We start from the raw sequence: 55,756 nt of genomic DNA, 5'->3' as shown, positions 1-55,756 counted from the left end.
TTGAAGATGCAGCCGCCATATTCGAACGTCATGACCGAGGTCACGACCGAGATGCCACGGTCGCGCTCGATTCCCATCCAGTCCGAGCGCGTGCGCCGCCGCTCGCCCTTGGCCCGTACGTTGCCCGCCATCTGGATCGCGCCGCCCGCGCGCAGGATGCGCTCGGTCAGCGTGGTCTTGCCCGCATCAGGGTGCGAGATGATGGCAAATGTGCGCCGGCGGGTAATTTCGGCGGCAAGCGGGGTTTCGGCGGCGGTGGCGGTCACGGTCTTGTCCATTCCTGCGGCTGGCCTGGCGGAAGGGAGGCGGAAGCGGGCAGGGGCCAGAAACGCGGACGCCGGACGCAGGGAAAAATCCCCACGCCCGGCGTCACGCCTGCCCGGTTCCGGGACTTGATCAGCGAGAGTAGAATTCGATGACCAGGTTCGGTTCCATCTGCACCGGATAGGGCACATCCGACAGCTTGGGGCTGCGCAGGAAGGAGCCCTTCATCTGGCGGTGGTCCACTTCCATGTATTCCGGCACGTCACGCTCGCCGCTCTGGGCGGCATCGAGCACGATGGCGAGCTGCTTGGACTTCTCGCGCACTTCGATCACGTCGCCATCACGCACCAGGAAGGAGGGGATGTTGACCTTGCGGCCATTGACCGTGATGTGGCCGTGGCTGATGAACTGACGCGCCGCGAACGGGGTGATCGCGAACTTCAGGCGGTACACGACCGCATCCAGCCGGCGCTCGAGCAGGTCGATCAGGTTCTCCGAGGTATCACCCTTGCGGCGCACGGCCTCATCGTAATACTTGCGGAACTGCTTCTCGCCAATGTTGCCGTAGTAGCCCTTGAGCTTCTGCTTGGCCATCAGCTGCACGGAGAAGTCAGAGGGCTTCTGCTTGCGGCGCTGGCCGTGCTGGCCGGGGCCATACTCGCGCTTGTTGACCGGCGACTTGGCGCGGCCCCACAGGTTTACGCCAAGGCGGCGGTTAATTTTATACTTGCTCTCAAGGCGCTTGCTCATGGTGCGCTCTCTTCTCTTCAATCTGCATGGCCCGTGGCGTGCGCCCTGGGCCATGATGTGGCACCGGTAGGCCCTGTTCCGCATGAACAGGGCGGGCGCGATCCGTATTACTGGCGCCGGGGAGCAATCACCCATGGGCACCAGCCGTATCGTCCACGTTCCCGGCAGTCGGGCGCGTATAGAAGTACCGGGGGGTGCGTGTCAATCATTGCCACAAAGCCTGTATCGCATCGGGGCTGCCGCCTGTTATGAAACGGGCAGCATGCGGATGAACCCGTCCATCAATAATCAGGAGGACCTTCACTCAATGGATACGTCACTGACGCAGCGCTGGCCGCTGTTTGTGGGCCTGGGCGCGATCTCGTTCGGCCTGGGCATCATGGCATGGGTGGATGCGCTGGCGGTCTCGCTGGCCAGCACCATCCTGTTTGGCGTGCTCCTGTTCGTGGCGGGCACGGTGCAGCTTGTGCATGCCTTCGTGGTGCGTGACTGGAGCGGGCGGCTTATGTCGATTGCGGGCGGCGCGCTCTATATCCTTGCAGGCACGATGATGATGGAGGAGCCGAGCACCGGCTCCATGGTCATCACCCTCTTCATTTCCGCCTGCCTGGTGATATCGGGCATCGCGCGCATCATCATGGCGTTCCAGCAGCGCGGGCTGCAGGGGTGGTGGTTCATCCTGCTTGGCGGGCTGATCAGCCTGCTGGTGGGGGTGTGCCTGTACGTAACCCTGCCGTGGTCGGGGCTGTGGCTGATCGGCACGTTCATTGCCGTTGAACTGATTGCAGCCGGCATTGGCTGGGTGCAGTTCGGCTTCGCGCTGCGGCAGGCGAATTACATCCCGCCCGCGAACTGAGTGGCCAGCGTGCGGTCAACGGGGTTGTTGGCCGTAACACCAAGCAGGTGGCGCAGGTCGGTGGCGTTCATCTGTGCCTCGAATGCGGGGCCGCCGGGCTGGAACAGCTTCGCCGTTGAAAGCGGCCCCACCATGACCGGGTCAAACCCCGCGTCATGGATCAGCCAGCCCGCCACGTACAGCGCCTGGATCACGTCGCCCGCCATGGGCAGGGCCAGGCGCGGCGGCGGGCGCCATGTCTGGGCGGCAAGCGTGGTCATGTCCTCGGAATTGAAGGCCCGCACCACGGATGCAGCCGGAAAGAACGACTGCGTGGTAATGCCCGCGCCATTGCGCAGCGCCAGCCGCCCGACCTTGCCATCGCGCCAGCCATAGGGGTTGGTGACGTCAATCAGCGGCTTCGATCCCACGATGGAGCCAATGGTGTGGCCCAACTGGGGCAGGGCGCCATAGGGCACGGCCAGCACCACGGCATCGCCAAACTTCGCGGCCTCCTGCACCGTGCCCGCGCGGGCGAGGGGGTAGAATTCCGATGCCCGCTTTTCCGCCTCCCTGTGCTCGAGCGCGCTGAACATGACCTGATGGCCTGCCCGCGTCCACAACTGTCCCAACGTGGCGCCGACATGGCCCGCCCCGATCATGCCAATGCGCAGCGGCCTGCCCGCATGGGCCATGCCGGGCAGGGCCAGGGGCAGCAGGCTGGCGGCCAATGCGGCAAGGCACTCCCGGCGGGTCGGTTTCAGGGCTGGCATGCATCTCTCCTGTTCATGGGGCATGTGGCAGTATGGCACGGGATGTCCTATTCTGTGCCCTGGTTATCGTGCCGGGCTGTCCTATATGGCATAGACTTGGCCAAAGCAGGAGTACAGCGTCAATGACCGATACCCCCGATCAGGATCCGGCCGTGGTGGCGCAGTCCGCTGTGCCCGTAGGGGTGGAACACCCGGTTGAGGCCCTGCATGAAGCCGTGCAGGAAGATGAAGCGGCCATGGCCGCGAGCACGGTTCCCGATCCCGGCCCCGTGCCCGAGGCCCAGACGCAGGTTGTCGCCACCCCGCATGATGCCGTGGCCACCACGCAGGCCGCGGTTGATGCGGCGCAAGCCCCGCCATTCATGCCCTATAAGGAGCTGTTCCAGCTCATGGGGGCGGTGGTGTTCGTGATGATCGTGATGATTGTGGGGTGGAGTGCCCTGCATGCCTCGGGTATCTGGCCCGAATAAGCACGCTTCCCCTTACGGTAGCGACAGCCGGACCGAAACCGGGCAGTGATCGGACAGGTGGGCGCTGCCGTCCTGCGCCCGGTCATGATAGAGCATCACGCGCAGGCTGCCCGGCTGCACCCAGTCGCGCGCAGCACCCCCCATGATGAGATGGTCAATGAAGTAGGTTCCCCCTTCGCACGGGCTGGCATGGCCTGCCGTGACCAGCGTGAGGGGACCGTTTTCACCCAGAGCATGCAGCATCGGGTCATCGGGGGCGAAAAGGCGGTTGAAATCGCCCAGTACCGCGAAGGCCTCGCCTTCATCCTGTCGCTCCATGATCCAGTCCTGCACCACGGCCATCTGCCGCCGCAGGGTATTGCAGGCAGGCCTGCGGTCGGCGGGGCTGGAATCGCGGCATCCGGCCTTGAGGTGCACCACCAGCACGCGCAGGCTGTCAGCCCCCGTGCCGATGGTCAGGTCAAGCCCCGCGCGCAGGTGGCGCGGGGCATCGGCGGCATAGACATCAAGTGCCGTGACATCGGGGTGGCGCACGACAGGCAGGTCGGTCCGCACGGCGGCGGCGACCCGCTGCACCACGGAATCACCGGTTATGAAGAGATGATAGGCGGGCGTGGGGAAGAGGCTGGCGGCAAGGACCGGGTCGTCCACTTCCTCAAGTGCCACGATATCGGGGGCAAGTCTGCTGGCATAATGTGCCAGCCGCGCCATGTCAGCCGCAGTGCGAGGCGTGACATCGGGCGGCAGGGCCGGGTCGCCCTGCGCGCGCGTGGTCAGCCATTCCAGATTCCAGGTCGCCAGTTTCAGGCTGCCCGCCGCCCATGCGGGGCAGGCGACCCAGATCATGGCCAGCCCGGCCAGGGCTGGCCATGGCAGGAGGTTACGCCGTGGCGCTGTCGGCCTGCTGGGCGCGCAGTTTGGCAATCGCTTCATCGACATGGATGAAGGTGCGCGAGGTTTCATCGAGCACCACCACTTCCCCGCTGGCAATATCATAGAACCATCCCTGCAATGTCAGGGTGCCGCGGGCAAGCCCCGCCGCCACGGCGGGGTGGGTGCGCAGGTGGGCGATCTGGAGCTGCACGTTCTGTTCGGACAGGCTGCGCACGGTGGCGGGGCCGGCATCGGTAGCCTCGAGCACGGCGCGCGCGGCCTCGGCATTACGCAGCCAGCTTGCCACGGTGGGCATCTTGTCGAGCTGGCTGGCCTGCGGGTCGAGCAGGGCCTTCATCGCGCCGCAGTTGGAATGGCCGCACACGATGATATGCGAGACCTTGAGCGCGCTGACCGCGTATTCGATGGCCGACGACACGCCGCCGAGCATCTCGCCATAGGCGGGCACGATATTGCCGATGTTGCGCAGCACGAACAGGTCGCCCGGCTGGGTCTGGGTGATCATGCTGGGGTTCACCCGGCTATCGGCGCAGGCGATGAACAGCGTATCGGGGGACTGGCTCTCGGCCAAGCTGGCGAAGAGGTCACGGTTCTGGGGAAAGACTTCGGTGTTGAAACGCTCCACCCCGTGCAGCAGGTCGATAAGGGTTTCCCGGGCAGTATTGGTATGGGCCATTGTAATATCCTGTCACCTGAATGTCCGGACCGGTGTGAAGTCATGTCCTGTTGTGGCATCAAGGGGCTATGCACCGGTCGGAGGCATGTCCCGCTTTGTCTATATCATGGAAACATCTGGCAGTCCCATTTGTTTCGCTATGAAGTTATACGGAAATACTATGTTATCATAATATAGTTAATGAATATTAACTTTATGCATTGAAGTATTTCTGTCTTGCAGCAAGCGCGGTACAGCACAACGGCGCACCGAGGTGCGCCGTTGCATGGGCGTATGGAAAATCCGGGTCGCCTGATCAGGCCATGGCGGCCTGTCCCAGGGCTGCACGCACGGCCTCAAGCGCTGCATCGGCCTTGCTGATGTCCGGGCCACCGGCCTGCGCCATGTCGCGCCGGCCGCCGCCACCCTTGCCATCCATGGCAGCGCTTGCCGCGCGCACCAGGGTGACGGCATCGACCTTCTCGGCCAGGTCCGGCGTTGCGGCAACGACAATGCTGCCCTTGCCATCGGCTGTGGAAACAAGCGCGATCACGCCCGAGCCGATTTCCTTGCGCAGCGAATCCGCCAGCGGCTTGAGTTCCTTGGGCGGCAGTTCGCCCACATTGCGGGCATCAAGCTTGATGCCGCCAATTTCCACAATGGTTGCGGCTGCCTGGCTGCCCGAGGCCAGCTTGCGCTGCAGGTCGGAAATCTGGCGCTCCATCGCCTTGCGCTCTTCCAGCACCACGGCCAGGCGCTCAGGCGCTTCGGCCGCGGGCACGCGCAGCATGGCGGCGATCTGGTTCAGGCGTTCTTCAGTAGCCAGTGTCGCGTTCTGCGCGGCAAGACCGGTCACGGCCTCGATGCGGCGCACGCCGGAGGACACGCCACTTTCAGACGTGATGCGGAACAGCCCGATATCGCCCGTGCGGCGCACATGCGTGCCGCCGCACAATTCGATCGACCAGCCCGCGCGGCCTTCTTCCGGCCCGCCCATGGAAACAACGCGGACCTCATCGCCATATTTCTCGCCAAACAGGGCCATCGCACCCTGCTCGATGGCTTCTTCCGGCGTCATGCTGCGTGTGGTGACATCCGTGTTCTCGCGGATGCGGGCATTCACCTCGGCCTCGATCTCGGCCAGTTCCTCGGGCGTGATCGGGCGGGGCTGGCTTACGTCAAAGCGCAGGCGGTCGGGCGCGTTCAGGCTGCCCTTCTGGGTCACATGCGCGCCAAGCCTGCGGCGCAGGGCCTCGTGCAGCAGGTGCGTTGCCGAATGGTGGGCGCGGATGGCGCTGCGGCGGTCGTGATCCACCTGCGCGGTCACGGCCATGCCGGGCTTGACCGTGCCTTCGATGACGGTGCCGTAATGCACCAGCAGGTCGCCCAGCTTCTTCTGGGTGTCGGTTACGGCAATGTGCAGGCCGGGTGCGGTAATGGTGCCGGTATCGCCCACCTGGCCGCCGCTCTCGCCATAAAACGGGGTCTGGTTGAGCAGCAGGGCCACCTTGGTGCCGGGGCCTGCGGCTTCGACCTGCGCGTTGTCCACCACCACGGTCTGCACCTCGGCATCCGAGGTCTCGGTGGTGTAGCCCAGGAATTCGGTGGCGCCGAAGGTGTCGCGTGCCTCGAACCACACGGTCTCGGTCGCACTGTCGCCCGAGCCGCTCCAGGCGGCGCGGGCGCGCTTGCGCTGCACGTCCATCGCCTCGTTGAAGCCTTCCACGTCCACGCCGTGGCTGGTGCCGCGCAGGGCGTCCTGCGTCAGGTCGAGCGGGAAGCCGAAGGTGTCATACAGCTTGAAGGCCACATCGCCGGGGAGCGGCGCGCCATCGCCAAGGCGTTCGGTCTCGTCGGCCAGCAGCGACAGGCCACGGTCGAGCATCGCCTTGAAGCGCAGCTCCTCGCCCTTCATCGTCTCCTCGATGAGGGCGCGGGCGTGGATCAGTTCGGGATAGGCTTCGCCCATCTGCCGGATCAGCGCCGGGACCAGTCGGTAGAAGGTCGGCTCCGTCGTGCCCATCAGGTGCAGGTGGCGCATGGCGCGGCGCATGATGCGGCGCAGCACGTAGCCACGACCGTCCTTGGATGGCAGCACGCCATCAGCGATCAGGAACGAGGTCGAGCGCAGGTGGTCGGCCACCACGCGGTGGCTGGCGTTGAACGGGCCATCAGGGTCCTGGCCCGTGACCTCGGCCGAGGCCAGGATCAGCGCGCGGAAGGTATCGGTGTCATAATTGTCGCGCTTGCCCTGCAGGATGGCGGCAAAGCGCTCCAGCCCCAGCCCGGTATCAATCGACGGGCGCGGCAGCGGCGAGCGCGTGCCGGGCGGGTTCTCGAAATACTGCATGAACACGAGGTTCCAGATCTCGGTAAACCGGTCGCCGTCCTCATCAGGCGAGCCCGGCGGGCCGCCTGCCACTTCGGGGCCATGGTCATAGAAGATTTCCGAGCACGGGCCGCAGGGTCCGGTATCGCCCATGCGCCAGAAATTGTCGGAGGTGGGGATGCGGATGATCCGGTCATCGGACAGGCCGGCGATCTTGCGCCACAGGGCGGCTGCTTCCTCGTCATCGGCATAGACGGTGGTCAGCAGCTTTTCCTTGGGCAGGCCGAAGGTGCCGGTGACCAGCTTCCAGGCCAGTTCAATGGCTTCCGCCTTGAAATAGTCCCCGAATGAGAAATTACCCATCATTTCGAAAAAGGTATGATGGCGGGCGGTGTAGCCCACATTGTCCAGGTCGTTGTGCTTGCCGCCCGCGCGCACGACCTTCTGGGCCGTGGTGGCGCGGGAATAGGGGCGGGTTTCCTGCCCGGTGAACACGTTCTTGAACTGCACCATACCCGCATTGGTAAAGAGCAGTGTCGGATCGTTATGCGGCACCAGTGACGAGGACGGCACGATCTGATGCCCGTTCCCCGCAAAATAGTCGAGGAAGGTGGCACGAATGTCGTTTGTTGTGGGCATGGCGGGAAACAGACGATCCTGTATTGAAAGATATAGATGTAAAACCGGATTCATTCACCTAGCGCACGTAGCACCAGACCGGAAGTGCCAACATGCGTGTAAACCCCAGATGGCGAATGCGTGACAGGCACGCGCCCGGCATGAAAGGATGGAACATGGACGACGAATGGCAGGCCGAACGTGACTGGCCCCTGCTGGCCACGGGGCTTGCAGGCCGCCTGCGCCGTGACTGCATGGCGCAGTGGCTGGGCTTCGTGCGCCACCCCTTTGTGCGCGGAATTGCGGATGGCACATTACCGCCCGAAGCGTTCCGCAATTTCCTGATTCAGGATTATCTGTACCTCATCCAGTATGCCCGCGCCTGTGCACTGGCGGTGTACAAGGCCGATACGGTGGCTGGCATGCGGCATGCGGCGGGGCTGATGTCGGGCATACTGGATACGGAACTGGCCATGCATGTGGGCTACTGCCGCACATGGGGCATAGAAGAAGCTGCGCTGGAACAGGCAGAGGAATCGCTCGAATTACTTGCCTATAGCCGTTTTATACTTGACCGTGCCCAGGCGGGCGACCTGCTGGACCTGCTGGTGACCATGGCCCCGTGCCTGATCGGCTATGCGGAGGTTGGTGCACGGCTGCATGCAAGCCCGCTGACACGGCGCGAGGGCAATCCGTACTGGTCATGGATCGCGCTTTATGGGGGGGAGGAATATACGCAACTGGTGGAAGACGGCATTCGCCAGCTTGACGCGCTGGCCACCCGCTATGGGGCGCAGGCGCGTTATCCGACCTTGTTGCGTGCGTTTGCCACGGCGGTGCGGCTCGAGACCGCGTTCTGGGGCACGGGGCGTTCGGCGTGAAAGGGCAGGATCTCGGCTGTTTTGCGGGGCGTGACTGTTGGCTGGGAATGAAAGACCAGTTTGCGGCTGATATGGAAGTTCGCCATCATGCCCGCGACTGAACCCGCCGCCAGTGCCAGAAAGGGATAGGCCTTGAACACGGGGGATGTGTGGAACAGCATGAACACGCAGCCACGGTTCAGGAAAAAGCCCAGTGCGTTCCCTGCAAGGAAGCGCAGCCACTGGATGAAGAAATGGTGCTGGTTCCCCGCCTTGCGAAAGGTCCAGAGCCGGTTGATCAGCCAGTTGATCGAGGCGGCAATGAAATAGGCGGCGATGGTGGCCGTGGTCAGCCCCACAAAGGGGCGCAGGCCATAAACCGTTGCCGTGTCCCACCCAAGCCCCAATGTGCCGACAATTCCGAATTTGACGAATTGTTGCAGCTTTTCAGAGCGGATTTTGAACACGGGATGACCCTTCATAACCGGGAAAGCGGGTTGGCAGAATAGATTGCTGTCAAAGCATTGCCGCGCCCGTACTGGCAGTCTGATAGAATGATTGACTGGCTGGAAAAAGAGAAAAAGGCGCTTGAAGCGCCTTTTTCTTTAGTATGATCAGTGCAGGATAATCTCGACGCGACGGTTCTGGGGCTCACGGGTATCGGGACCGGTGGGCACCAGCGGGTGGGCTTCGCCGTAGCCATGGATGTCGATGGCGTTGGCGGGCACGCCGTCACGGATCAGTTCAGCCTTCACGCTGTCAGCGCGACGCATGGACAGGCCAAGGTTGTACTTCTCACCGCGCGGACCCGGATGGGCGGAGGTGTTGTCGGTGTAGCCGTTGACCTCGATGCGCGTGGTCTGGACGTGGGTGGAAGCCTGTGCGGCTTCGGCCACGATCTCACGCGAGCGGCCGGTCAGGGCTGCGCCGTCCCAGTCGAAGAACACCAGGTAGGTGCGGGCTGCGGTCGGCGCGGGCGGCACGACGGCGGGAGCCGGCGGCGGCGGCGGCGGCGCGTTGTTGAACGCGTAGCGGACGCCTACGATGAACTGGTGGTTGAAGCGGTGGTCGAAGCGCACGGCCGAACCGTCTTCCGCACGGATGTTGCCCATGCCGAAGGACTCGACTTGGCCAACCATGCGGTATTCGGTGGTCATCTGCAGGCCGGGCACGCCCGGAATGTCATAGGCCGCACCGACGATACCCTGATAGGCGAAGCTGCCGTTGGTGCCCTTCAGCTTGGAGCCGATGTCGCCGGAGTAAGCGCCGCTCTGCATGTTCTGCCACAGGTAACCGGCACCGACACCGACGAACGGCGTGACGGGCACGTCAATGTTGAACAGACGCTTCAGGTCGATATCATACAGCACGTTGATGAAGCCGCCATAGGAGCGGTCGCTGCCCTTGTCGCCACGGGCCTTGCTGTAGATTTCGGACCAGTTATAGGCACCTTCAACTTCAGCACGCAGGCCGTTGCCGAAGCCCCAGCCAACCGAACCGAAGCCTGTCCAGCCGTGACGGTGGCCAAGGCGGCCTACGCCGTAGCCGTCATCCCCACCCGTAGAGCGCATGTGCTGTGTCTGGGTCAGGTTGTAGCCGCCGCCGATATCGACATACGGGCCGGTGATGGTCGTGGCCTTGGCTGCGAACGGTGTCGCTGCCAGCAGGCTGGTTGCCAGCAGGGCAGAGCGGAGACGCATCTGGTGGTCCTTCCTCATGTTATTACTTCTTTGTAAACGACATCATTGCCATGATGCGATGATTAATCGCTTTCGTCACTTAAACACGATGCCAGACATGTGGTTCCGCGCTGCCCGTTGTTCCAGCCGTGCACAAAGGTAACATATGGTGCGGGCCAACCGGCGATGTGTATTTTCTAATTTAGAAACAATGACTTATGAAGTATCCAGACTGTTGTAAACAATCTTGTGCCAGAAGATTTTGCAGATTTTGTGGCATGAAAAACACAGCGGTTCTGGCTCTTCGGGCAACATTAAACAAAGTTTCAAAAACAAAAAAAAGGGAGCCCGGAGGCTCCCTTTTCTTTGACCAATCTGGTCGGGATCAGTGCAGGATGATCTCGACGCGACGGTTCTGGGGCTCACGGGTGTCGGGACCGGTGGGCACCAGCGGGTGGGCTTCGCCATAGCCATGGATGTCGATGGCGTTGGCGGGCACGCCGTCACGGATCAATTCAGCCTTCACGCTGTCAGCACGACGCATGGACAGGCCAAGGTTGTACTTCTCACCGCGCGGACCCGGATGGGCGGAGGTGTTGTCGGTGTAGCCGTTGACCTCGATGCGCGTGGTCTGGACGTGGGTGGAAGCCTGAGCGGCTTCGGCCACGATCTCACGCGAGCGGCCGGTCAGGGCTGCGCCGTCCCAGTCGAAGAACACCAGGTAGGTGCGGGCTGCGGTCGGCGCGGGCGGCACGACGGCGGGAGCCGGCGGCGGCGGCGGCGGCGCGTTGTTGAACGCGTAGCGGACGCCTACGATGAACTGGTGGTTGAAGCGGTGGTCGAAGCGCACGGCCGAACCGTCTTCCGCACGGATGTTGCCCATGCCGAAGGACTCGACCTGGCCAACCATGCGGTATTCGGTGGTCATCTGCAGGCCGGGCACGCCCGGAATGTCATAGGCCGCACCGACGATACCCTGATAGGCGAAGCTGCCGTTGGTGCCCTTCAGGCTGGAACCGGCACCCTGGTTGTAGGCGCCGCTATAAGCACCCTTCTGCATGTTCTCCCACAGGTAACCGGCACCAACACCGACGAACGGCGTGACGGGCACGTCAATGTTGAACAGACGCTTCAGGTCGATGTCATACAGCACGTTGACGAAGCCGCCATAGGAGCGGTCGCTGCCCTTGTCGCCACGGGCCTTGCTGTAGATTTCGGACCAGTTATAGGCACCTTCAACTTCAGCGCGCAGACCGTTGCCAAAGCCCCAGCCAACCGAACCGAAGCCCGTCCAGCCGTGACGGTGGCCAAGGCGGCCTTCGCCGTTGCCGTCATCCCCACCCGCATCACGCATGTGCTGGGTCTGGGTCAGGTTATAGCCGCCGCCGATATCGACATACGGGCCGGTGATGGTCGTGGCTTTGGCTGCGAACGGTGTCGCTGCCAGCAGGCTGGTTGCCAGTAACGCTGCGCGAAGACGCATGTTTCAGTCCTTAATCTGTTGTTGCAGGGCAGAGCCCCGTCTTGTGATCGGGCAATGGGATTTGCCCCGAGACAGGGCAGCCTGAGATTACCCGCAAGCTATGAAGCGGGGATTAGCCTGTCTGGCCCGGCTTGAGAATGGGCAAAATGCGCCATGCGGGACAGGTGTGGCAAAAAAAACACATATCTTTGGGGCCTCTTTGCGGCGGTCTATAAAAAACCCTGATTTTATAAGGATTTTTTTGGACTACTCTTCTAGCCCCCCTCATTTTGCATAGGACAATGGTGTAAACGGAAGGTCTGTTTCAACCCGTTTCGGGGCCGGAAACGGATTCTTTGGCGCGGGGTGTAGGCCAATGCGCCCCGCGCCGGATTCTCCATTTTTTTCAATATATTGCAGTCATGCCTAGTGCAGGATGATTTCCACCCGGCGGTTTTGTGGCTCGCGCGTGTCGGGGCCGGTCGGCACGAGCGGGTGGGCCTCGCCATAGCCATGAATGTCGATGGCGCTGGCTGCCACCCCGTCGCGGATCAGTTCCGCCTTCACGCTCTCTGCCCGGTGCAGTGACAGGCCAAGGTTGTATTTCTCGCCACGCGGGCCGGGGTGGGCGGCGGAGTTATCGGTATAACCGTTTACTTCAAGCCGGGTGGTCTGCACATGGCTGGAGGCCTGCGCCGCCTGCGCCACGATGGCGCGCGCGCGCTGCGTCAGGGTTGCGCCATCCCAGTCAAAGAACACCAGATAGGTGCGGGCGGCCACAGGCGCGGGTGGCACGATTACGGGTGCGGGCGGCGGCGGAGGCGGGGCGGTATTGAAAGCGTAGCGCACGCCTACGATGAACTGATGGTTGAAGCGCTGGTCGTAACGGATGGAATCGTGGTCGGCCACCGGCGTGTTGCTGGGATTGAAGGCAGTCTGGCCGAGATTGCCCGAATTAAAGGATTCCACCTGGCCGATCATGCGGTATTCGGTGGTCATCTGCAGGCCCGGCACGCCGGGAATGTCATAGGCCGCGCCAACAATGCCCTGATAGGCAAAGCTGCCATTGGTGCCGTTATGGCGCACGATTATGTTGCTGTTCGCGATAGGCGTTTCATCATTCACGGTCTGCCACAGATAGCCCGCGCCCACGCCGATGAAGGGCGTTACGGGCACGTCGATGCCAAACAGGCGCTTGAGGTCGATGTCATACAGCACGTTGACAAAGCCGCCATAGGAGCGGTCGGCGCCATCGGTCTTGCCGTGGCCGCCACCATAGGATGTGGTGGTGTAGCGGGTGGTTTCCGACCAGTTATAGGCCCCTTCCACTTCCGCACGAAGGCCGTTGCCAAAGCCCCAGCCGAAGGAGGCGAACCCGGTCCAGCCATCGCCATGATGCATGCGCTCGCGGGCATGGGCGGCGGGACTCATTTCCTGTTGCAGGTTTTTGTTCACAAAGTTCTGGGCTGCCGGGGGCAGGTTCGAAATGCCGGCCAGGTTTTCGTTTTCGCTTATTGCCTGCCCGTCATAGGCGTGCATGTGCTGTGTCTGGGTCAGGTCATAGCCACCGCCGATATCGACGTATGGCCCGGTGATGGTCGTGGCCATGGCGGCCATGACCGGTGTTGTCGTCAATGCAGTCGTCAGCAGTGCCGCGCGAAGACGCATGGTCCCGTCCTTGATGCTTGATCAGACGCCTTCTTTATCTGGTGGAGATGGGGGCATGTTCCACACTGGCCTGATACGGGTTGATCCGGGCGGCGCATGCGCCGCCATTCCAGCGCCAGCGGGATATCAGGGGCGTGCGAAACTGCGTTCATCCGCATCAATCCATGGCGGGATCGTTTTGCGGGGCAAGGATTGAAATAAGGTAAATGTTGCGGGGCACGCGGCGGGGATATGGGCGGTCTGTGGTCAGAATATCACAGCCCCGCCCAGGGCATCAGGCCGTGCAGCCATCCGCGCGCAGGACTTCAAGTACGGCCTCATCAGGCACGTCGCGGCAGGTGAAGGCCCGGCCAATGCCACGCACGAGCACGAAGGACAGGCGGCCATCGCGCATCTTCTTGTCGCGCTGCATGTTGCGCACGAGCTGGGCTGCGGAGAAATTGCGCCCTGTGTCACCTATGCGCGCGGGCATGGACAGGCGTTCGAGATGATGGGTGACGCGGTCGAGATCCTCGGTCGGGCAGTAGCCGAGCCGGACCGAGAGCATGAAGGCCAGCCGCAGCCCGATCGAGACCGCCTCGCCATGCAGCAGGCTGCCGTCATAGCCCATCTCGGCTTCCAGCGCGTGGCCAAAGGTGTGGCCAAGGTTGAGCAGGGCGCGGCCATCGGCCTTGCGCTCCTCGCGCTCATCGGCCACCACCACGCGGGCCTTGAAGGCGCAGGCAAGGCGGATGGCCTCGGCCTGCATGGCCGGATCACCAGCCAGCACCGCGGCGCCGTGGCGCTCGCACCAGTCAAACAGCCCTGCATCGCCCAGCAGGCCGGATTTCACGATCTCGGCGTAACCGGCCCTGAGTTCCCGCACGGGCAGGGTGGCGAGCGTGGAGGTATCGGCCAGCACCGCGATGGGCTGGTGAAAGGCGCCGAGCAGGTTCTTGCCAAAGGGCGTGTTGATGCCGGTCTTGCCACCGACTGACGAATCCACCTGCGAGAGCAGCGTGGTCGGGATCTGTACAAACGGCAGGCCGCGCAGCGTGGTGGCCGCGCAGAAGCCCGACAGGTCGCCCACCACGCCGCCGCCAAGGGCCACGACCGTCGTGCCGCGCTCGACATGCGCCTCGAGCAGGGCGTTGGTCACGCGCTCGTACTGGCTGATGCTCTTTGATCCCTCGCCAGGCGGAATGGTGATGGTCTCGGCGCGGATGCCGGTCTCTTCCAGGGCCTCGAGCAGGCGGGGCAGGTGCAGGGGCGAGACGGTGGCATCCGTAATCACCATCACCCGCTTCTGGGGTAGCACGGGGGCGAGCAGCGCGCCCGCGCGGCGGATCACGTCGGGGCCGATCAGCACCTCGTAGCTGGCGCGGTCGAGCCGCACGGGCACGCGCAGGGGCTGCTGGTTGTGCTGCAGGGCGTGCAGCACATGGTCGGCGCTGTGTTCCACGTTGTCATCTCCACAATCAACGATAATGTCCGCCTCCGCATAGACCGGATGGCGCAGGCGCATAAGGTCGGCCAGCACCGCATGCGGCGTTGCGTTGTTGAGCAGCGGGCGGTGCGTGCGGTCGGCCACGCGCTGCACCAGCACGTCAAGCGGGCAGCGCAGCCAGATCGAGACGGCATGCTCGCGCACGCTCGCGCGCGTGCGCCCATCCATGAAGGCCCCGCCACCGGTAGCCAGCACCACGGGCGGCCCGGACAGCAGGCGGCGGATGACCAGCCGCTCGCCCCGGCGGAATTCGGCCTCGCCATAGCGCTGGAACAGGTCGGCGATGGTGCAGCCTGCAGCGCGTTCGATTTCCTCGTCCGAATCGACAAAGGGCACGCCCAGCCGGGCGGCCAGCAGGCGGCCGATCGTGGTCTTGCCCGCGCCCATCAGCCCGACCAGCACGATGGTGCGCCCGCTGCCCGGCTGCCGGGGGCTGGCGGGGCCAACGGCATTCAGGTCAAGGGGGATGGCAAGGGATGCGGGCTCGGACTGGGGCCGAATGGGGGGAATCTGGCGTGACATGCCGCGCAACCTAACATACAGCAGGACAGGACCGGTAGAGTCCGTGGTCAGGGCAAGCTCCGCGTGGGCGGGGCAACGCGCCTGCGCCCGCCAGGGCCACCGGGGTTTGCAGCATAGGAAAGCGGTTGAATGATCCGTATTGTTATTGCCCTCGCCAGTGTTCTGGTTCTGTGCGTGATCGGGGGCTTTTTCGCGCTCGGGGCCTTTCCGCCCGCGCTGGTGCAGGAAGATGTGCACAAGGATGTGTCCTTCGCCGCCCCGCCACCGCCTGCGGCCCTGCCACCCCTCGGTGCGCCCGCACCGCTGCCGGTAGCCCCGCTGGCCCCGGGCTGAGCGTGCGGGGGGCAGGGTGAGCGCGAGCGGCGTTGACGCCTTTCTTGAAATGCAGGCGGCCGAGCGCGGGGCGGCGCTGAATACCATCCGCGCCTATACCCGCGACCTTGCGGATATGAATGCTGGCCTGCACGCCCGCGGCGTAACGCCGCTCACGGCAGGCGAGAGTGACCTGCGCGACTACCTTTCTGGCCTTGCGCGGCAGGGCCTCGCTGCGCGCACGCAGGCACGCAGGCTGTCATGCCTCAAGCAGTATTTCCTGTTCCTGGCCCGCGAGGGGATGCGGCCTGACAACCCCGCTGCCCTGCTTGAGGCCCCCCGGCTCGATGCGCCGCTGCCACGATTCCTGTCCGAGCCCGAGGTGACGGAACTGCTGGCTGCCTGCGTGCCCGAGCCCAATGCCACACCCGCGCGCAGGCGCAGGCTCATGGTGGCAAGGGCGGCGCTCGAGATGCTGTATGCCTCGGGCCTGCGCATATCGGAACTGCTGTCGCTGCCGCGCCGCGCGCTGGATGCGGCACCGGGCATGATGCTGGTGCGCGGCAAGGGCGGGCGCGAGCGCATGGTGCCCATGTCGGCCCGCGCGCGTGAGGCGGCGCGGGCGCTGATGGCGCTCGATGCCGGGCGTGAAAGCCCGTATCTTTTCCCTGGCCGGAGTGCCCGCCAGCCCATGACGCGGCAGGGATTCGACCGCATTTTGCACGATGTGGCGCTGCGCGCGGGGCTGGACCCGCAGCGCCTGTCGCCGCATGTGCTGCGCCATTCCTTCGCCACGCATCTGCTGGCCCACGGGGCGGATCTGCGCGCGTTGCAGGTGCTGCTTGGCCATGCGGATATCGCCACTACCCAGATTTATACCCATGTCATGCTCGACCGCCTGCGTGACGCCGTGGCGCAGCACCACCCGCTGGGGCAGGATCGCACGGGTTAAAAAGGTCGCCAGACATAAAGAAGTTTTTGGTGAAGCTTTTTTCAAAAAGCTTTGAATAATGCTGCCTTCATTAAAAAAATACCGCTCTCGCGCCCAGGATACGATACGCGTTGGAGGGATGCGTGGTCCGCCAGCGCTCGGCAGGGCCGGACGGACAAAAATGCATGGCAGGCGGAATTCCATGCGCGAAAATGTTTGGCTGGCACGCAGGCTGTGCTATCGGTAGCGCATGCGCCAGTTTCTAGATTTCGAAAAGTCGGTCGCCGAGCTTGAGAACAAGATCGACGAACTTCGCAGGATGTCCGGTCCGGACGGGATCAACATCGCGGAAGAGATCACCCGGTTGAGCGAAAAAGCCGACCGGCAGCTGCGTACGGCCTACGCCAAGCTGACCCCGTGGCAGAAGGTGCAGGTGGCCCGCCATGCCCAGCGCCCGCACACGGTCGATTACATCGATGCGCTGATTACCGAGTTCTCGCCGCTTGCCGGTGACCGGCTGTTTGGCGATGACAAGGCCATCATTGGCGGCGTGGGCCGGTTCAATAACCAGCCCGTCGTGGTTATCGGCACCGAGCGCGGCGCCGAGATCGAGACCCGCCTCAAGCATAATTTTGGCATGGCCCGGCCCGAGGGCTACCGCAAGGCCCAGCGCCTGATGAAGCTGGCGGGGCGATTCGGCCTGCCGGTCCTGACCTTTATCGACACATCCGGCGCATGGCCCGGCATCGATGCCGAAGCCCGTGGCCAGGCGGAAGCCATTGCCCGCTCCATCGAGACCTGCCTGAACGTGCCGGTGCCCGTCATTGCCACCGTCATTGGCGAGGGTGGCTCCGGCGGCGCCGTGGCCCTTGGCGCGGGTGACCGGGTGATGATGCTCGAGCACGCCATCTATTCCGTCATCTCGCCCGAGGCGTGCGCCTCCATCCTGTGGCGCGACCCCAAGCAGGCCGCAACCGCAGCCGATGCGCTCAAGATCACCGCGCAGGACCTGCTCCAGTTGCGGCTGATCGACCGGATCATTCCCGAGCCGCTTGGCGGCGCGCAGCGCGACCCCAAGGCTGCCATCCGCGCCGTGGGCGACGCCATTGCCGCCGAACTGCCCGGCCTGCTGGCCAAGGACCCCGTGCTACTCAAGGCGCAGCGCCGCGAGAAATTCCTCGCCATGGGGCGTGACGCCGTCGCCTGATGGCTTCGGCTGGTAAAAGTTTTTGGTGAAGCTTTTATTTTTTAATAAATTCAGGCTTTTGCCGGTTCACCCGGCAGCGGCGCGAAGCCAAGGCCCGCAATCAGGTCGCGCACGGCGGTGGCGGCATCGCTTACGGCCTGCGTGTCCGTGCCCTTGCACAGCAGGCATACGCCGCGCTGGCTCTCATCAAGCCGGTAGGGGTAGGAGCCGATGTCAATGGCAGGGTAGCGCTCCTGTATCGCCTCGAGCGGGGCGGCGAGCGTGCCTTCATACAGGCCATTGGCATGCCATGCCTGTGAGGTGACGGGCGTGCCGTGGGGCAGGGTGGGCAGCACTTCCTCGAACATTGCGCGCATGATGCGGGGCACGCCTGCCATCACATGCACATTGCCCATGGTAAAGCCGGGTGCGACCGAAACCGCATTGCGGATGGGCGTTGCCCCCTGTGGCATGGTGGCCATGCGCTGGCGGGCGGCGTTGAACTCGCCGGGCGGGAAATGGGCTTCGAGCAGGCTGAAGGTCTCGGGGTGGTGCACCCACGGCACGCCAAACGATTCCGCAACGCAGGCGGAGGTGATGTCATCATGCGTCGGCCCGATACCGCCGGTGGTGAACACATTGTCATAGGCCGCCCGCGCCTCGGTCACGTTACGGACAATGACGGCGCGGATATCGGGAATGATGCGCACTTCGCTGAGTGTTATGCCGGTCTCCGACAGGCGGCGGGCAATATACTGCACGTTTACATCCTGTGTCCGGCCGGACAGGATTTCGTTGCCAATGACCAGCAGGCAGGCGGTGGGATTCATGATCGGCATTCCACTAGGTTGCGGGCAGGGGCATTCTGGCCCCACCCTGTAACGACCACAAGCTTACCCCAAAGGAGACTGCATGAACACGCCAGCGATGCCACACCCGCAATGCGTATGGGATATCAGGGCGCAACTTGGCGAGGGGCCGGTCTGGTCCATGCGCGAGCAGGCGCTTTATTTTGTCGATATCGTGGGCCAGGCCATCCACCGGCTTGACCCGGCCAGCGGGGCCAGGGCGTCGTGGCAGGCACCGGCGCGGCCCGGCTTTGTCGTGCCGGCCAGCGATGGCACGCTGGTCTGCGGGCTGAAGGATGGCCTGTACCGGTTCGATCCCGGCACCGGCGCATTCCATCGCATGGTGGAAGTGGAGCCCGAGCATCCGGGCAACCGCATCAATGATGGCTGCGTGGATTCAACAGGCCGGTTGTGGTTTGGCACCATGGATGATGAAGAAGGCACGCCCTCCGGGGCGTTGTATTCCGTCACCCGCTCCGCGCACGGGCTGGACCTGCTGCGGCATGATGAAGGCTATGTCGTGACCAACGGCCCCGGCATTTCGCCCGATGGCACGCGGCTTTACCACAACCATTCGCCCGCGGGCGTGATTTACGTGTTTGACCTCGCCGCTGATGGCAGCCTGTCGAACCGGCGGGTCTTTGCCCGCGTGGATAATGGCTACCCCGATGGCGTGGTGGTGGACAGTGCGGGCACGTTGTGGGTGGGCGTATGGAATGGCGGGCGCATCGAGCGTTTCCAACCTGATGGCACGCGCCTCGAGCCGATTGCCATGCCTGCGCGCAACGTGACCAAGGTGGCCTTTGGCGGGGCGGACCTGCGCACGCTATACGTGACCACGGCACGCAAGAACACGCCCGATGACGTGCTGGCCCGCACCCCGCAGGCAGGCAGCCTGTTCAGCCTGCGCGTGGACGTGCCGGGGCAGGAACCACACGCCTTCCCCGCGGTCTGATCCGGGGCCGCCTTTTATTTTTTACGGGAGGCAGGTTTTCAAACACTCTCTTACAGCAGATCCTGCAGCAGCGGGATCAGCGGGCGGTCGGCATCGGGCATGGGGTAGTCGCGCAGTTTTGCGGCGGGCACCCATTCCAGCTTCTGCCCCTCGCGCGGGGTGGGGGTGTTCTTCCAGCGGTGGCAGACATAAACCGGCATGAGCAGGTGGAAATGCCCGTAATCATGCGAGACGAAGGTGAAGGGGGCGAGGCACGAGCGGGCCACGTCCAGCCCCAGCTCCTCATCGAGTTCGCGGATCAGGGCGGCCTCGGGCGTCTCGCCCGTTTCCACCTTGCCACCGGGGAACTCCCACAGCCCGGCCATGGACTTGCCTTCCGGTCTGCGGGCCAGCAGCACGCGGGCATCCGAATCCACCAGGGCCACGGCGGCCACCAGCACGATCCGGCGCGTATCGCCTGCTTCGGTCTCTTGCATCATCTCCTCGCCCGACAGGTCGGCATGCCGTGCTTCAAACAGGCGCACCGGGTATTCCCCGCCGCGTGAGACGAATTCCTGCGTGCCTGTGCCATTTTCCCGAAAGCCGATGCGTTTGAGCACCGCGATCGAGGCGTGATTGTCATGTGCGGCGGAGGCGGTCAGCCGGTCCACCGGCAGGTTGGCCAGCGCCCAGCGGGCAAGCCGCCCCGCCGTGGTGCTGGCCACCTTGCGGTTCCAGTGCGCGCGGCCCACCCAGTAGCCCAGTGAGCACGAGCGGTCGGCGGCATTGATGCGCAGCCCGATGCAGCCGATCAGCGCATCGGGCTGGTCGGACTGCGGGCAGGTGATGGCGAAGTGATAGGCCTCGCCATGCTGCGACTGTTCGATGGTGGAGGCGATCCAGTCCTCGGTCATGGCCAGCGAATAGGGGAAGGGAACGCGGCTGAGCATCCGCACCACGCTCCAGTCATTGATCAGCCTGTGCATCGTGCCCGCATCAGATGTGCGGACTTCACGCAGGCGATATTCGCCGGCCTCAAGTAAGGTGACCGAACCATGTCCCGCCTGATCCATCATGCCGAGGCCGCACCCCGTGCAACCGGCGCGGGCGTATCGTCCTGTGCGGGCAGGCCGCATTCAACCAGCAGGGAACGCAGGTTGTTGATGACCGGGAAGATTTCCTGGTTGCGGTCGCCGCCCTGTTCGTACCAGGCATTCTGCTCGAGTTCCACGATCTCGCGGTCCTCGCGGAAGATCCGCTCGGTGAACGCGGTCAGGAACGGCCAGGCCAGGTCCAGCACGCCGGGAATGCCAGGCCGCTTGATGGAAAGCAGGCCAAACACGCGGTTGGTCAGTTCCGCCTCATCCTGCGGCACGTAGGCAATCCACAGATCCATGACCGGCGGGCTGTCGCCTGTCTGGATATGAAGCGTCTGGTAGGGATAGGTGGTGCGGATGGTCATGACATCGCGATGGGCGAATTTCTCGCTGTTGTCGCGCTTCTGGCCAAAGATCAGCGCCTCGCCAATCGGTTGCTTGCCGCTGGTGCGTGCAAAGCTGTAGCGGGCCTCCACCAGGCCGGGGCCACGCTCCTGGCCGAGGAAGCGGGGCTTCATCTGGCCCATCTGCTTCATGTGCATGAACTGATGGTTCATATCCATCAGGTTCTCGTGCATGAAGCTGTAGTGGCAATGCACAAGCTGGCCAAAGCGGCGGGTCTTGTAGGCGGGGTTCGCCACCTCCGCCAGGCGCGGGAAGGGCGTTGCCTCCGCCTTGGCCGGATCACCGGGGAAAACGAAGATCAGCCCATCGGCTTCGCGCACGGGATAGGTGCGCACGCCGTTGGGCAGCTTGCCCTTGCCCAGATAGGGCACGTCGATGCACCGGCCCGAGCGGCCATAGGCCCAGCCGTGATAGCAGCATTGCACGGAGTCGCCCTTGACCGTGCCCTTGCTCAGGGGCACCTGACGGTGGGCGCAGCGGTCTTCAAGCGCGAAAATGCTGCCCCCTTCCTTCGGGCGGACAAGGGCAATGGGCTGGCCCGCATAGCGGGTGCCAATGGTTTTGCCGGGTTTCAGTTCCCGTGACCACGCAACGGGATACCAGAAATCGGGGTTGGCACGGATTCGGCGCAGATCCCGCCCGCTGGCCGGGGCGGAGGACTGCATGCTGTCAGGCGGTAACGACTGATCCATTGTCTCTCTTGACTGTTAACAGGGCATGGCAGCCGGATGTGCCATTGGCAGGATGTCGGGCACAACATGTATTGCGACGCATTCCGAACGTTATCCTGTCGCCATGGCGATATTAAGGATGTTTTTTACGGGCAGGGCAAATGCTTCCGTGCCGTCATGTTTTGTAACGCGGTGGGCGCATCCTTTCGCATCGGGCTTCATGCCGGCCTGTGGTGGTCCATCGAGGGGGATGGAGCATGCCAGCATGCCAGCAGCCGCACGGATCAATCCTTGTGATGGATCATGGCCGGGCAGAAAGTTCGGCGCTCAGATCCTCGATGAACTGGAAGGCCACGCGCCCCGAGCGCCCGCCGCGCGAAAGCGACCACGCATTGGCGCGGCGCACGAGATCCTTGTCGCTGATCGGCAGGTTGCGCTCCTTCGCATAGGCGCGGACCATGTCCATGAACGTATCCTGCGCGCAGTTGTGAAAGCCGATCCATAGCCCGAAACGGTCGGAAAGCGAGACCTTTTCCTCCGTGGCCTCGGATGTGTTGATGGCGCTCGAACTTTCGTTCTCGATCATCTCGCGCGGCATGAGGTGGCGGCGGTTCGACGTGGCATAGAACAGGACATTGTGCGGCCGCCCGGCAATGCCGCCGTCAAGCACGGATTTGAGCGCCTTGTAGTCCGCATCCTCGCGCTCGAATGACAGGTCATCGCAGAACACGATGAACCGGCGCGGGCTTTCACGCAGCAGGGCCAGCAGGTCGGGCAGGGTGGAAAGATCCTCGCGCTGGATCTCGACAAGCACCAGCCGCCCCTTGCCCTGGGGTGCGGGGCTGCCATCAACCAGGTTGGCCTGCGCATGGGCGGCCTTGACGAGCGAGGACTTGCCCATGCCGCGCGCACCCCACAGCATGGCGTTGTTGGCGGGCAGGCCGTGCGCGAAGTGCAGCGTGTTGTCGAGCAGCATCTGGCGCTGGCGGTCGATGCCCTGCAACAGCCCCATCTCCACATGCGCCACGTGGGCCACGGGGGTCAGGCGGCCAAGGGCGGGGTGCCAGATGAAGGCATCCGCCTGCTCCAGCCCGGCAAGCGAGGGTGCGGGGGGTGAGAGGCGCTCGAGGGCTGCGGCAATGCGTTCGAGAACGGGGAGGGTGGTCTGGTCCATCGTCGATCCTGATTCGGGCATGACAGGGCGGTGGCGCAGGCCACCGGGCGATCCGGAGCGCGTTGGCTGACACGGGCCAGGCGAACGCCTTGACGGGAAACAGGCGAAAACTATGGTCCGCATGGCAAACCCGCAACCCGTTCAACCCTTCATTCTGCCGGAAAGATTGCAATGGCCTCTATTTTCAATGATTTACTGACCACGCCCGCCCATGCCCAGGCTGCGGGTGGCGGCCTGCTGAGTGGTGATGGCATCATGGCGGTGCTGCCCTATGTGGCCATGTTCGGCATTTTCTATTTCCTGCTCATCCGCCCGCAGCAGGTCAAGCAGAAGCAGTTGCGCAACCAGCTTTCCGCGCTGCGCCGGGGCGACCGGGTGCTGACGGCGGGCGGCATCATCGGCGTGGTGCAGAAGGTTACGGCGGAGTCGAACGAGGTCGAGGTCGAGATCGCGCAGGGCGTGCGCGTCAGCGTGCTGCGCGACACCATCAGCTCGGTCATTACCAGCGCTGCCACCCCCGCCAATGACAGCACGCCAGAAAAGGCGGCCAAAAAGGGCTGATCGCACCCCACGCGACCATGTTCGCCCCCGCGTGGGGCGAACTTCCCCCTGTCTGCATCGTTGCTGCTGTCAACAGCAGGAGCAGGCAGGATGCACAGGCAGCCCGGTATCGCGCAGACAGGCCAGCCCGCAGGCTCCCACCATCCCCCGGCCATACGTGGCCGCGCGGGGCTGATCGGGGGGCTGGCAGCCCTTTCAGGCATTCTGTTCGGGCTGGATACGGGGGTCATGTCCGGCGCGCTCGACCTGATCGCGCAGGAATTCACCCTGTCGGACCTGCAGCGCGAATCGATCGTGGCCATCATGCTGCTTGGTGCCGCCCTTGGCGTGGTGGCCGCCGCATGGCTCTCGCACACATGGGGGCGCAAGCGCACGCTGGTGCTTACGGCGGGGCTGTTCGTGATCGGCCCGCTGCTCTGTGCCGAGGCGTCATCGTTCGGCACGCTTCTGTTCGCCCGCCTGCTGCTTGGCGTGGCCACGGGGGCCACCACGTTCACCACCCCGCTCTATATTGCCGAGATTGCCGATTCCGGCCGCCGGGGCACGATGATCCTGGGCTATCAGCTCATGATCTCGTGCGGGTTGCTCGCGGCCTACGTGTCGGATGGGCTGTTTTCCTATTTTGGCGTGTGGCGATGGATGCTGGGCATCGTGGGGTTTCCGGGGCTTGTGTTCATGATGGGGGTCATGTTCCTGCCGCCCAGCCCGCGCTGGCTGCTGGCCCAGGGGCGCGAGCGTGACGCGCGGCGCGTGCTGATCGAGCTGCGCGGCCTGCCCCGGCTGGTCATGGCCGAGCGCAACGCCATCATGGCCCGGCTGGCGGCACGCAAGGACGGCATCGGCAATTTCATGAACGACCCCAACTGCCGCCGCGCCATGTGGCTGGCAGTGGGCCTGCAGGTGGCGCAGCAGTTCTCGGGCATCAACGCGGTGCTGTACTACGCGCCCTACATCATCGGGCTGGTGGGCTACAGCCATTACGTGCAGGTGTGGGGGCCGGTGGGGGTGGGGGTGATCAACCTGCTTTCAACCTTTGTGGCGACGTTCTGGGTGGACCGGATCGGGCGCAGGCCCATGCTGATTGGCGGATTCGCGGTCATGGCGCTGGCCATGGCGGGGCAGGCCATGATCCTGGCAGGCGGCGTGCCGCCCATGCCGGGGCTGCGGCTGCTGATGGGGGCGTGCATGCTGGTGTTTGTCGCGGCCTTCGCGTTCTCGGCCGGGCCACTGGCGTGGCTGCTCTGCGCCGAGATCCTGCCGCTGCGCGGGCGCGAGTTCGGCATGGCGTGCTCCACCTGCGCCAACTGGATCGCCAACATGGTGGTCAGCGCCACGTTCCTGACCGGGCTCGAGGTGCTGGGGGCGGGGCGGGTGCTGTGGGTCTATGCGGCGCTCAACGTGGCGTTCATGGCCATGGTGGCGCTGCGCGTGCCCGAGACGCGGGGCATGACGCTGGAACAGATCGAGGCGGAACTCATGCGCGGCACGAAGCTGCGTGCGCTGGGATGCAATGCCCCGCCCGAAAAGCACTAGGGCAGATCCGGTTTGAATGGACACATTCGAACTGGTGAAATTGCCCTGGACGCAAAAAACCCGACGCGAGGCCGGGTTTTCCGTAGTCCGGGCCGCAGGGCCAGATCAGGCGGACTGGAGCTGTGCCTCGGCAAACTCGTAGTTGGCGAGCTGGTCGAGGTAGTTGACGATGTAGTCGGGGCGACGGTTGCGGAAGTCGAGGTAGTAGGAGTGCTCCCACACATCGAGGCCGAGCAGCACCTTGCCCTGGCCTTCGGCCAGCGGGTTGGAGCCGTTGGCGGTCTTGGTCACCTTCAGCTTGCCGTCGGAACCCAGAACCAGCCATGCCCAGCCCGAGCCGAACTGCGAGGCGGCAGCGGCCTTGAAGTCAGCCTTGAACTTCTCGATGCTGCCCAGATCCTCAACGATCTTCTTGCTCAGGGAATCGGGGATCACGCCGCCCTTGGGCGCCAGGTTCTGCCAGAACAGGATGTGGTTCCAGTGCTGTCCCGCATTGTTGAACACGGGGGCGAGGTCGGGCTTGCCCTTGACCATGAGGATGATTTCCTCAAGCGACTTGCCCTGCAGTTCCGGCTTGGATTCGACAAACCCGTTCAGCGCCGTCACATAGGCCTGATGGTGCTTGTCGTGATGGAGTTCCAGCGTTTCCTGGCACATGCCACGGTTGGCAAGGGCATTGTAGGCGAAGGGAAGGGACGGCAATTCGAAAGCCATGAACATTCTCCTGGGAATTGCAAGGGGCGGCACGCGGCCGCCATACCAAGATTGCTATGGGGGCGGGCCCGGTGCGTCAAGTGACGGACATATGAACGAACGCCTCCCATGCCTTCGGAACCAAACGCCATGACCGGTCCGATGGATGCATCTCCTGTCGTGCACGATGGCGTGTCCATGCTGCGCGCCGCCCGCGCGGCGGACCCGGACCGCTTCTTCTGCGCGCTGTTCCTGCCCGCTCCGGCCCGCGCGGCGGCGATGGTGCTGATCGCCTTCAACCATGAATGCGTGCGCGCCGTGGCCACGCCTGCCTCATGGGCGGTGGCGGGGCCGATGGCGGGGCTGATCCGCCTGCAATGGTGGCGCGACGTGGTGGAAAGCGGCAACGCCCAGCGCCACGACACCGCCCGCGCCCTGCTTGGCCTGCTGGCGGGGGGGCAGGTGCGGCGCGATACGATCGAGGCCATCATCACGGCGCGCGAGGATGAACTGGACGGCCTGCCTGAGCGCGCATGCTGGCGGGCCGCCATGCTGGCGGGCGCGGGGGGCATGCAGGTGGCCATGGCAATGGCCGCGGGCGTTGAGGATGGCCCGGTGCTGGAGCGGGTGCGCCTGTATGGCGGGGTGTACGGGGTGGGCGCGCTGGTGCGCTACCTGCCAGCCGTGCTGGCCGCAGGTCGCTGCCCGCTACCTGACGACATGCTGGCTGATGCGGGCCTGACGCGTGAGGGGCTGCGCACGGGGCAGGCAGGCCCCGGCCAGATCGAAACCCTGCGTATGGAATTGCGCCAGCAGGGGCAGGACTGGCTGGCGCAGGCGCGCGCGGGTGGCCGCCTGCCGCGCCCGGCGCTTGCCGCAAGCCTGCCTGCGGCCCTCGGCCTGCGCGACATGAAAGCCCGCGCCGTGCCAGCAAGCCCGCCGCCGCGTGGGTTGGGCGACAGGCTGGCCGTCATGGCCGCGATGGCGCGCGGGCGGATATGAAACCCGGTCAGACAAAAGTTTTTGGCGAAGCTTTTTTCAAAAAGCTTTGGACGACATCGCCTTTTTGGAAAAAGGGCGACACCCGGAAACTTTTGACACCGGCAGTCTTCCTCAGGGCGTGTTGGCCACCATGGATTCCATTACCGCAAACAGGGCGGAATAATCCTCGTTGGGGTAACGCCTGCGGGTGAGCGACAGGCTCTGGGTGGCGGCGGCCATGGCGGGGAGCGGGGCCAACTGCCGGGCGCCGTCGGTCAGCAGCAGGCGCATGTCCTTCTGCATGAGGCGGGTGGGGAATTGCGGGCTGAAATCACCTGCCTTCGCAGCCTTGAGCTTGCGCTTGTGGTGCGGCGAGATGACCGGCACCGCATCAAGCGCGTCATACAGCATGTCGCGCTCCAGCCCGGATGCCAGGCCATAGGTCACGCCTTCGGCCACCACGGCCAGCGTGGCGCCCATGATGCCGTTGATGACGAGCTTGAGCCTGGAGCCGCTGCCCGCGGGGCCGGCATGGATGGTCAGGCGGCCCATGGCGTCAAACATCGGCTGGGCGCGGCTGATCGCCTCCGCCGTGCCACCGGCGAGGATGACCAGATTGCCCGATTCCGCCTCCGGCGTGCTGCCCGCCACGGGCGCGTCGATCACGGTCAGCCCCAGCGCCTTGCCCTGTTCGGCCAGGGCCACGGAAGTCTCGGGGGCGACGGTGCTGGTATTGATCAGCAGGCTGCCGGGCTTCATGCCTGCCAGCGCGCCCTCCGCGCCCTGCAGCGAGGCTTCGAGTGCCTCGTCATCGGGTACGCACACGATCACGACATCCGCCTCCTGCGCCAGGGCGCGCGGCGTGGACACGAAGCGCGTGCTGCCATCGCCCCCCTTGCCTGATGGGGTATAGGCCACGAGCCTGTAGCCCGCCTTGGCCAGATTGGCCCCCATGCGCGACGCCATGGCGCCAAAGCCGATAAAACCGATCAGGGAAGCGGTGGACATGAATGGTCTCCTTGATGATGGCGGGCGCCGTTCAGGCCCGTGCCCGTATTCCGCCCCAGCATGCATGAGGGGCAGGTGACCTGTCACGGGGGGAACTGTGGAAGTGCCGTGCTTGTGGTGCGGCCCATCGGGCGGTTTTACAGGCCTGAATAATGGCGCGTGCGGAGGCGTGCCCGCAGGGCGGAGCGGCCAGCGTTCGCATCCGTGCCTGTTGGTGCCTCGCATAAAGATGATGGCGGGTGGATACGGGGGGCTGTGGCATCAGGGGAGCAGGCCCTGCCCGCAACCCGAAAGAAGGCCCGAAAGAAGCCATGATGCGTAGCCTGCATTTTTTTGATGATCTGGCCCACACCCTGTCCGGCCATGCCCCCATGCGGCTGGGCGTGGTCTATCCGTGCAGCCTGCCCGCCATTGAAGCTGCCGCCGAGGTGGCGCGTAACAATCTGGCCCAGCCGGTGCTGATTGGCCCGGAGGGGCATATCCGGCAACTGGCCAGCACATCGGGCGTGTCGCTTGCGGGGTGCACCTTCATCGACCTGCCCACGGCGGAGGAAGCCGCCCGTCACGGCGTGCGCATGGCAGGCGATGGCGAGGTGGCGGCGTTGATGAAGGGCTCGCTGCATTCGCGCATCTTTCTGCACGAGCTTGGCCACCATGAGGGCGGGCTGCGCACGGCGAGGCGCATGAGCCATGTCTATGTGCTCGATGCCCCGCAGGCCCCGCGCGTGCTGCTTGTCAGCGATGGCGCGGTCAATATTGCGCCCGACCTCGAATCCCGGCGCGACATCGTGCAGAACAGCATCGACCTTGCGCACATGCTGGGCATGGCGCAGCCGAAGGTGGCGCTGCTCTCGGCGGTGGAGATGGTCAACCCCGCACTCCCTTCCACGCTCGATGCGGCGGTGCTGTGCAAGATGGCCGAACGCGGGCAGATCACGGGTGCCGTGATGGACGGGCCGCTGGCGCTGGACAATGCCGTCAGCCCCGAGGCGGCGCGCTGCAAGGGCGTGGTCTCGCCGGTTGCGGGGCAGGCGGATATTCTGGTGGTGCCCGATCTTGAGGCAGGCAACATCCTGGCCAAGCAGATGACCTTCATCGGGCAGGCGCGGGCGGCGGGCATTGTCATGGGCATGCGCGTGCCGGTCATCCTGACCAGCCGGGCCGACCCGGTGGCGGTGCGCGTGCTGTCATGCATGGTGGCGGCGGTTATGATCCGCCACGGCTATGGCGGGACTCCGGCCACCTGCATGGACCAGTGCGGATGACGCCGCGCCGCGATGCGTGTAGGGAAGGCCGGCGCCTGCGCGCGGGCCGGTTTTTTGCCCGCGCGGGGGCGAACGGGCAGGGGCCATTGGGGCATGAATATGGCGTCCTCGCGTAGAGATGATGCAGCGCCCCGGCGCACATGGTGGCAAGGAAAGGGCTGACAGTCCGGTTGCCCATGGCGCATGGGGCCGGCGCGCCGGGTGCCACCGGCGCCGACATGAATGTAATCAGGCCGGGTGTCCCGCGCCGCCGGGCGGGCTGCCCGGTCCAGCCGATGAACAGTCACGCAGCGGGTTTCCGATGCCGATCCGGAGAATGCCATGACCTCGAATCCCTCATCCGCCACCACGTACGATGTGGTCCTGATTGGTGGCGGCATCATGAGTGCAACGCTCGGCGCCCTGCTGCGCCAGCTTGAGCCCGGCCTGTCCATCGCCCTGTTCGGGCGGCTTGATGACGTGGCGCTGGAAAGCTCGAATGGCTGGAACAACGCGGGCACCGGCCATTCGGCCCTGTGCGAGCTGAACTACACCCCCCTGCGCCCCGATGGCACGGTGGATATTTCCAAGGCCGTGAACGTGAACGAGGCCTTTCAGGTTTCGCGCCAGTTCTGGTCCTACCTTGTCGAGACCGGGCAGATCGCCTCCCCTCGTGATTTCCTCAACCCCATTCCGCATATGAGCTTTGTGTGGGGGGCGGAGAATGTTGATTTCCTGCGCCGCCGTTACGCGGCCCTGCAGCAGCACCCGCTGTTCGAGGGCATGTCGTTCACCACCGATGAAGGCCAGATGCGGCAGTGGATGCCGCTGGTCATGCAGGACCGCGCGCCCGGCCAGCCTCTGGCCGCAACCTGGCACCCTGCGGGCACGGACGTGAATTTTGGCGCGCTGACGCACCGGTTGATCGACCTGCTGGCCAGCAAGCCCGGCTTTGACCTCAACCTTGCCCATGAGGTCGAGGATCTCACCCCCACGGGCGACGGGCAGTGGGATGTCGCGGTCCGTGCCGTGCATGGCGGGGGCGAGCGCAGGGTGCGCGCCAAATTCGTATTTGTTGGCGCAGGTGGCGGAGCGCTGCACCTGCTCCAGAAAAGCGGCATCCCCGAAGCCCGTGGCATTGGCGGCTTTCCCGTCAGCGGGCAGTTCCTGCGCTGCACCAACCCCGATGTGGTGAGCCAGCACCATGCCAAGGTGTATGGCAAGGCCTCGGTCGGTGCGCCGCCCATGTCGGTGCCGCATCTTGATACCCGTGTGATCGATGGCAGGCAGGGCCTGCTGTTTGGCCCCTATGCCGGGTTCTCGACCAAGTTCCTCAAGCAGGGGTCATGGCTCGACCTGCCGCGCTCCATCCGCATGGACAATATCGGGGCGATGATGGCGGTCGCGCGCGACAACATGCCGCTGACCAAATACCTGATCCAGCAGGTCATGCAGTCCAACGAGGACCGGCTCAAGGCGCTGCGCGACTTCGTGCCCACCGCCCGCAAGGAGGACTGGGAACTGATTACCGCAGGCCAGCGCGTGCAGGTGATCAAGAAGGACGCCAAGAAGGGCGGCGTGCTGCAGTTCGGCACGGAGGTCGTGACCGGCGGCGGCGGTTCCATCGCGGGGCTGCTTGGGGCCTCGCCCGGCGCCTCCACCGCAGCGCCCATCATGCTCACCGTGCTTCAGCGCTGCTTTGCCGACCGCCTGCCCCAATGGGAGGCGCGGCTGCGCGAGATGGTGCCTTCCTATGGCACCAGGCTGGGGCAGGATGCGGCCCTGTGCGCACAGGTGCGCGAGCGCACCCGCACTGCCCTGCAACTTGATGGCTGAGGGCGGAGATCGTGTCCTGAAATTATAAAAGTTTTTGGTGAAGCTTTTTTCAAAAGCTTCGAAAAACGACCCCAAAAACTTTTATTCTTTATTTATCAATCATTTGTATTGAAAACCCCGCCCGGACCAAGGCCCGGGCGGGGTTTTTGTATCAGTCGCCGTCCTGCTCGCTCATCTGGTCCGCCGGGTGGCGCACCGGCGGGGGGGCGTTGTGGCGGGGCGGGCGGTTTTCAAGATGGCGGCGCATGAAGTGGGTGGCGATGTCGGCCAGTTCAACAAACTGGTCGGCCTGGCGGCGCAGTTCATCGCCAATCAGCGGCGGCGTGGTCTTGATCGAGCCAACCACCGTGGTGCGCACGCCCTGGCGCTGTACGGATTCAAGCAGGCGGCGGAAGTCGGAATCACCACTGAACAGCACGGCATGGTCGATGCGCGGCGCCATTTCCATCATGTCCACCGCGAGTTCCACATCCATGTTGCCACGCACGCGGCGGCGGCCGTTATGGTCGATGAACTCGCGCGCGTTCTTGGTCACGAGGGAGTAGCCGTTATAGACGAGCCAGTCCGTCAGGGGCTTGAGGGGGGAGTATTCCTCGGTGTCGAGCACGGCGGAATAATAATAGGCCCGCAATACGTTTGACTTCGAACGGAAGAATTGCAGCAGCTTGCGGTAATCAACCTCGAAACCAAGGTTACGTGATGCGGAATACAGGCTGGTGCCATCAATAAAAAGGCAGAGCCGTTCCTCGGGTTGAAAAAACATTTGTGTTCAGTCCCTGAAACAAGAAAGTGAATATGTTGCGATCGTGTTAAATTTCGACTGGCATGTATTTTATTACGATAGGCAAGTTGTGTGTCAGCAATCGGTCCAGTTATATAGAAGCGTATATCCTCACAGAAGTTCCCTGACGAGCGGATTACTCACCGATCGCAGGCTACCGGACCATAGTTTCTCGATGAACATGCCGCAATCCATCTCCTGCATCTCAGACACCTTTATTGCGGTGGGCGCCAATCTGCCGCGCGAAAGTGGTGAAACTGCGGCCATGACCTGCCTGTGGGCAGTGGAAGAACTCGCCCGCATTCCCGGCCTTTCGGTGGTGGGCGTCTCGGCATGGTACGAGAGCGCGCCGGTGCCCCCCTCGGGCCAGCCGCCCTACGTGAACGGAGTCGTGCGTATGGCGGGCGATGCCGACCCGGCCTGGCTGCTAGGCCAGTTGCATGCCATCGAGGCCGCGGCCGGGCGCAGGCGCACGGTAGCCAACGCCGCCCGCCCGCTTGATCTTGACATCATCTCCATGGGCACGCTGGTGCGCGCGGCGCCTGACCCCATCGTGCCGCACCCGCGGGCGACGCAGCGCGCCTTCGTGCTGCTGCCGCTGCGCGATGTCATGCCCGACTGGCGCGACCCGGTGACAGGGCAGGGAATTGACGCCTTCCTGCCCGGTGTCGCGGGGCAGGCCATCAGCCGCATGGCGGGGCCAGAGGGCGCATAAGGCTTGCATCACGACAGACGGGGGCGTAATAAGGTAAATTCTTATCAACACACCTATTTAACAACCGGAGTTCAGGCCTGATGGCACGCGTCACTGTCGAGGACTGCGTTGAGCGGGTTCCCAATCGTTTTGAACTGGTGCTGCTCGCGGCCCAGCGCGCCCGCGCCCTGTCGCGCGGCGAGGAAATGACGATTGACCGCGATAACGACAAGAACCCCGTTGTCGCCCTGCGCGAGATCGCGGACCAGACCATTAACCTCGAGCAGATTCGCAGCGACCTCGTGCGCTCGCTCGCCCGCGCGCCCGAGCCCGAGCCTGCCGATGAGGAAGTGGTCGACCTGATCCCGACCGAGCAGAACATCTTCGGCCTGCAGGATGTCTCGGCCGAGGAAGAAGCCCGTCATTCCACTGGCGGCATGTCGGCTGAAGAACTCGAGGCATCGGTTGAGTCGGCCCTGAGCGGACGGAATCGTTAATTCCTGACGAAAGGGTCGAAGGTGACTGACCCGACCGGATCGGAAACCACATCTTCCTCCCTGCCCGTGCCTGCCACGGGTGGCGTGGCCGCACCTGCGGCCACCCTTCCCGCCCGGCAAGGGGGTGGGGAACGCACCCTGTCATGCGAGGGGCTGATCCGGCGCATCCATGCGTATGACCCCACCGCCGATGCGGACCTGATCCGCCGGGCCTTTGCCGTGGCCTCCGCCGCCCATGCGGGCCAGGCGCGCGATAACGGCGACCCCTACATCACCCACCCGCTGGCCGTGGCCAACATCCTGGCGGGCTTCCATCTCGATACTGCCTCGATCGTGACAGCGCTCCTGCACGATACGGTGGAAGATACCGGGGTGACCCAGAAGCAGTTGCGCGAACAGTTTGGCGATACGGTTGCCGAGCTTGTCGATGGCGTGACCAAGCTCACCCGGCTCGAACTCCAGTCCGACCGCACCAAGCAGGCGGAAAATTTCCGCAAGCTCGTGCTGGCCATGTCGCGCGACATCCGCGTGCTGCTCGTCAAGCTCGCCGACCGGCTGCACAACATGCGCACGCTGCATTACGTGCAGCGCATCGACCGCAGGCAGCGCATCGCGCGCGAGACGATGGAGATCTACGCCCCCCTTGCCGGCCGTATCGGCATGGACAAGGTCAAGGTCGAACTCCAGAACCTGTCATTCGCCGCCCTCGAGCCTGAGGCGATGGCGACCATCCGCGCACGCCTCAACTACCTGCGCGGGCAGGGCGCGGATGTGATCGAGGAGATCCGCCGCGAACTCCAGGCCCTGTGCATTGATGCCGGGCTGGAGGGCGTGGAGGTGACGGGGCGCGAAAAGACGCCCTATTCCATCTGGGAAAAGATGCAGCGGCGCAATGTCGCCTTCGAGCAGCTTTCCGACATCATGGCCTTCCGCATCATCGTGCCCTCGCGTGAGGCGTGCTACATCGCGCTTGGCGCGGTGCATGCCGCCTATCCGGTCATTGCCGGGCGGTTCAAGGACTATATTTCCACGCCCAAGGCCAACGGCTACCAGAGCCTGCATACCGGGGTCACGCTGCGCCACCCGCGCAACCAGAAGATCGAGGTGCAGATCCGCACGGCGGAAATGCACGACGTGGCCGAAAACGGCGTGGCCTCGCACTGGCTGTACAAGCAGCTGCCCGATGTGGCGGCCAAGGGTGCGACCAAGGGCGTGGTCTCGGGCCTGCGCTGGGTGCAGGATCTGCTCGATATCCTTGAGGATTCATCGGCCCCCGATGAGTTTCTCGAGAACACCAAGCTCGAACTCTATCAGGATCAGGTCTTCTGCTTCACGCCCAAGGGGCAGCTTATCTCGCTGCCACGCGGGGCGACGCCGGTTGATTTTGCCTATGCCGTGCACAGCCAGGTGGGCGATACCTGCGTGGGCGCGCGCATCAATGGCCGCCTGATGCCGCTGCGCCACGAGTTGCAGAATGGCGATCAGGTCGAGATCATGACCGCGCGCGGCGGCACGCCCTCGCCCTCATGGGAACGGTTTGTTGCCACCGGCAAGGCGCGGGCGCGCATTCGCCGCCATGTGGCGCTGCAGCAGCGCGAGGCCCATCTGGAAAGCGGGCGCGTGGCGCTGGCCAAGGCTTTCCGGCAGGAGGGCGTTGACGGCTCGGAAAAGGTGCTCGACAGCCTGCTCAAGGACCTGCGCCTGCAAAGCGTTGCCGACCTGTACGTGGCCGTGGGCAATGGCAACCAGTCCGCGCGTGAGGTGGTGCAGCTTGCCTACCCCGAACTGCGCCGCGCTCCGCGCGCGCCGCGCATGGTGCCGGGCCTGTCCATGCGCGCCCCTGCCGGCGGCGCGCTGGGTGGTGGCATTCCGGGGCGGCGCAAGCCGGCTGCGGGCGGCATGGCGCTTGCGGGCGTGGGCGCTGGTATGGCGGTGCATTTTGCCGGGTGCTGCCACCCGCTGCCCGGCGACCGGATCGTGGGCATCGTCTCCACCGGCAAGGGCATCACGGTGCATACGCTGGGCTGCCAGACGCTGGAAACCTTTGCCGCCACCCCCGAGCGGTTCATGGACCTCGACTGGGATTACGACCTGATTGCCCGCAACGCCACCGGCCACCATACCGGGCGGCTGAGCGTGGTCACCGCCAACGAGCCTGCCATGCTGGCCACGCTGACCAATATCGCCGCCAAGCATGAGGGCGTGATGATGAACCTGCGCATCGTCAACCGCCAGCTTGAATTCATGGAGATCCTTGCCGATATCGAGGTGCGCGACCTGCGGCACCTGACCGCCATCATGGTGGCGCTGCGGGCTGCCAAGGGCGTGGTGCAGGTTGAGCGGGCAAGGGGGTAGCAGACCATGCTGATCGGCATCGGTTCGGATCTGTGCGATGCGCGGCGGATCGAGACGGTCCTTGCCCGGCACGGTACGCGCTTCATCAACCGCGTGTTCACCGCGCGCGAGCAGCAGGCTGCCGCGCGCAGGCAGGGCAATGCACGGCTGGGCACCTATGCCAAGCGCTGGGCGGCGAAGGAAGCCTGCGCCAAGGCGCTGGGCACCGGCTTCGCCCGGGGCGTGTTCCATAGCGACCTTGGGGTGGAGAACCTGCCCGGTGGGCAGCCGGTCATGCGGCTTTCGGGCGGGGCGCAGGCGCGGCTGGAGAGCCTGCTGCCCGCGGGTCACGAAGCGCGCATATTCCTGACCATGACCGACGAGCACCCTTACGCCTTTGCCCAGGTCATGATCATGGCGGAGAAGGTGGCCACGGCCTGATGCCCTTCACGCTGCCCTTGGGCAATGCTTGACAGGCAGGGCGTGCGTGGGCTTGATCCGCACGTTATTCGTCCGGCGCAGCCTGTCCGGTCGATGCCAGAGCCGGATTGAAGATACAGACATGCCAATGGACGATAACAAGACAATTCTCTCGCAGGCCACGCCCGAGCGCCGCTCCGGCGGGCTACTCGAACTCGTGCGCACCGTGGCCATAGCAGGCGTGCTGGCCCTGAGCGTGCGCACGGTGCTGTTCGAGCCGTTCAACATTCCATCCGGCTCCATGATCCCGACGCTGCAGGTGGGTGATTACGTGTGGGTGGCCAAATACAGCTATGGCTACTCGCATTTCGCGCTGCCCGGCGCGCCCAACCTGTTCGAGGGACGGATTTTCAACAGCATGCCCCATCGCGGCGACGTGGCGGTCTTCCGCTTCACCAAGGATACCTCGATCGACTACATCAAGCGCATCGTGGGCCTGCCGGGTGATACGGTGCAGATGCGCGAGGGCAAGCTCTACCTCAACGGCATCGAAGTGCCCCGCGAGGCTGAAGGCGATTATGCCGCCATCGACGAGCACCGCACCCGCATGGAAGGCGACCGCTACCGCGAGATACTGCCCGGCAGCGGCGGCCACGGCCCCGTGGCGCATGATATCCTGAAGCTGACCGATGAGGGCGGCAAGAACGACACGCCGGAATATGTCGTGCCGCCGGGCTACTTCTTCGCCATGGGCGACAACCGCGACGACAGCGCCGACAGCCGCTTCATGGGCGATGAGCCGCAGGATCTCGGCTTCGTGCCGATGGAGAACCTGGTGGGGCAGGCGAAGTGGATCTTCATGTCTGTCGATAACGCGCACCCGTTCTGGCAGGTGTGGTACTGGCCCGCCGAGATCCGCTGGGGCCGCCTGTTCATGGGAGTGCACTGATCATGGAGGCCGAGCGCGTTCCCGCGGCCGAGATCAGGCGGCTGGAGGCGTGCCTGGACTATCACTTCGCCCGCCCCGAGCTTTTGCTGCGCGCGCTCACGCATCGCTCGGCAGCGCATGAGCGCAGCGGCAACCGCCGCACGCGCCTCAGCGTGGCCAGGCGCGGGGCAGGGTCGAACGAGCGCCTTGAATTCATCGGCGACCGGGTGCTTGGCCTCGTCATGGCCGAATGGCTGATCGAGCGCTTTCCCGATGAGCAGGAAGGCGCCCTTGGCCCACGGCATGCCCATCTGGTTTCGCGCACGGTGCTGGCGCAGGTGGCCCATGAAATGGGGCTGCAATCGGCGCTTGACGTAGCCGAGCATGAAGCGCGCGCAGGCGTGCGGCAGATGGCCACCGTGCTGGCCGATGCGGTCGAGGCGGTGCTTGGTGCCATGTATCTTGATGGCGGGCTTGATCCGGCCCGCGCCTTCGTGCGGCGCATGTGGCGCGAGGCCATCACGGCCCAGGCCCGCCCGCCCAAGGACCCCAAGACAGCCTTGCAGGAATGGGTGCTCGGGCGCGGGCTGCCGCTGCCGCAGTACCGTGTCGTCTCATCGGACGGCCCATCGCACGCGCCGCGTTTTGTCATTGCGGTTGATGCGCAGGGCAAGACCGGCCAGGGCATTGCGGGTAGTAAGCGCGCGGCTGAAAGCGATGCCGCATCGGACCTGCTGCGCCAGTTGGGCGTGGACAGCCAGGCCGCCACCACCACGAACCGTAAAGGGCAGGGACAATGACCGGCCAGGATACTGATCATACGACACGCTGCGGTTTCGTGGCCATTGTGGGCGCGCCCAACGCGGGCAAGTCCACGCTGCTCAACCGCATGGCGGGCACCAAGCTGTCCATCGTCAGCCCCAAGGCGCAGACCACGCGCTTTCGGGTGCTGGGCATTCTCATGCGCGGCACCACCCAGATGCTGCTTGTCGATACGCCGGGCATCTTCCAGCCCAAGCGCAAGCTCGACCGCGCCATGGTCGCCGCCGCCTGGACCGGCTCGGAAGATGCGGACATCACCCTGCTCATCGTCGATGCCCGCGCAGGCATGACCGATGCACTGCGCGCCATAGCCGAGCGGCTTGCCGAACAGAAGCGCAGGCTGTGGCTGGTGCTCAACAAGACCGACCTCGTCAGGCGCGACATGCTGCTGCCGCTCACGGCGCAGATTTCCGCCATCCTGCCCGTCGAGCATGTGTTCATGGTCAGCGCGCGCTCGGGCGAGGGGGTGGACGACCTGCTCGACCGGATCGCCGCCGAGCTGCCCGAAAGCCCCTATCTCTACCCCGAGGATGACCTGACCGACCTGCCCGACCGCCTGCTGGCCGCCGAGATGGTGCGCGAGCAGGTATTCTTGCAGACCCATCAGGAAGTGCCCTATGCCGCCACGGCGGAGACGGAAAGCTTTGAGGAACGCCCGGACGGCTCGGTGCGCATCGAGGTCACGATCTATGTCACGCGCGCTTCGCACAAGGCGATCCTGATTGGCGACAGGGGCAGCCGGATTCGCGCCATTGGCGAGAAGGCGCGGCGCGAACTTGGCCGCCTTCTGGGCCGTAACTGCCACCTTTTCCTCAATGTGAAGGAACGCGCGGGATGGGACGAGGAGCGCGCCCGCCTGCGTGCCATCGGCCTGGATGACATTTCCTGAATCCTCAAAAGAGCGGCATCATCGGCTTGTGGGGGGGGGCATCCGTCTATATGACAGGGCATGGCCGGGCGGCCTGCCCGTCCCTAGCCCTGTTTGCCTGACCTGTTCCGAGGCCCAATGACCCAGCCCGTCAAAACCCCCGCTCCGTCATACAAGCGTGTTCTGCTCAAGGTGTCAGGCGAGGCCCTGATGGGGAGCGGGTCTTACGGCGTTGACCCGGCAACGGTTGACGCCATTGCGGTTGACGTGGCGGCCGTGGCGCGGACCGGGGTCGAGGTGTGCCTTGTCATCGGCGGCGGCAACATCTTCCGTGGGGTTGCGGCGGCGGCGCGGGGCATGGACCGCGCACAGGGCGATTACGCCGGCATGCTGGCCACCGTGATCAACGCGCTGCTCATGCAGAACTCGCTCGAGCGCCACGGCGTGCCCACGCGGGTCATGACGGCCATCCACATGTCTTCCATCGCCGAGCCCTATATCCGCCGTCGCGCCGTGCGGCACATGGAAAAGGGGCGGGTGGTGATCTTCGCCGCAGGTACCGGCAACCCGTTCTTCACCACCGATACGGGTGCTGCGCTGCGCGCGGCCGAAATGGAATGCGACGCCCTGTTCAAGGGCACGCAGGTTGATGGCGTGTATTCCGCCGACCCGCGCAAGCACCCCGATGCCACGCGGTATGACACGCTGACCTACCGCGATGTGCTGGCCAATGACCTCAATGTCATGGATGCCGCCGCCATCAGCCTGGCGCGCGAGAACCGCCTGCCCATCGTGGTCTTCAACATTCACGGCCAGGAACCCTTCTCGCGCGTGATGCGGGGCGAGGGGCGTTTTACCACCATCGTGGCGGCGGACTGACGCACGCCGGATTGCCCGTGGCGCAAATGCGCCAGGCGATGGACTGATTATTAGGAGGAGGGCCACAGTGTCTGTCGATCAGAAAAGTTTGCTGGCGGATCTGACCCGCCGCATGGACGGCGCCATCGAAAGCCTGCGTCGTGATTTCGCGGGCCTGCGTTCAGGCCGCGCCAGCCCGGCCCTGCTTGAGCCGGTGCGGGTTGAAGCCTATGGCGGCGAAGTGCCGCTCACGCAGGTCGGCTCCATTGCCGTGCCCGAGGCGCGCATGCTGACCGTGCAGGTATGGGACCGCACGCTGGTGGGTGCTGTCGAGCGCGCGATCCGCGACGCCGGGCTGGGCCTGAACCCGGCGGCCGATGGCCAGACCGTGCGCGTGCCCATTCCGCAGTTGACGGAAGAGCGCCGCAACGAACTGGCCCGCGCCGCTGGCAAATATGCCGAGAACGGCAAGATTGCCGTGCGTGGCGTGCGCCGCGATGGCATGGACCAGACCAAGAAGCTGGAGAAGGCGGGCGACATCAGCGAGGACGACGTCAAGACATGGTCTGACGCGATTCAGAAGCTGACGGACCAGTATGTCAAGCGCGTGGACGACCTGCTGGTCGAGAAAGAACGCGAGATCAAGCAGGTCTGACCCGTCCGTGCATCCTGTCCCGCTTTACCCCACCCCCTATCGCGCATGACTAAGGAGGACGATCAGGTCTTGTCCGGGTCAGATCATCCGGTTGCAGGCGCTGCATGCCTGCCCGAGCATGTTGCCATCATCATGGATGGCAACGGGCGCTGGGCCAACATGCGGGGGCTGCCGCTGCTGGCGGGCCATCGCGCCGGGGCCGAGGCGGTGCAGCGCACTATTACGGTTGCGATCAAGCGTGGCGTGAAGTGGCTGACGCTTTATGCCTTTTCATCGGAAAACTGGCGGCGCACGCCCGGCGAGGTCGCTGACCTGACCGGGCTACTGCGCTTTTACCTGCGCCACAAGGTGGCCGAACTGTCGCGCGAAGGCGTGCGGCTGCGCATCATTGGCGACCTGACGCGCTTCCCCCCTGATATTCAGGAAGAAGCGCGGCGTGCCGAGCAGGTGACCATGGGCAATGACCGGCTGGTGCTGGTTCTTGCGCTTTCCTATGGCGGGCGGGCGGATATCGTGCAGGCAGCGGCCCGCATGGCGCAGGCCGTGGCGCGGGGCGATATCGCGGCTGACGAGATTGATGAATCCCTCTTTGCCAGCGCCCTGCTGACCGCAGGCATGCCGGACCCCGACCTGGTGGTGCGCACCAGCGGCGAGAGCCGCCTGTCGAACTTCCTGCTGTGGCAGTCGGCCTATGCCGAGCTGGTTTTTCTCGACACGCCGTGGCCGGATTTTGACGAAGCGCATTTCGATACCGTGCTCGAGATCTATTCGCGGCGTGAAAGGCGATTCGGTGCAAGACCGGCGTGAAGGGACGGCGGCTTCTGGCGCGCCTGCAAAATCCGGCAACTGGAAAGACCTGCGCGCGCGCGTGCTGTCGGCTGCGGTGCTGATACCGTGCGCCGGGCTGTGCGTGTGGTATGGCGGCCTGCTTTATGGCGCGATGATCGTGCTGGCCATGGCGGGCATGGCGGTCGAGTGGGCGCGGATGTTCGGCTTCGGGCTTGATACAAGGCGCGGGCAGTTGTGCATGGCATGGGCCGCGTGCATCGGTTTTGCCGCCGTGGCGGGCCACTGGAGCGGCGCGCTGCTGGTCATGGTGGCGGGGCTTGTGCTTGGTCCGGCCCTTGGGGCGGGGCAGGTGGCCATTGGCTGTGCCGGATTGTCGCTGCTGTGGCTGCGCGCCATGAGTGACCCGGGGGCAGGGGTGGTCCTGTTTGTCGTGGCCTGCGTGGCGCTGAGCGATACCGGGGCCTACATGACAGGCCGCCTGTTTGGTGGCCCCAAGCTGGCGCCGCGCATTTCGCCCGCCAAGACGTGGTCAGGCTCCATTGGCGGCCTTGCCTGCGCGGTGCTCGGCGGCATGCTGATCGCAGGCCTCATGCCCGCAGCCCAGCCGGGCGCGCTGTGGCGGGGTGCCGTGTTTGGCGGGGTGATCGCCCTTGCCGCCCAGGTGGGGGATCTTGCGGAAAGCGCGCTCAAGCGGGCGCGTGGCGTAAAGGATTCGGGCACCATCCTGCCCGGCCATGGCGGCCTGCTCGACCGTTTTGACGGGCTGCTGGTCGCGGCCCCCATGGCGGCCCTGCTGTCTTTGGGGGCGGCAGGACGGGCGGCTTTCTGGTATGTGGGCCAGCACTGAAGCCATGGTCCCGGTCATGGGACGTTTTGGGGAATAAGGTTGCAATGAAGACAGTTTCCGTTCTGGGCAGTACGGGCAGCATCGGCTGCTCCACGGTGGACCTGCTGCTGCAGGCGCCCGGGCAGTTCAGCACCGGCGCGCTGGTGGGCGGGCGCAATGTGGCCAAGCTGGCCGAGCAGGCCCGTGCCCTGAGTGCCCGCCGCGCGGTCATTGCTGATGAAACCCTGCTGCCGGAACTGGAAACCCTGCTGGCGGGCACGGGCATCGAGGCTGCCGGTGGCCGCAAGGCCGTGATTGAGGCGGCAAGCCTGCCGGTTGACTGGACCATGGCGGCCATTACGGGGGCGACCGGGCTGGAACCCACGCTGGCGGCGGTCAAGAACGGCAATGCCGTGGCCCTTGCCAACAAGGAGGCGCTGGTCTGCGCGGGCGATGTCATGCTCAAGGCCGTGGCCGATGCGGGGGCAACGCTACTGCCGGTCGATTCCGAGCATAACGCGGTGTTCCAGTCCATGGCCGACAAGCAGGCCGATGAGGTCGAGCAGATCATCCTCACCGCATCGGGCGGGCCGTTCCGCCGCGCCACGCTTGAGGAAATGGAAAAGGCCCCGCTTGAAGCCGCGCTCAAGCACCCGACCTGGACCATGGGGGCCAAGATCACCATCGATTCCGCCACCATGTTCAACAAGGGGCTGGAACTGATCGAGGCCGCCCGCCTGTTCAACGTGACCGAGGACAAGCTTGGCGTGGTCGTGCACCCGCAATCGGTCGTGCATGGCATGGTGCAGTATACCGATGGCTCCATCGTGGCCCAGCTTGGCTCGGCTGACATGCGCATCCCCATCGCCCACACGCTGGCCTGGCCCAAGCGCATGCCCACCAACTCGCCCCGGCTCGACCTTGCGGCGCTGGCGCGGCTTGATTTTGAAGCGCCTGATGAAGTCCGCTTCCCCGCGCTACGCCTTGCGCGCGAATCCCTGCGCGAGGGCGGGGCCATGCCGGCCATCCTGTCGGGGGCGAATGAGATCGCGGTCGAGGCTTTCCTCAAGCGCGAAATCGGCTTCCTTGATATTGCCCGCATCGTCGAGGACGTGATGCAGTCCATCGGGCCGCAGCGCGCGGATACGCTGGAGCAGGTCCTGCACTGGGATGGCGAGGCCCGCCGTGTCGCCCGCCTGCGCACCGCTGCCCGCGCAGCTTGATGTGATTGTGGATGGTCATGGCGGCCATCGGGGGATAGCGTAGCATTCATGCATGATCTGATCCGGACCCTTCTGGCGTTCTCCTTCGTGTTGGGAGTGCTGGTCTTCATCCACGAACTTGGTCACTATCTTGCCGCCCGCTGGCGTGGCGTGCATGTCGAGGTGTTTTCGATCGGTTTCGGTCGCCCGCTGCTGCGCTGGCATGACAGCGTGGGCACGGAATGGCGGCTGTGCCCGGTTCCGCTTGGCGGTTACGTGCGCCCGCACGGATTCGAAGGGCCGGAGGACGCGACCGAGGAACAGAAGGCCGCCTGGCAGCCCGGTCGCACCTTCCATGACAAGCCGGTGGGCTCGCGGGCCATCGTGATCCTGGCGGGGCCGGTTTTCAATTTCCTGCTCGCCATCGTGCTGTTTACCGGCCTGTATGCCACGACGGGCCAGCCGCACCTGCTGACGCAGGTTGACATGGTGATGTCAGGCAGTGCGGCCGCCGTGGCCGGGGTGGAGAAGGGCGATGTGATCACGCGCGTGGGCGATCATGCCGTGCGTGACGCGACCGACCTGCACGACTTCGTGGCCGCCCGGCCGGGCCTCGACACCACGCTGGGCATTCACCGCGCCGGAGGCGACAGCACGCTGCCCGTCCATATTGGCAGTGTAACGGAAAAGGGTGGCAAGTCGCAGGGGCAGCTTGGCGTGCTCTTTGCCGTTGCAATGGACAAGCCGCAATCCGTGCCGCACGCCTTCGTCTCGGCGGTGAAGGAGACGTGGAACGTTTCGGTCCAGACGCTTGAGGGGCTGTGGCAGATGGTCACCGGCCAGCACACCGCCAAGGATCTTGGCGGCCCGCTGCGCATTGCCCAGATGTCGGGGCAGGTGGCGCAGTACGGGGTGGCGAGCCTGGTTTCCTTCATGGCGCTGCTGTCGATCAATCTTGGGCTGATCAACCTGTTCCCGGTGCCGATTCTTGATGGCGGGCGACTGGTATTTTATATTTTTGAGGCTATTCTGGGGCGACCGGTATCGCGCCGGGTGCAGGAGGTCAGCTTCCAGGTTGGCTTCGCCCTCATTGCCGGGCTATTCCTGTTTTCGACATTTAACGATCTGTCACATTTTGGGCTGTTTCAGTGGCTCGCCTCGCGCGCTGGACACGGGTAAGGTGCACTGAGTGATACAAGTGCTTGCACAGTGTGGTGTATATCGGATAGGTGCGCCACCAAGGCTGATACATGACAGGAAGGGAGCCGGCCCTCCATCCGGTCTTAATGCATGGCTGATCCGCATGCCGAGTGGTGAGGAATAGCGATATTGTCGAGTAAACGTTCAGCGCTGCTTGCGTCTGTCTGCGTTGTGCCGCTGTTCTGGACCGCTGGCGCCTACGCACAGGATGAAGCGGCACAGAACACGCCATTCAGTGGAGAGGCGGCGCCCAGCGGCGCGGATGAGGCTCAGGCCCCCCAGGTGGAGGCAATCAAGCCCCCCCCGCTGGAGGACCCGATCGAGGCGGTTGACATCAAGGGCAACAGCCGGATCGAGACCAGCACCATCCTGTCCTACATGGTCGTGCAGCCCGGTGACCGGTTCAATCAGGATCTGCTCGACCGTTCGCTCAAGACGCTCTACGCCACCGGCCTGTTCCATGATGTAACGCTCAAGCGCGTGGGTAACGTGCTTGAAGTGCATGTGGTCGAGAATCCGATTGTCAACCGCATCGTGTTCGAGGGCAATCACGCCGCCAAGGATGAGGACCTGACCAAGGTCATCTCGCTGCGCCCGCGCGCGGTCTACTCGCCGCAGGGCATCGCGGCCGACCGGCAGAAGATTCTGGGCGTCTATGCCGAAAAGGCGCGTTACGCCGCCACCGTCACCCCCCAGATCATCCGGCTCGCGCATAACCGGGTGGATGTGATCTTCCATATCAACGAAGCGCAGAAGACCCTGATCAAGAAGGTCACGTTCGTTGGCAACAAGTCGTTCAGCAGCGCGCAACTCGCGGGCATTGTCTCCTCGAAGGAGACGGCATGGTACCGCTTCTTTGCCTCAAGCGACCAGTACAACCCCGAGCGCATCAAATACGACGCTGAACTGCTGCATCGTTTCTACCTCAAGAACGGCTTTGTCGATTTTCAGGTCAAGAACGCCACGGGCGAGCTCTCGCCCGACCGCAAGAGCTTCTACATCACCTATACGATGGAAGAAGGCCCGCGCTACCGCCTGAACAAGATGAGCGTGCAGTCCTCGCTGCGGCATGTCTCGGCGGATTCGATGAAGAAGTACATCTCGCTTTTCCACGGGCAGTGGTACGATGGCAGCGCGATCCAGCATAACGCCACCAACATGCAGGAGATGCTGCAGGGCAAGGGCTATCCCTTCGCCATGGTGCACCCCGAGATTGCCCGCAACCCCGAAAAGCGCACCGTCAACCTGCTGTTCGATATCAGCGAAGGGCCGCGGATGTATGTCGAGCGCATCGACATCAACGGCAACACCATTACGGAAGACAAGGTGATCCGCCGCCAGTTGCCCATGGCAGAAGGCGACCCGTACACCCCGCTCGACCGCAAATATTCCAAGATGATTCTTGAAGACCTCGGCTTCTTCAAGACCGTGTCGATCGACCAGACCCCGGGTTCCGCGCCGGACAAGGTTAACATCTCGGCCGATGTGGTGGAAAAGCCCACCGGCGAGTTCTCGCTTGGTGGCGGTTATTCGACCGATGCGGGCGTGCTCGGCAACCTTGGCCTCAAGCAGCATAACCTGCTCGGCACCGGCATCGATGCCGGCTTTACCGGCACCGCCGCGTATTATGAAGACCAGGCCGACATCTCGCTGACCGACCCGTATTTCCTCAACCGCAACCTTGTGGCCGGTATCGATATCTTCGGCATGCAGAACCATTACATGACCTATCAGAGCTACTCTGAAGGCCGGTATGGCATCACGCTGCGGATGGGCTATTCCTACAACAACCACCTGTCGCAGTCGTGGAGCTATACGCTGACCGACCGGCAGGTGGATGATACATGGTCGGATTCGTCGTATTACGTGCAGGACCAGTCCGGCTGGTCGCTGCTGTCGCAGCTGAGCACCACACTGACATACGATACACGCGACCGGCGGCAGCAACCGCATAAAGGTTTCGTGGTACGTGTGGGCGGTGACTTTGCGGGTATCGGCGGCAACGAGCGCTACCTGCGTGGCAAGGTCGATGCCGCCTACTACATTCCGCTCGACAGCATCATGGGCAACCATGACTGGACCGTCAGCTTCCGTGGTGGCGCGGGCGACATCATGAACTGGGGTGGCGGTCGCAGCGACATCATCGATAACTTCTATCTTGGTGGTAACTCGCTGCGCGGCTTCATGGATGGTGGCGTCGGGCCGCGAAGCTATGCCATTCCCGCGCGTGACGGCAACCCGATGCATTCGCAGCAGGACTTCCTGGGTGGCCGGTTCATGTATACGGCTTCGGCGCAGGTGGACTTCCCCATTCCGTTCGCCTCGGCCATGGGCATCAAGGGCCGTTACTTCGTGGATATGGGTGGCCTCGATGGCCTGCGCGTGCGCCGTCGCTACACCTCCATGAAGGACTGGCCGAAATATACCCCGGTCTATGACGATACGCTGACACCTGTTGTCTCGACAGGCGTGGGCATTGCGTGGAAGAGTCCGTTCGGTCTCGTGAATATCGATCTGGGTGTTCCTCTGCACAAGGGAACCAATGACAGGACCCAGCTGCTCCGCTTCGGCTTCGGCCAACAATTCTGAGGTGATAATGTTGCGTAAATCCGGCATCCGTCTGCTTGCCGCAACCGCTCTGCTCGGGTGGGGATATCAGGCCGTATCGAGCGCCCATGCGCAGGGATCCGGCGGCAATGCCGGGTGGTTCGTGCCCAAGGCGTCGCAGCCTGCGGCCCATGCCCCCCAGCGCGAGGCAGCCCCCCCCATGCCGCTCGCCACCGCCCCGACCGATATGGAGGAGGCGCAGTCCCAGAATCCGCCGATCCTGCCGCTGCCGCCCGTGCCCAAGGCGCCTGACGTGCCCAAGAGCGCGCCACCGCCGGCACCCGTCATTGGTGTGATCAGCGTGCCCGAAGTGATGCGCCTGTCGAGTGCCGCCCAGCAGGCCGAGCGCGTGCTCGGCGCCCGGCGTGATGACCTCGCGCGGGAGGCGCAGAAGGAGCAGGCTGGCTGGCGTGATGAGCAGCAGAAGCTGCAGGGCCAGGCAAAGACCATGGCCTCCGACCAGATCCAGGCCCAGGAGCGCAAGCTGCAGGAGCGGGTCATGGCGGCGCAGAAGGATTTTCGCAACCGCAACCGCGTCATTCAGGAGGCGGCTCAGGTGGCGTTGGGCCAGATCGAGCGTGAACTGGTGCAGATCATTCGGCAGGTGGCCGCCAGCCGCGGCATGAACCTTGTGCTGCACCGTGAGCAGGTGGCCCTGAGCCAGGAGCCGCTTGACGTTACGCAGCAGGTGGCAACCCAGCTTAACGCCGTGCTGCCCACCGTCTTCATCCCCGCGGCGGATGCCGACCCCGAGGTGCTGGCCAAATCGGGCACCATGCCCACCACGGCCGATGCCGACAAGCCCGCTCCCGCCCCGGCGGCTGCTGCGCCCGCCAAGCATTAAGGTCCGTTTCATGACAGTGACGCCGGACAACATACCAGGCGATCCACGCTTCTTTGTGACGCAGGGGCCATTTGATCTGGCGGACCTGGCCCGCTGCAGCGGCGCCGAACTGCGCGAGGCGAAGGATGGCGGCGAGGCGCGCCGCTTTACCGGCATCGCCCCCCTGCAATCCGCCACGCGCGCGCAGGTCAGCTTTCTTGATAACCGCCGCTATCTGCCCCTGCTTGAAGGCACAGGTGCCGGGGCCGTGATCGTGGCCCCCGCCTTTGCCGACAAGGTGCCCGCGCATGCGGCGGTGCTGGTATCGCGCGCGCCGTACCAGGCATGGGCGCGAATCGCCACGCTGTTCTATCCCGCGCCGCCGGTTGTGCCGGGCATTCACCCCACCGCCGTAATCGGCGCGGGCTGCGAGATTGATCCGACCGCCGCTATCGGCGCGTTTGCCGTGCTTGGTGAGCGGGTGCGCGTGGGGGCGGGGGTGGATATCGGCACCCATGCCAGCATTGGCGCGGGTGTCGAGATTGGTACGCGCTGCCGTATTGGCGCGCATGTCGCCATCTCGCACGCGCTGCTTGGCGAGCGGGTGACCCTGCTGCCTGGCGCGCGCATCGGGCAGGACGGGTTTGGCTTTGCCGTCACGCCCGAGGGCTTCGAGAACGTGCCGCAGCTTGGCCGTGTCATCCTGGAAGATGGCGTGGAGATCGGCGCCAATTCGACGGTGGATCGCGGCTCGATCCGTGATACCGTGATCGGTGCGGGCTCGCGCCTCGACAATCTGGTGCAGATTGGCCATAATGCGCGGCTGGGACGCTGCTGTATCGTCGTGTCCCAGGCAGGGATTTCCGGTTCTACCGAACTCGGTGATTTCGTGACCGTCGCGGCGCAGGCCGGGCTGATCGGGCATATCAAGATCGGTGCCAAGGCCCGGATCGGGGCGCAGTGTGGTGTCATGTCCGATGTGGATGCCGGAGCCGACGTGATCGGCAGTCCGGCGATGCCTTTCCGGGAATTCTTCCGGAACGTGGCCTTTCTGCGTCGAATGGCCAGGAAAACGACGCAGGATGGCGGCGGGGAAAAGGCTGACAGGGCCTGATCGCCAGACGTCATCAGATATTCAACCGGTAGGAGGCGCCGCGCCCATCTGGTGGCAGGTTTTCCCTCCTTACCGAACAAGTGGTTGGACGACGTGGATAAAGAAGTAGAGGCACTGCCAGCGGACGCCAAGCCCGCGACCCTGGAATCGATTGACATCATGCGGATCATGGAAGCGATTCCTCATCGCTATCCGTTCCTGCTGATTGACCGCATGGTCGATATCGTGCTGGGGCAGTCGGCGGTTGGCATCAAGAATGTCACGGTCAACGAGCCGCATTTCCAGGGGCATTTTCCTGCCCGCCCCGTCATGCCGGGCGTGCTCATCATCGAGGCGATGGCCCAGACCGCAGCAGCCCTGGTGGTGCTGACGCTCGGGCAGGCCTTCGAGGGCAAGCTGGTCTATTTCATGACCATCGACGGCGCGAAGTTCCGCCGCCCCGTCGGCCCGGGCGACCAGCTGCACATTCATGTGGAGAAGGAACGCAGCCGTGCCAATGTCTGGAAGTTCAAGGGCGTTGCGCGCGTTGATGGCGTGTCCGTTGCCGAGGCAACGTTCAGCGCCATGATCATGGGGTAATCCCGCAGGAAACCGGCTGCTGCGCGGTGCCGGTTCGTGAAGCCATAGTTACTTGCGGGGATGGAGGCTATTCTGGCAGGAAGTTCATCTAACGGTACCCAACTCGATGAACGGCGCGACAAAGCGCCTGAAATCCATCCGTCATCCATTGTTTCCAGCCGGGCGCGCATTGGTGGCGGGGTCCGGATCGGGCCGTGGTGCACGGTGGGGCCTGATGTCGAGATTGGCGATAATGTCGAACTGATCTCGCATGTGGTGATTGACGGCCATACCACGCTGGGTGAAGGGGTCGTGTGCTACCCGTTCACCACCGTGGGCATGGCGCCGCAGGACCTGAAATACAGGGGCGAGCCGACCGCGTGCGTGGTGGGTGCCCGCACCATCATCCGTGAAAACGTGACCATTCATCGCGGCACGGCCACGGGCACGGGTATTACCCGCATCGGGCCGGACTGCCTGATCATGGCCAACTCGCATGTGGCGCATGACTGCACGCTCGGGCGCGGGGTGATTATCGTCAACAACGTGGTCATGGGTGGCCATGTCACGATTGGCGATGGTGCCCGCATCATGGGGGCGGCGGCGCTGCACCAGTTCGTGCGCATTGGCCATGCGGCCCTTGTGGGCGGTGTGTGTGGCGTGGAAGCTGACGTGATCCCGTATGGCAGCGTGCTGGGCAACCGCGCGCGACTGGTGGGGCTGCACTGGATCTGGCTGCGGCGCAACGGCGTGCAGCCTGACGAGATCCGGCGCATGCGCCAGGCGTTCCGCGCGCTGTATCCCAAGGCGGCGCATGCTACCGGCACCGTGTTCCAGACCCGGCTCGAGCATGTGCGCAAGACCTATGCCGATGATGCCCGCGTGGTTGAAATTCTCGATTTTATCGCAGCTCCCAGCCATCGCGGGCTCGTGCGCGTGCAGAGCGGCGACATGATCGAGAGCGATGGCGCCTGAGCACGGAGCCGGTCGGCTTGCGGGGCAGTGTGTCGGCATCCTTGCCGGGGGCGGCCCGTTGCCCGGCCAGGTGGCCCGCGCGGTAACGCAGGCTGGCGGGCAGGTCTTTATCGTGGGCTTCCAGGGGTTTGCCGAGCCGGATGTGATCGGCCCCTGGCCCCACCGCATGATTCGCCTTGCCGCGGCGGGTGAAATCCTGTCCGCCCTGCATGAACATGGCTGCCGCGACCTAGTGCTGATTGGCCCGGTGCGGAGGCCCTCCCTTGTCAATCTGCGGCCTGATGCCACGGGGGCGCGCATTCTGGCGCGCATCGGCAAGGCCCTGTTCGCGGGCGATGACGGCCTGCTTGGCGCCATCGTGCGGGTGCTGGGCGAGGAAGGCTTCACCATTCGCGGCGCACATGAATATCTTGCCGGTTCCGTGGCCCGTCGGGGCGCGATGGGACAGCACGCGCCTGATGAAGCGGCTCTGGCTGACATGGAACTCGGTCGCCGGGTGGTGCGCCAGCTTGGTGCGCTTGATATCGGGCAGGGCTGCGTGGTGCAGGGCGGGCTGGTGCTGGCGGTCGAGGCGCTGGAAGGCACGGACCGCATGCTCGAGCGCGTGGGCGCGTTGCGGCAACCCGACCGGCCCGGCGGCGTTCTGGTCAAGATGGTCAAGCCCGGCCAGGAGCGCCGCGCCGACCTGCCCACAATCGGGCCGCGCACGGTAGCAGGCGCTGCGGCTGCAGGGCTGCGCGGCATTGCCATCGAGGCGGGGGCCACGCTCATGACCGATCCTGCCGCCTGCATTGCCATGGCGGATGAAGCCGGGCTGTTTCTGGCCGGATTTGCGGGCGGGGACGCAAAAACAACCTGAAGGGACAAACGCCAGTGGGAACTTACCTTCATACCATGGTGCGCGTGCGCAACCTCGAGGCAAGCCTTGCCTTCTACCAGTTGCTGGGCATGCAGGAGCTACGGCGCAAGGTGGTGCCGGAAGGCAAATACACCCTTGTGTTCATTGGCTATGGAGACAATGCCGCAGGCCAGGCCGAAATCGAGCTGACCTATAACTGGGGCGTTGATGATGGCTATGACGTGGGCACCGGTTTCGGTCACTTCGCGCTGGGCGTGCCGGATGTGAAAGCGTTGGTGGAGAAGGTGCGTACCGGTGGCGGCAAGGTCACGCGCGAGCCGGGGCCGGTCAAATTCGGCACCACCTTCATCGCCTTTGTGGAAGACCCGGATGGCTACAAGATCGAACTGATCGAAAAGCACCCCCACGCCTGATTGCCGTCAGGGCTGGCGCGCGGGCAGCAGGCGGCGCATGGCGCTGAGTTCCTTCGTGGTGGCCTCGAGGGCTGCAATAATGTCGCGCGCGGCAGTTCGCGTGCGTTCATCTTTGCTCAGGGCCAGCGAATCCGCCCGCAGCATGGCAGGCGAGAGGTGGCCGCGAATATCGTGGATGTGCCGCCTGAGCGCTTCGGTCATGGCAGTAATGGAGTCGGGGCTGGGGCTGGACATGGAAAATCATCCGGTTCGGGCTCAAGGGGCGGGCAGCATTGACGTTGCCCGAAAGCGGCAGTATAAGGCGCCGCTCGGGTCCTGTGCATGGTGTAGGGCCTGATGGAATTTATTCCGTAACCTGTCTGTCATTGTCAATCTGGGAGTGCCGTTGTGAAGCGCACGTATCAACCCTCGAAGCTGGTCCGCAAGCGTCGCCACGGCTTCCGTTCGCGTATGGAAACCGTTGGTGGCCGCAAGATTGTTGCAAACCGTCGCAGCAAGGGCCGCAAGCGTCTTTCTGCCTGAGGCAGGTGACGTCTTGACGTTACGGGCCTTTTCGAGGCCCGCAACGATGAATGTCTCTACTAAAGGGGCGGCTTGAAGTGGCCGATCAGTCCACGCGTCTTAAAAAACGCGCCGAGTTCCTGCGGGTCGCGGCCAAAGGCCGCAAGGCCCCCATGCCGGGGCTGGTGCTGCAGGCGCTTGAACGCGGTGACGCGGATGCCGCCCGTTTTGGTTTTACCGTTACCAAAAAAGTAGGTAATTCTGTCGTGCGCAATCGCGTGCGGCGGCGCCTGCGTGAGGTCGTGCGGATTATGGGCCGCGAGCGGGCGCTTGAAGGCGTCGATATCGTGGTCATAGGCCGTTCTGGCACGCGGGGGCGGCGGTTCGAGTCGCTTCTGGCCGATTACCGCAAGGCCCTGAGCAAGGCCGGGGTGAAGGAAGGATCGTGAGCACGTCTTCCATCAGCCTGCCTGCCCATGTGCTGCGCGCAATGATTCGCGCGTATCAACTGGTGATTCGCCCCATCTGGGGGGCGCATTGCCGTTTCACTCCTTCATGCAGTCATTATGCGCGCGACGCGATTGCCCTTCATGGGGCAGGGCGTGGTAGCGTGCTGGCCGGGTGGCGCATCCTGCGCTGCAACCCGTGGAACGCGGGCGGTCACGACCCTGTTCCCGGCACGGCCTGCGGCTGTGGCATGCAAAACAGTAAAAGTCTGGCGGGTCGCTGATGGATATCAAGCGTTTTATGGTGGCAACAGCACTGTCTGCCGTGGTGCTGGTCGGTTTCGAATATTTCCTGCCACAGCAGAACCATAAGACGGTCGAGCAGCAGGCGCCCGCGCCAGCACCGGCCCCAGCGCCTGCCGCAGGCGATGCTGCAGCCACCCCGGCGGCTGACCAGGCGGCGAAGCCTGATGCGCCCGACCCGCGGGTTACGATCGATGCCGGCCGGGTGGCTGGCTCGCTCGACCTGCGTGGTGCGCGGCTCGATGACCTCGTGCTCAAGAATTACCATGAAACCGTCAAGGACGGCAGCCCGCTCGTGCGCGTGCTCGCGCCGCGCGGCGAGGAGCAGCCCAACCTTGTCGAGGTGGGCTGGACCAATGTCAGCGGTGGCCAGGTGCGCGTGCCCGATGCCAATACGGTATGGACCGCCGACCACGACAAACTGACCGAGACGCAGCCCGTGACTCTGAGCTGGGATAACGGGCAGGGCCAGGTGTTCCAGATCGCCATCGCCATCGACCCCAACTACATGTTCACGGTCACGCAGAAGGTGGTCAACCATGGTGGCGAGGGGGTGTCGCTCTATCCGTTCTCACGCGTGGAGCGCGGCTACACCCCGGTCGAGACGGGTGGCTACCTGGTGCATGAGGGGCCGATCTCGGTCATTGATCACCGGCTTGATGAAAGCTCCTACAAGTCGCTGCGCAAGGCCGCCGTGCCACCGGGCAACATTGCGTGGTCCAAGTCCGGCCAGGGTGGCTGGGCTGGCATTACCGACAAATACTGGCTTTCTGCCGTAATTCCGCAGCAGGATAGCGATGTGGCGGCCAACTACGCCTTTGCATCGCAGGGCGGGGACAAGGGCATCTATGATGTCGGCTTTACCGCGCGTGCGCCGCTTGTCGTGGCGGCAGGTGGCGAGGCCAGCACCGAAAGCCATGTCTTTGCCGGTGCGAAGGAAGTGCCGCTGCTGGAGAAATACGAGTCCAGCCTGCATATCCCCGATTTCTGGAAAGCGGTTGATTTTGGCTGGTTTGCGTTCCTCACGCGCCCCATCTTCACGGTGCTGGACTGGCTGAACACCATGCTGGGCAATTTTGGTCTGGCCCTGATGGCGTTCACCCTGCTGGTCAAGGCGCTGTTCTTCCCGCTGGCCACCAAGCAGTTCCATTCCATGGGCAAGATGCGCCAGCTCCAGCCCAAGATCAAAGCCCTGCGCGAGCGCTATAAAGACGACCAGATGGCGCTCAACCAGCAGATGATCGCGCTGTACAAGCAGGAAGGCGTGAACCCTGCCAGCGGCTGCCTGCCCATGCTGCTGCAGATCCCGGTGTTCTGGTGCCTGTACAAGGACCTGTACGTGACCATCGAGATGCGTCATGCGCCGTTCTTTGGCTGGATCCATGACCTTTCGGCCTTTGACCCCACAAACCTGTTCACCCTGTTCGGGCTGATCCCGTGGGATCCTGCGGTCATCTCGCCCATGCTCCAGCTCGGCCTGTGGCCGATGGCGTTCGGGCTGACCATGTTCATCCAGCAGAAGCTGAACCCGGCCCCTTCGGTTGATCCGGCGCAGCAGAAGATGTTCCAGTTCATGCCGATCATCTTCACCTTCTTCATGGCGCGCCAGCCCGCTGGCCTCGTGATCTATTATTGCTGGAACAACCTGCTGACCATGCTGCAGCAGACCGTGATCCAGCACCGCATGAACACGAAGGCCGCCGCCGCGACCGGCCAGGCCAAGCTGCCGGCCGGGAAGAAATGACCGCAGGGACCAACATGGTGGATTTCTCGACCCCCGCCCCCACGCCAGAGGAAATGGAACGCGACCGTGAGATCGGTCGCGTGCTGTTTGCCGGTGAATTCAACTTCGTGTTTGGCGCGCAGAAGCTCGGGCAACTGCCTGACCCGATCCTGCCCGAGATCGCGTTTGCCGGTCGCTCCAACGTGGGCAAGTCCAGCCTGATCAACGCGCTGACCGGGCGCAGGGCGCTGGCGCGCGCCTCGTCCGAGCCGGGACGGACCAAGCAGCTCAACTTCTTTGAACTTGCCGACCGCCTTACCCTCGTTGACATGCCGGGCTACGGTTTTGCCAAGGCGGCGAAGGCGGTGAAGGAAGACTGGCAGGGCATGATGTTCTCCTACCTGCGCGGCAGGCCCACGCTGCGCCGCGTGGTGCTGCTACTTGACAGCCGGGTGGAACTCAAGGCCAGCGACGAAGAGATCATGAAGATGCTCGACCGCGCGGCCGTGACCTTTCAGGTCGTGCTGACCAAGTGCGACGTACCCAAGCCACCAGCGCTGGCAGCCAAGCTGCGCGCGGTGGGCGAGATCGTGCGCGCGCATGCCGCAGCCTTCCCCGATGTGCTGGCCACGAGCAGTACGACCGGGGCCGGGATTGAGGAATTGCGGGCCGAACTCGCCCGCCTGGCCAACCCGGTCTAGGCCGGATGCGGGCCTGCTCCTGCGCTGGTGCGCCGGGGGCAATGGATATGAAGCAGTCAGGAGCGAAGGAACCGTTCGGATGACAGGAACAGGATCGGCTGATCAGGACGCACAGGCTCGCGCCGAGGTTCTGGCCAGGGCGCTGCCTTATCTGCGGCGCTATGCGGGTGATACGGTTGTAGTGAAATATGGCGGCAGTGCGATGGTTGACACCACGCTCTCCACCGCATTCGGCCATGATATTGCTCTGCTCAAGCAGGTGGGTGTGAACCCGGTGGTGGTGCATGGCGGTGGCCCGCAGATCAGCGCCATGCTCAAGCGCCTGCAGATCGAATCCTCCTTCATCGACGGCCTGCGCGTGACCGATGCCGCCATGATCGATGTGATCGAGATGGTGCTCGGCGGCAAGGTGAACAAGCAGGTGGCGGGTCTCATCAACCGTGCTGGCGCGCTGGCGGTGGGCATTTCGGGGCTGGATGGCGGGCTGATCACCGCGCGCAGGCTCGTCCGCCGCGCGCGTGAAAACGGCGTGGAAACCGATCGCCTGCTCGACCTTGGCTTCGTGGGCGAGCCCGAGCGCATCGACCCGCGCGTGATCTATGCGCTGTCCGGCTCGGGGCTGATTCCGGTCATTGCGCCGATTGGCAGCAGTGCCAGTGGCGAGACCTACAACATCAATGCCGATACGGCCGCGGGTGCCATTGCAGGCGCGGTCAATGCCAGCCGCCTGCTGATGCTGACCGACGTGCCCGGTGTGCTTGATGGTAATGGCAAGCTGATCCCCGAACTCACGGCCGAGGATGCGCGCAAGGGCATTGCCAGCGGCATGATCTCGGGCGGGATGATCCCCAAGGTGGAAACCTGCCTCGAGGCCGTGCGCGCCGGCGCCAAGGCCGCCGTGATCCTTGATGGCCGGGTGCAGCATGCCTGCCTGCTCGAACTCTTTACCGAAGCCGGGCCAGGAACCCTCATTCGCAGCGCATGATGCGCAGTGCCACGCGGGCCTGCGGGCAGGAGGATGCGTTGACATTCCCCCTGATCCTCCGCATGGTCCGCTGGCAAATTAATACAGGTTTGCGGCCATGACAGGCCGGTAAAACCAGCCCAGACAGGATTTTGCAGATATGACCGATACATCCCTCCAGAGCCAGATCGAGGCCCTGTGGGAGCGTCGCGAGAC

General features: G+C 64.4%; 58 protein-coding genes (2 of these 58 running past the window's edge). 39 read left to right on the top strand and 19 right to left on the bottom strand.

What is annotated here, in order from left to right:
• Together QEG70_RS07235 and rpsD are read right to left on the bottom strand one after the other, a co-directional pair.
• Positions 1-278, bottom strand: partial view of a peptide chain release factor 3 gene (locus QEG70_RS07235; RefSeq protein WP_061271594.1) — the beginning only. It extends 1,285 nt beyond the left edge of the window; only the first 278 of its 1,563 coding nucleotides appear in the window; its start codon is at positions 276-278; its stop codon lies beyond the left edge, outside the window.
• Positions 279-396: 118 nt separating this feature from the next.
• The gene (gene rpsD, locus QEG70_RS07230; RefSeq protein ID WP_025437534.1) at positions 397-1,014 is read right to left on the bottom strand and encodes a 30S ribosomal protein S4; all 618 of its coding nucleotides are present in this window, start codon (positions 1,012-1,014) and stop codon (positions 397-399) included.
• 307 nt (positions 1,015-1,321) lie between these two features.
• Between rpsD and QEG70_RS07225 the strand changes: the two genes are divergently transcribed.
• Positions 1,322-1,870, top strand: a complete 549-nt coding sequence (locus QEG70_RS07225) for an HdeD family acid-resistance protein (protein WP_308720041.1) — start codon at positions 1,322-1,324, stop codon at positions 1,868-1,870.
• On the opposite strand, the gene QEG70_RS07220 is transcribed toward QEG70_RS07225, so the two are convergent.
• The gene (locus tag QEG70_RS07220; protein ID WP_308720040.1) at positions 1,849-2,622 is read right to left on the bottom strand and encodes an NADPH-dependent F420 reductase; all 774 of its coding nucleotides are present in this window, start codon (positions 2,620-2,622) and stop codon (positions 1,849-1,851) included. The genes QEG70_RS07225 and QEG70_RS07220 overlap by 22 nt on opposite strands.
• A gap of 122 nt (positions 2,623-2,744) precedes the next feature.
• On the opposite strand from QEG70_RS07220, the gene QEG70_RS07215 reads away from it, so the two are divergent.
• Positions 2,745-3,092, top strand: coding sequence for a hypothetical protein (locus QEG70_RS07215; RefSeq protein ID WP_308720039.1), 348 nt, complete (start codon positions 2,745-2,747; stop codon positions 3,090-3,092).
• 12 nt (positions 3,093-3,104) lie between these two features.
• Here QEG70_RS07215 and QEG70_RS07210 read toward each other — a convergent pair whose 3' ends face one another.
• From QEG70_RS07210 to alaS, 3 genes are all read right to left on the bottom strand, one after another.
• Positions 3,105-3,938 (bottom strand): endonuclease/exonuclease/phosphatase family protein, encoded by an 834-nt coding sequence (locus tag QEG70_RS07210; RefSeq protein ID WP_308720226.1) that lies wholly within the window; start codon positions 3,936-3,938, stop codon positions 3,105-3,107.
• Between the two features lie 34 nt (positions 3,939-3,972).
• Positions 3,973-4,662 carry a carbonic anhydrase gene (locus QEG70_RS07205; protein WP_308720038.1) on the bottom strand — a complete coding sequence of 230 codons (690 nt, stop codon included), beginning with the start codon at positions 4,660-4,662 and terminating at the stop codon, positions 3,973-3,975.
• A gap of 295 nt (positions 4,663-4,957) precedes the next feature.
• A complete protein-coding gene (gene alaS, locus QEG70_RS07200) occupies positions 4,958-7,609 on the bottom strand; it encodes an alanine--tRNA ligase (RefSeq protein WP_308720037.1) in 2,652 nt (883 codons plus the stop codon).
• Positions 7,610-7,764: 155 nt separating this feature from the next.
• On the opposite strand from alaS, the gene tenA reads away from it, so the two are divergent.
• Complete coding sequence (gene tenA, locus QEG70_RS07195) at positions 7,765-8,469, top strand: thiaminase II (RefSeq protein WP_308720036.1); 705 nt, start codon at positions 7,765-7,767, stop codon at positions 8,467-8,469.
• On the opposite strand, the gene QEG70_RS07190 is transcribed toward tenA, so the two are convergent.
• The 5 genes from QEG70_RS07190 to aroB form a co-directional block, all read right to left on the bottom strand.
• On the bottom strand, positions 8,391-8,930 hold the full coding sequence (locus QEG70_RS07190; protein WP_374762564.1) for a GtrA family protein: 540 nt from the start codon (positions 8,928-8,930) through the stop codon (positions 8,391-8,393). The two genes, tenA and QEG70_RS07190, sit on opposite strands and share 79 nt — an antisense overlap.
• Before the next feature lie 132 nt (positions 8,931-9,062).
• Positions 9,063-10,148 (bottom strand): OmpA family protein, encoded by a 1,086-nt coding sequence (locus QEG70_RS07185; protein ID WP_308720034.1) that lies wholly within the window; start codon positions 10,146-10,148, stop codon positions 9,063-9,065.
• 364 nt (positions 10,149-10,512) lie between these two features.
• Positions 10,513-11,610, bottom strand: a complete 1,098-nt coding sequence (locus tag QEG70_RS07180) for an OmpA family protein (RefSeq protein WP_308720033.1) — start codon at positions 11,608-11,610, stop codon at positions 10,513-10,515.
• Between the two features lie 405 nt (positions 11,611-12,015).
• Entirely contained in the window at positions 12,016-13,257 is a 1,242-nt protein-coding gene (locus QEG70_RS07175) for an OmpA family protein (protein WP_308720032.1), read from the bottom strand.
• Between the two features lie 274 nt (positions 13,258-13,531).
• The gene (gene aroB, locus QEG70_RS07170; RefSeq protein WP_308720031.1) at positions 13,532-15,265 is read right to left on the bottom strand and encodes a 3-dehydroquinate synthase; all 1,734 of its coding nucleotides are present in this window, start codon (positions 15,263-15,265) and stop codon (positions 13,532-13,534) included.
• Between the two features lie 129 nt (positions 15,266-15,394).
• Between aroB and QEG70_RS07165 the strand changes: the two genes are divergently transcribed.
• From QEG70_RS07165 to QEG70_RS07155, 3 genes are all read left to right on the top strand, one after another.
• Positions 15,395-15,598: a hypothetical protein gene (locus QEG70_RS07165; RefSeq protein WP_308720030.1), complete on the top strand. Its 204-nt coding sequence runs from the start codon at positions 15,395-15,397 to the stop codon at positions 15,596-15,598.
• Positions 15,599-15,614: 16 nt separating this feature from the next.
• Entirely contained in the window at positions 15,615-16,529 is a 915-nt protein-coding gene (locus QEG70_RS07160; protein ID WP_308720029.1) for a tyrosine recombinase, read from the top strand.
• Between the two features lie 229 nt (positions 16,530-16,758).
• Positions 16,759-17,715, top strand: coding sequence for an acetyl-CoA carboxylase carboxyltransferase subunit alpha (locus tag QEG70_RS07155; RefSeq protein ID WP_308720028.1), 957 nt, complete (start codon positions 16,759-16,761; stop codon positions 17,713-17,715).
• A 50-nt stretch (positions 17,716-17,765) separates the two neighbouring features.
• Here the strand turns inward: QEG70_RS07155 and QEG70_RS07150 are convergent, their stop codons facing one another.
• Positions 17,766-18,524, bottom strand: coding sequence for a competence/damage-inducible protein A (locus QEG70_RS07150; RefSeq protein WP_308720027.1), 759 nt, complete (start codon positions 18,522-18,524; stop codon positions 17,766-17,768).
• An 82-nt stretch (positions 18,525-18,606) separates the two neighbouring features.
• Between QEG70_RS07150 and QEG70_RS07145 the strand changes: the two genes are divergently transcribed.
• A complete protein-coding gene (locus QEG70_RS07145; protein WP_308720026.1) occupies positions 18,607-19,497 on the top strand; it encodes an SMP-30/gluconolactonase/LRE family protein in 891 nt (296 codons plus the stop codon).
• Between the two features lie 50 nt (positions 19,498-19,547).
• Here the strand turns inward: QEG70_RS07145 and QEG70_RS07140 are convergent, their stop codons facing one another.
• The 3 genes from QEG70_RS07140 to QEG70_RS07130 all read right to left on the bottom strand — a co-directional run bounded on the left by QEG70_RS07140 (position 19,548) and on the right by QEG70_RS07130 (position 22,823).
• A complete protein-coding gene (locus tag QEG70_RS07140; RefSeq protein ID WP_308720025.1) occupies positions 19,548-20,552 on the bottom strand; it encodes a bifunctional GNAT family N-acetyltransferase/(deoxy)nucleoside triphosphate pyrophosphohydrolase in 1,005 nt (334 codons plus the stop codon).
• The gene (locus tag QEG70_RS07135; protein ID WP_374762563.1) at positions 20,549-21,670 is read right to left on the bottom strand and encodes a Rieske 2Fe-2S domain-containing protein; all 1,122 of its coding nucleotides are present in this window, start codon (positions 21,668-21,670) and stop codon (positions 20,549-20,551) included. The genes QEG70_RS07140 and QEG70_RS07135 overlap by 4 nt, the downstream gene beginning before the upstream one ends.
• A 280-nt stretch (positions 21,671-21,950) precedes the next feature.
• Positions 21,951-22,823 carry an ATP-binding protein gene (locus QEG70_RS07130; RefSeq protein ID WP_308720024.1) on the bottom strand — a complete coding sequence of 291 codons (873 nt, stop codon included), beginning with the start codon at positions 22,821-22,823 and terminating at the stop codon, positions 21,951-21,953.
• A 171-nt stretch (positions 22,824-22,994) separates the two neighbouring features.
• On the opposite strand from QEG70_RS07130, the gene yajC reads away from it, so the two are divergent.
• The gene (gene yajC / locus QEG70_RS07125) at positions 22,995-23,384 is read left to right on the top strand and encodes a preprotein translocase subunit YajC (protein ID WP_172159153.1); all 390 of its coding nucleotides are present in this window, start codon (positions 22,995-22,997) and stop codon (positions 23,382-23,384) included.
• Positions 23,385-23,474: 90 nt separating this feature from the next.
• The gene (locus QEG70_RS07120; protein ID WP_308720023.1) at positions 23,475-24,917 is read left to right on the top strand and encodes a sugar porter family MFS transporter; all 1,443 of its coding nucleotides are present in this window, start codon (positions 23,475-23,477) and stop codon (positions 24,915-24,917) included.
• Positions 24,918-25,022: 105 nt separating this feature from the next.
• Here the strand turns inward: QEG70_RS07120 and QEG70_RS07115 are convergent, their stop codons facing one another.
• Entirely contained in the window at positions 25,023-25,631 is a 609-nt protein-coding gene (locus QEG70_RS07115) for a superoxide dismutase (protein WP_110566925.1), read from the bottom strand.
• 129 nt (positions 25,632-25,760) lie between these two features.
• Here QEG70_RS07115 and QEG70_RS07110 point away from each other — a divergent pair, with 129 nt between their 5' ends.
• Positions 25,761-26,612: a squalene/phytoene synthase family protein gene (locus tag QEG70_RS07110; protein WP_308720022.1), complete on the top strand. Its 852-nt coding sequence runs from the start codon at positions 25,761-25,763 to the stop codon at positions 26,610-26,612.
• 111 nt (positions 26,613-26,723) lie between these two features.
• Here the strand turns inward: QEG70_RS07110 and QEG70_RS07105 are convergent, their stop codons facing one another.
• Complete coding sequence (locus tag QEG70_RS07105) at positions 26,724-27,599, bottom strand: NAD(P)-dependent oxidoreductase (RefSeq protein WP_308720021.1); 876 nt, start codon at positions 27,597-27,599, stop codon at positions 26,724-26,726.
• A 311-nt stretch (positions 27,600-27,910) separates the two neighbouring features.
• Between QEG70_RS07105 and QEG70_RS07100 the strand changes: the two genes are divergently transcribed.
• Together QEG70_RS07100 and QEG70_RS07095 are read left to right on the top strand one after the other, a co-directional pair.
• Positions 27,911-28,864: a bifunctional enoyl-CoA hydratase/phosphate acetyltransferase gene (locus tag QEG70_RS07100; protein ID WP_308720020.1), complete on the top strand. Its 954-nt coding sequence runs from the start codon at positions 27,911-27,913 to the stop codon at positions 28,862-28,864.
• Positions 28,865-29,185: 321 nt separating this feature from the next.
• Entirely contained in the window at positions 29,186-30,679 is a 1,494-nt protein-coding gene (locus tag QEG70_RS07095; RefSeq protein WP_308720019.1) for a malate:quinone oxidoreductase, read from the top strand.
• Positions 30,680-30,830: 151 nt separating this feature from the next.
• On the opposite strand, the gene QEG70_RS07090 is transcribed toward QEG70_RS07095, so the two are convergent.
• Positions 30,831-31,442 (bottom strand): LabA-like NYN domain-containing protein, encoded by a 612-nt coding sequence (locus tag QEG70_RS07090; protein ID WP_061271569.1) that lies wholly within the window; start codon positions 31,440-31,442, stop codon positions 30,831-30,833.
• Positions 31,443-31,635: 193 nt separating this feature from the next.
• Here QEG70_RS07090 and folK point away from each other — a divergent pair, with 193 nt between their 5' ends.
• The 20 genes from folK to gloA all read left to right on the top strand — a co-directional run bounded on the left by folK (position 31,636) and on the right by gloA (position 50,902).
• Positions 31,636-32,175, top strand: coding sequence for a 2-amino-4-hydroxy-6-hydroxymethyldihydropteridine diphosphokinase (gene folK / locus QEG70_RS07085; protein ID WP_308720018.1), 540 nt, complete (start codon positions 31,636-31,638; stop codon positions 32,173-32,175).
• An 80-nt stretch (positions 32,176-32,255) separates the two neighbouring features.
• On the top strand, positions 32,256-32,651 hold the full coding sequence (rpoZ, locus tag QEG70_RS07080; protein WP_308720017.1) for a DNA-directed RNA polymerase subunit omega: 396 nt from the start codon (positions 32,256-32,258) through the stop codon (positions 32,649-32,651).
• A 60-nt stretch (positions 32,652-32,711) separates the two neighbouring features.
• A complete protein-coding gene (locus QEG70_RS07075; RefSeq protein WP_308720224.1) occupies positions 32,712-35,006 on the top strand; it encodes a RelA/SpoT family protein in 2,295 nt (764 codons plus the stop codon).
• A 6-nt stretch (positions 35,007-35,012) separates the two neighbouring features.
• A complete protein-coding gene (gene acpS / locus QEG70_RS07070; protein WP_308720016.1) occupies positions 35,013-35,426 on the top strand; it encodes a holo-ACP synthase in 414 nt (137 codons plus the stop codon).
• 127 nt (positions 35,427-35,553) lie between these two features.
• Positions 35,554-36,354 (top strand): signal peptidase I, encoded by an 801-nt coding sequence (lepB, locus tag QEG70_RS07065; protein ID WP_308720223.1) that lies wholly within the window; start codon positions 35,554-35,556, stop codon positions 36,352-36,354.
• Between the two features lie 2 nt (positions 36,355-36,356).
• Positions 36,357-37,133, top strand: coding sequence for a ribonuclease III (rnc, locus tag QEG70_RS07060; protein ID WP_308720015.1), 777 nt, complete (start codon positions 36,357-36,359; stop codon positions 37,131-37,133).
• Positions 37,130-38,044: a GTPase Era gene (era, locus tag QEG70_RS07055; RefSeq protein ID WP_308720014.1), complete on the top strand. Its 915-nt coding sequence runs from the start codon at positions 37,130-37,132 to the stop codon at positions 38,042-38,044. Before rnc ends, era begins: the two co-directional genes overlap by 4 nt.
• Positions 38,045-38,161: 117 nt before the next feature.
• On the top strand, positions 38,162-38,902 hold the full coding sequence (gene pyrH, locus QEG70_RS07050; protein ID WP_078526615.1) for a UMP kinase: 741 nt from the start codon (positions 38,162-38,164) through the stop codon (positions 38,900-38,902).
• A 67-nt stretch (positions 38,903-38,969) separates the two neighbouring features.
• Positions 38,970-39,536: a ribosome recycling factor gene (gene frr, locus QEG70_RS07045; protein WP_061271562.1), complete on the top strand. Its 567-nt coding sequence runs from the start codon at positions 38,970-38,972 to the stop codon at positions 39,534-39,536.
• Positions 39,537-39,581: 45 nt separating this feature from the next.
• The gene (gene uppS / locus QEG70_RS07040; RefSeq protein ID WP_374762562.1) at positions 39,582-40,343 is read left to right on the top strand and encodes a polyprenyl diphosphate synthase; all 762 of its coding nucleotides are present in this window, start codon (positions 39,582-39,584) and stop codon (positions 40,341-40,343) included.
• Positions 40,327-41,172 carry a phosphatidate cytidylyltransferase gene (locus QEG70_RS07035; protein ID WP_308720013.1) on the top strand — a complete coding sequence of 282 codons (846 nt, stop codon included), beginning with the start codon at positions 40,327-40,329 and terminating at the stop codon, positions 41,170-41,172. The genes uppS and QEG70_RS07035 overlap by 17 nt, the downstream gene beginning before the upstream one ends.
• A 44-nt stretch (positions 41,173-41,216) precedes the next feature.
• Complete coding sequence (gene dxr / locus QEG70_RS07030; RefSeq protein ID WP_308720012.1) at positions 41,217-42,374, top strand: 1-deoxy-D-xylulose-5-phosphate reductoisomerase; 1,158 nt, start codon at positions 41,217-41,219, stop codon at positions 42,372-42,374.
• Positions 42,375-42,422: 48 nt separating this feature from the next.
• A complete protein-coding gene (rseP, locus tag QEG70_RS07025) occupies positions 42,423-43,532 on the top strand; it encodes an RIP metalloprotease RseP (RefSeq protein WP_308720011.1) in 1,110 nt (369 codons plus the stop codon).
• Positions 43,533-43,673: 141 nt separating this feature from the next.
• Entirely contained in the window at positions 43,674-46,142 is a 2,469-nt protein-coding gene (gene bamA / locus QEG70_RS07020) for an outer membrane protein assembly factor BamA (RefSeq protein WP_475704681.1), read from the top strand.
• 7 nt (positions 46,143-46,149) lie between these two features.
• Complete coding sequence (locus QEG70_RS07015) at positions 46,150-47,004, top strand: OmpH/Skp family outer membrane protein (RefSeq protein WP_308720010.1); 855 nt, start codon at positions 46,150-46,152, stop codon at positions 47,002-47,004.
• Between the two features lie 10 nt (positions 47,005-47,014).
• Positions 47,015-48,097 carry a UDP-3-O-(3-hydroxymyristoyl)glucosamine N-acyltransferase gene (gene lpxD / locus QEG70_RS07010; RefSeq protein WP_308720009.1) on the top strand — a complete coding sequence of 361 codons (1,083 nt, stop codon included), beginning with the start codon at positions 47,015-47,017 and terminating at the stop codon, positions 48,095-48,097.
• 93 nt (positions 48,098-48,190) lie between these two features.
• On the top strand, positions 48,191-48,676 hold the full coding sequence (gene fabZ / locus QEG70_RS07005) for a 3-hydroxyacyl-ACP dehydratase FabZ (protein WP_061271642.1): 486 nt from the start codon (positions 48,191-48,193) through the stop codon (positions 48,674-48,676).
• Between the two features lie 60 nt (positions 48,677-48,736).
• Entirely contained in the window at positions 48,737-49,630 is an 894-nt protein-coding gene (gene lpxA, locus QEG70_RS07000) for an acyl-ACP--UDP-N-acetylglucosamine O-acyltransferase (RefSeq protein WP_308720008.1), read from the top strand.
• On the top strand, positions 49,620-50,489 hold the full coding sequence (locus QEG70_RS06995) for an LpxI family protein (protein ID WP_308720007.1): 870 nt from the start codon (positions 49,620-49,622) through the stop codon (positions 50,487-50,489). Before lpxA ends, QEG70_RS06995 begins: the two co-directional genes overlap by 11 nt.
• Before the next feature lie 14 nt (positions 50,490-50,503).
• Positions 50,504-50,902 carry a lactoylglutathione lyase gene (gloA, locus tag QEG70_RS06990; protein ID WP_308720006.1) on the top strand — a complete coding sequence of 133 codons (399 nt, stop codon included), beginning with the start codon at positions 50,504-50,506 and terminating at the stop codon, positions 50,900-50,902.
• A gap of 6 nt (positions 50,903-50,908) precedes the next feature.
• Here the strand turns inward: gloA and QEG70_RS06985 are convergent, their stop codons facing one another.
• Positions 50,909-51,136 (bottom strand): hypothetical protein, encoded by a 228-nt coding sequence (locus QEG70_RS06985; protein WP_308720005.1) that lies wholly within the window; start codon positions 51,134-51,136, stop codon positions 50,909-50,911.
• A 153-nt stretch (positions 51,137-51,289) separates the two neighbouring features.
• Here QEG70_RS06985 and rpmH point away from each other — a divergent pair, with 153 nt between their 5' ends.
• The 7 genes from rpmH to dapD form a co-directional block, all read left to right on the top strand.
• Positions 51,290-51,424: a 50S ribosomal protein L34 gene (rpmH, locus tag QEG70_RS06980; protein WP_078526639.1), complete on the top strand. Its 135-nt coding sequence runs from the start codon at positions 51,290-51,292 to the stop codon at positions 51,422-51,424.
• Positions 51,425-51,501: 77 nt separating this feature from the next.
• Entirely contained in the window at positions 51,502-51,852 is a 351-nt protein-coding gene (rnpA, locus tag QEG70_RS06975; RefSeq protein WP_308720220.1) for a ribonuclease P protein component, read from the top strand.
• Positions 51,849-52,133, top strand: a complete 285-nt coding sequence (yidD, locus tag QEG70_RS06970) for a membrane protein insertion efficiency factor YidD (protein WP_061271551.1) — start codon at positions 51,849-51,851, stop codon at positions 52,131-52,133. The genes rnpA and yidD overlap by 4 nt, the downstream gene beginning before the upstream one ends.
• Positions 52,133-53,896 carry a membrane protein insertase YidC gene (yidC, locus tag QEG70_RS06965; protein ID WP_308720004.1) on the top strand — a complete coding sequence of 588 codons (1,764 nt, stop codon included), beginning with the start codon at positions 52,133-52,135 and terminating at the stop codon, positions 53,894-53,896. Before yidD ends, yidC begins: the two co-directional genes overlap by 1 nt.
• A gap of 14 nt (positions 53,897-53,910) precedes the next feature.
• Positions 53,911-54,576: a ribosome biogenesis GTP-binding protein YihA/YsxC gene (gene yihA, locus QEG70_RS06960; RefSeq protein ID WP_308720219.1), complete on the top strand. Its 666-nt coding sequence runs from the start codon at positions 53,911-53,913 to the stop codon at positions 54,574-54,576.
• A 79-nt stretch (positions 54,577-54,655) separates the two neighbouring features.
• Positions 54,656-55,561, top strand: coding sequence for an acetylglutamate kinase (gene argB, locus QEG70_RS06955; RefSeq protein WP_308720003.1), 906 nt, complete (start codon positions 54,656-54,658; stop codon positions 55,559-55,561).
• 139 nt (positions 55,562-55,700) lie between these two features.
• A protein-coding gene (gene dapD, locus QEG70_RS06950; protein ID WP_308720002.1) for a 2,3,4,5-tetrahydropyridine-2,6-dicarboxylate N-succinyltransferase crosses the window boundary here: on the top strand, positions 55,701-55,756 show its beginning. Its footprint extends 793 nt past the window's final position; the window shows 56 of its 849 coding nt (coding positions 1-56); it begins with the start codon at positions 55,701-55,703; its stop codon lies off the right edge, out of view.

Origin of the sequence: Komagataeibacter xylinus (assembly GCF_031081985.1) — a bacterium.
Taxonomy (GTDB): Bacteria; Pseudomonadota; Alphaproteobacteria; order Acetobacterales; family Acetobacteraceae; genus Komagataeibacter; species Komagataeibacter xylinus_E.
This window is presented reverse-complemented; position numbering and strand designations above follow the sequence as displayed.

What these genes read in the sequence shown, in the direction of transcription:
- rpsD (WP_025437534.1), bottom strand. Translation starts at nt 1,014, where the DNA reads ATGAGCAAGCGCCTTGAGAGCAAGTATAAAATTAACCGCCGCCTTGGC.
- QEG70_RS07225 (WP_308720041.1), top strand. Translation starts at nt 1,322, where the DNA reads ATGGATACGTCACTGACGCAGCGCTGGCCGCTGTTTGTGGGCCTGGGC.
- QEG70_RS07220 (WP_308720040.1), bottom strand. Translation starts at nt 2,622, where the DNA reads ATGCCAGCCCTGAAACCGACCCGCCGGGAGTGCCTTGCCGCATTGGCC.
- QEG70_RS07215 (WP_308720039.1), top strand. Translation starts at nt 2,745, where the DNA reads ATGACCGATACCCCCGATCAGGATCCGGCCGTGGTGGCGCAGTCCGCT.
- QEG70_RS07210 (WP_308720226.1), bottom strand. Translation starts at nt 3,938, where the DNA reads ATGATCTGGGTCGCCTGCCCCGCATGGGCGGCGGGCAGCCTGAAACTG.
- QEG70_RS07205 (WP_308720038.1), bottom strand. Translation starts at nt 4,662, where the DNA reads ATGGCCCATACCAATACTGCCCGGGAAACCCTTATCGACCTGCTGCAC.
- alaS (WP_308720037.1), bottom strand. Translation starts at nt 7,609, where the DNA reads ATGCCCACAACAAACGACATTCGTGCCACCTTCCTCGACTATTTTGCG.
- tenA (WP_308720036.1), top strand. Translation starts at nt 7,765, where the DNA reads ATGGACGACGAATGGCAGGCCGAACGTGACTGGCCCCTGCTGGCCACG.
- QEG70_RS07190 (WP_374762564.1), bottom strand. Translation starts at nt 8,930, where the DNA reads ATGAAGGGTCATCCCGTGTTCAAAATCCGCTCTGAAAAGCTGCAACAA.
- QEG70_RS07185 (WP_308720034.1), bottom strand. Translation starts at nt 10,148, where the DNA reads ATGCGTCTCCGCTCTGCCCTGCTGGCAACCAGCCTGCTGGCAGCGACA.
- QEG70_RS07180 (WP_308720033.1), bottom strand. Translation starts at nt 11,610, where the DNA reads ATGCGTCTTCGCGCAGCGTTACTGGCAACCAGCCTGCTGGCAGCGACA.
- QEG70_RS07175 (WP_308720032.1), bottom strand. Translation starts at nt 13,257, where the DNA reads ATGCGTCTTCGCGCGGCACTGCTGACGACTGCATTGACGACAACACCG.
- aroB (WP_308720031.1), bottom strand. Translation starts at nt 15,265, where the DNA reads ATGTCACGCCAGATTCCCCCCATTCGGCCCCAGTCCGAGCCCGCATCC.
- QEG70_RS07165 (WP_308720030.1), top strand. Translation starts at nt 15,395, where the DNA reads ATGATCCGTATTGTTATTGCCCTCGCCAGTGTTCTGGTTCTGTGCGTG.
- QEG70_RS07155 (WP_308720028.1), top strand. Translation starts at nt 16,759, where the DNA reads ATGCGCCAGTTTCTAGATTTCGAAAAGTCGGTCGCCGAGCTTGAGAAC.
- QEG70_RS07150 (WP_308720027.1), bottom strand. Translation starts at nt 18,524, where the DNA reads ATGAATCCCACCGCCTGCCTGCTGGTCATTGGCAACGAAATCCTGTCC.
- QEG70_RS07145 (WP_308720026.1), top strand. Translation starts at nt 18,607, where the DNA reads ATGAACACGCCAGCGATGCCACACCCGCAATGCGTATGGGATATCAGG.
- QEG70_RS07140 (WP_308720025.1), bottom strand. Translation starts at nt 20,552, where the DNA reads ATGATGGATCAGGCGGGACATGGTTCGGTCACCTTACTTGAGGCCGGC.
- QEG70_RS07135 (WP_374762563.1), bottom strand. Translation starts at nt 21,670, where the DNA reads ATGGATCAGTCGTTACCGCCTGACAGCATGCAGTCCTCCGCCCCGGCC.
- QEG70_RS07130 (WP_308720024.1), bottom strand. Translation starts at nt 22,823, where the DNA reads ATGGACCAGACCACCCTCCCCGTTCTCGAACGCATTGCCGCAGCCCTC.
- yajC (WP_172159153.1), top strand. Translation starts at nt 22,995, where the DNA reads ATGGCCTCTATTTTCAATGATTTACTGACCACGCCCGCCCATGCCCAG.
- QEG70_RS07120 (WP_308720023.1), top strand. Translation starts at nt 23,475, where the DNA reads ATGCACAGGCAGCCCGGTATCGCGCAGACAGGCCAGCCCGCAGGCTCC.
- QEG70_RS07115 (WP_110566925.1), bottom strand. Translation starts at nt 25,631, where the DNA reads ATGGCTTTCGAATTGCCGTCCCTTCCCTTCGCCTACAATGCCCTTGCC.
- QEG70_RS07110 (WP_308720022.1), top strand. Translation starts at nt 25,761, where the DNA reads ATGACCGGTCCGATGGATGCATCTCCTGTCGTGCACGATGGCGTGTCC.
- QEG70_RS07105 (WP_308720021.1), bottom strand. Translation starts at nt 27,599, where the DNA reads ATGTCCACCGCTTCCCTGATCGGTTTTATCGGCTTTGGCGCCATGGCG.
- QEG70_RS07100 (WP_308720020.1), top strand. Translation starts at nt 27,911, where the DNA reads ATGATGCGTAGCCTGCATTTTTTTGATGATCTGGCCCACACCCTGTCC.
- QEG70_RS07095 (WP_308720019.1), top strand. Translation starts at nt 29,186, where the DNA reads ATGACCTCGAATCCCTCATCCGCCACCACGTACGATGTGGTCCTGATT.
- QEG70_RS07090 (WP_061271569.1), bottom strand. Translation starts at nt 31,442, where the DNA reads ATGTTTTTTCAACCCGAGGAACGGCTCTGCCTTTTTATTGATGGCACC.
- folK (WP_308720018.1), top strand. Translation starts at nt 31,636, where the DNA reads ATGAACATGCCGCAATCCATCTCCTGCATCTCAGACACCTTTATTGCG.
- rpoZ (WP_308720017.1), top strand. Translation starts at nt 32,256, where the DNA reads ATGGCACGCGTCACTGTCGAGGACTGCGTTGAGCGGGTTCCCAATCGT.
- acpS (WP_308720016.1), top strand. Translation starts at nt 35,013, where the DNA reads ATGCTGATCGGCATCGGTTCGGATCTGTGCGATGCGCGGCGGATCGAG.
- lepB (WP_308720223.1), top strand. Translation starts at nt 35,554, where the DNA reads ATGGACGATAACAAGACAATTCTCTCGCAGGCCACGCCCGAGCGCCGC.
- rnc (WP_308720015.1), top strand. Translation starts at nt 36,357, where the DNA reads ATGGAGGCCGAGCGCGTTCCCGCGGCCGAGATCAGGCGGCTGGAGGCG.
- era (WP_308720014.1), top strand. Translation starts at nt 37,130, where the DNA reads ATGACCGGCCAGGATACTGATCATACGACACGCTGCGGTTTCGTGGCC.
- pyrH (WP_078526615.1), top strand. Translation starts at nt 38,162, where the DNA reads ATGACCCAGCCCGTCAAAACCCCCGCTCCGTCATACAAGCGTGTTCTG.
- uppS (WP_374762562.1), top strand. Translation starts at nt 39,582, where the DNA reads ATGACTAAGGAGGACGATCAGGTCTTGTCCGGGTCAGATCATCCGGTT.
- dxr (WP_308720012.1), top strand. Translation starts at nt 41,217, where the DNA reads ATGAAGACAGTTTCCGTTCTGGGCAGTACGGGCAGCATCGGCTGCTCC.
- rseP (WP_308720011.1), top strand. Translation starts at nt 42,423, where the DNA reads ATGCATGATCTGATCCGGACCCTTCTGGCGTTCTCCTTCGTGTTGGGA.
- QEG70_RS07015 (WP_308720010.1), top strand. Translation starts at nt 46,150, where the DNA reads ATGTTGCGTAAATCCGGCATCCGTCTGCTTGCCGCAACCGCTCTGCTC.
- lpxD (WP_308720009.1), top strand. Translation starts at nt 47,015, where the DNA reads ATGACAGTGACGCCGGACAACATACCAGGCGATCCACGCTTCTTTGTG.
- lpxA (WP_308720008.1), top strand. Translation starts at nt 48,737, where the DNA reads ATGGAGGCTATTCTGGCAGGAAGTTCATCTAACGGTACCCAACTCGAT.
- QEG70_RS06995 (WP_308720007.1), top strand. Translation starts at nt 49,620, where the DNA reads ATGGCGCCTGAGCACGGAGCCGGTCGGCTTGCGGGGCAGTGTGTCGGC.
- QEG70_RS06985 (WP_308720005.1), bottom strand. Translation starts at nt 51,136, where the DNA reads ATGTCCAGCCCCAGCCCCGACTCCATTACTGCCATGACCGAAGCGCTC.
- yidC (WP_308720004.1), top strand. Translation starts at nt 52,133, where the DNA reads ATGGATATCAAGCGTTTTATGGTGGCAACAGCACTGTCTGCCGTGGTG.
- yihA (WP_308720219.1), top strand. Translation starts at nt 53,911, where the DNA reads ATGGTGGATTTCTCGACCCCCGCCCCCACGCCAGAGGAAATGGAACGC.
- argB (WP_308720003.1), top strand. Translation starts at nt 54,656, where the DNA reads ATGACAGGAACAGGATCGGCTGATCAGGACGCACAGGCTCGCGCCGAG.